We start from the raw sequence: 57,671 nt of genomic DNA on the forward strand, positions 1-57,671 counted from the left end.
AGATCACGCCCGACTTCCCCGACTTCAACGCCCTGGTCGAGCGGCGTGCCAAGGGCGACTTCGACCTGCTGATCAACAACGAGCGGCAGCTGTCGAACTCCCCGTACACCTACTACGAGTACATGTTCCAGCTGCCGATCCAGAAGCAGCAGAACACGGTCAACTTCGCCCGCTACGAGAACAAGAAGGCGTGGGACCTCGTCGAGCAGCTCGACCAGGTCAAGACCGACGACACCGCCGGCATGCAGAAGATCATCTCGGAACTGCAGCAGATCCACCTCGACGACATGCCGATCATCCCGCTCTGGTACAACGGCCTGTGGGCCCAGTCCAGCACCAGCGTGTGGAAGAACTGGCCGTCCGCCGAAGGCGGCGCGCCCAAGACCGGTGCCGTGATGTGGCGCAACTGGCTGGAACTGGGCGGATTCGAGACGCTCACCCAGCTGCAGCCCTCCGGCTCGTGACGACCTGACCGGACGAACCCTCCGGCCCTCCGCCCCTGGCCCGCCACTGGGACCCGCCGCTGGGACCCGCCACTGGGACCCGGGGCGGAGGGCCCCTCCCGGAGACAGAGACACGTGCGTCGTTATTTCGGTAGAAAACTCCTCATCTATGGGCTGACCTTCTTCGTCGCCGTCACGGTCAACTGGATGATCCCGCGCTTCATGCCGGGCGACCCGATCGCCAGCATGGTCGCGCGGGCCAACGTCACCAACGCGCAGGCCGTCGAGGCCATGCGGGCCTACTACAGCAACCTGTTCGGCCTGGACCAGCCGCTGTGGCAGCAGTACGTCAACTTCTGGGGCGCGCTCGCGCACGGGGACTTCGGGATCAGCATCTGGCTCTTCCCGACGCCGGTCACTGACGTGATCACTCAGGCGGTGCCGTACACGCTGGCGCTGATCATCCCCTCGGTGCTGCTGAGCTGGGTGGTGGGCAACCGGTTCGGCGCGTACGCCGCCCGCCGCAAGCTGCTCGACAACACCGTCCTGCCGGTGGGCTACGTGCTGACGGCGATGCCGTACATGTGGCTGGCCGTGCTGCTGGCCTGGGGGTTCGGTGTGCTCCTCGGCTGGTTCCCGGTGGCCGGCGGCTACAGCTTCTCGATGCGGCCCAACTGGTCGTGGACGTTCGTGCTGGACCTGCTGCACCACTGGGCGCTGCCGTTCCTGTCGCTGTTCCTGGTGGCGCTGGGCGGCTGGGCCATCGGCATGCGGAACATGATCATCTATGAGCTGGAGTCGGACTACTCCAGCTACCTGTCCGCGCTCGGCGCGCCGAGCCGGCTCATCCGCAGGTACGCCTTCCGCAACGCCGTCCTGCCCCAGATCACCGGCCTGGCCCTGCAACTGGGCGTGCTGGTCGCGGGGGCGCTGGTCACCGAGATCGTCTTCGCCTATCCGGGTCTCGGCAGCCTGATCCTCAAGGCCATCCAGAACAAGGACTTCTTCCTGTTGCAGGGCACGTTCCTGTTCATCGTGCTCGGCGTGCTGATCGCCAACTTCATCATCGACATCGTCTACGTCGTGGTCGATCCGCGGACCAGGGCGGGAATGGCGGGTGCGCAGGCATGACCACGATCCAGGAAGCCGCCCCGCGCGAGCCTGCGGGGGTGCGCCGCGAGGCGCTCTACTTCGCGGTGCGCAACGGCAAGCTGATGGCCGGGTTCGGGATCGTGCTCGTGCTGCTCCTGCTCGGCCTGTTCGGCCCGCTGCTGTTCGCGGGCGTGCCCAACGACTACGGCACCCGGCCGATGAGCCCGCCTTCGGGCGAGCACTGGTTCGGCACCACCACGTTCGGTCAGGACGTGTTCCTGCAGTTCGTGCACGGGCTGCGCAGCACGTTCGTGGTGGGCGTGATCGGCGGCGGCATCGCGGCGGTCATCGGCATGTTCGTCGGCTTCGTGGCCGGCTACCGCGGCGGGATCGTGGACGAGGTGCTCAACATGCTGACCAACGTCATCCTGGTCATCCCGACGCTGGCCGTGTTGCTGATCATCAACGCCTACCTGGGCATCCGCAGCGTGGCCGTGCAGGGCCTGTTCATCGGGCTGACGCAGTGGCCGTGGGCGGCGCGAGCGATCAGGGCGCAGACGTTCTCGCTGCGTACGCGCGAGTTCGTGGACCTGGCCAGGATGAGCGGCTCCGGCACCGGCAAGATCATTGCCAAGGAGATCGCGCCGAACATGAGCTCCTACCTGTTCATGACGTTCATCCTGCTGTTCGGCGGATCCGTGCTCATCGCCTCCTCGCTGGACTTCATCGGCCTCGGCCCCACCGAGGGGGTCTCGCTCGGCCTGATGTTGCAGAACGCCAACCAGTGGAGCGCGCTCCAGCTCGGCATGTGGTGGTGGTTCGTGCCGCCGGGAGCGGCGATCACCGCCATCGTGGGCGCCCTGTACGTGGCCAACGTCGGGCTCGACGAGGTCTTCAACCCGAAACTGAGGGAGACATGAGTCTGCAGGTCAGCGAGCTGAGGGTGTACTACAGGACGCTCAAGGGGGATGTGCGCGCCCTCGACGGCATGACCTTCGAGCTCCGCGACGGCGAGATACTCGGCCTGGTCGGCGAGTCCGGCTGCGGCAAGAGCACGCTGGGCAAGTCGCTCATCCGCATGGACGGCCGCATGCGCCGCGTGGGCGGCACGGTCACGCTCGACGGCCACGAGCTGCCGATCGACGACGACCGCCGGATGAACGACTACCGCTTCCGCGAGGTCTCCCTCATCCCGCAGTACGCCATGAGCGCGCTCAACCCCACCCGCAAGATCCGCAGGATGGTCACCGAGCTGCTCAGATCGCGGGGCACCGCGCTGGACACGGCCGAGCTGGAGCGCCGGATGGACCAGGTCGGCCTGCCCCGCGAGGTGCTCGACCGCTACCCGATCGAGCTGTCGGGCGGCATGAAGCAGCGCATGGTGATGGTCATCTCGACGCTGCTCGACCCGTCCCTGCTGATCGCCGACGAGGTCACCTCCGCGCTCGACGTCTCCACGCAGAAGGCGGTGGCCCGCGCCCTGCTCGGCTTCCGCGACAGCGGCTACGTCAAGAGCATGATCTTCGTCACCCACGACCTCGCCCTCACCCACCACATCGCCGACACGATCATGGTCATGTACGCGGGCAAGCTCGCCGAGAAGGCCCCGGCCGACGTGATCGTCAAGGCGCCGCGGCACCCGTACACGCGGCTGCTGCTCGAATCCCTGCCCGAGGTCGGCGTCCGCTACACCGAGCGCAGGCTGGAAGGCATCGCCGGCAGCCCGCCGTCGCTGCTCGACCCGCCCGCCGGCTGCCGGTTCCGCGACCGCTGCCCGATCGCGGGCGAGGAGTGCGCGCAGGAGCCGCCGGTGGCCGAGCTCGCCCCCGACCACCACGTAGCCTGCTGGAAGGCCTGATGCTGAGACTCGACGACGTCACCAAGGAATTCCGGATCGGCGCCTTCGGCGGCAAGAGCGTCGCGGCCGTGCGGGGGGTGAGCTTCGAGGTCGTCCCCGGCGAGGTCGTCTCCCTGATCGGCGAGAGCGGCAGCGGCAAGAGCACCATCGGCCGGATGATCCTCGGCCTGAACCCGGTCACCAGCGGCTCCATCACCTTCGACGGGCTGCCCGTGCGCGCGGGCAAGGAGTACTACCGGCGGGTCCAGGGCATCTTCCAGGACCCGTTCAGCTCCTTCAACCCCGTGTTCAAGGCCGACCGGGTGTTCACCATGATCAAGGAGGCGTACTACCCGTCCGTCCCCGGGCCGGAGTGGGCGGCCAAGGTCGAGGAGTCGCTGCGCGACGTGCGGCTCAACCCCGGGCAGGTGCTCGGCAAGTATCCGCACCAGCTCAGCGGCGGCCAGCTCCAGCGCCTGCTCATCGCCCGCGCGCTGCTGCTGGACATCAAGCTGCTGGTCGCCGACGAGATCACCAGCATGCTCGACGCCTCCACCCGCATCGACGTGCTCAACCTGCTGGCCGAGCTGAAGGTCAGGGGCCTGAGCGTGCTCTACATCACGCACGACCTGTCCCTCGGCACCTACCTGGCCGAGCGCACGGTGGTGCTGCGCCGGGGGAGCGTGGCGGAGATGGGGCCGACCGAGCGCGTCTTCGGCGACCCGCTGCACCCCTACACGCGCGAGCTGCTGTCGGCCGTGCCCCGCCTGCACGAGACCTGGGACGACGCCGTGCCCGTGGAGACCTGCCTCTACCACCTGAAGGGCGGCACGGGCGGCCTGGCCGAGGCCGATCCTGGCCACTTCGTCGCCTGCGCCCAGCTGGAGACCTGCTGAGGAGGGCCGGTCCTGGGACGCCCCCAGTGACCGGCCCGCCTCTCGCGCCCGCGCGTGCCCTCAGCGACCGGCGCGCAGCCGCCCGGTGGCCTCGGCGTCCACCTCGAACGTGACCGGGTCCACCGAGACGCCGTAGTCGCGGGCCGCCGCCGCCACGCTGACGAACCCGTTGCGCACGTCCGCGGCCACCCGGACCGGCTCGCGCTCGAACGGGTCGCCGTAGCCGCCCCCGCCGCCGGTGTTGTTGACCAGCACCTCGTCCGCGTCCAGCCGGTTGTAGCTGCCGCCCTGCACCACCTCGCGGCCGGTGCCGGGGTTGAGGATGACGTGGTTGCTCTCGCCGGGCATCCCGTCGCCGATGGCCCACGGCCGGGTCCTGGTCTTGTAGACCAGGCAGATGCCGGTCGAGGGGGCGGTGAAGCGGTACGTACGGCCGACGCCGACGCCGCCGCGATGCCGGCCGGGGCCGCCGCTGTCGGGGCGGTAGCCGTACGACTCGATGAACATCGGCGACTTGGTCTCCAGCACCTCCACCGGGTTGTTGCGGCAGCCGGGCTCCGACAGGTGCATGATGCCGTCCTCGCCGTCGCCGCCCGCGTGCCCGCCGAAGCCGACGGCCTCGTTGGTGGCCTCCAGCCACGCCTCGCCGGTGCGCGGGTTGACGCCGAGGCCCATCATCGAGCACACGTCGCCGCCCGAGCAGGCGGGCACGCGGTCGGGCATGCCCTGGGCCAGCGCCTTGAGCACGACCTCGCCGCCGAGCAGGCCGGTCCACAGCGTGAACGTCGGCATCGGCGGCACGGCGTGCATCACGGACCCCGGCTCGGTGACCACCCGCAGCGGGCGGAAGTTGCCCGCCACGACGGGGGTGTCCGGCGTGGTCAGCGCCTTGAAGACGAGGCTGCAGAACGCCTCCGTCTGGCCGACGGGCAGGTTGATCGGCCCTTTGACGTCGCGCTCGCTGCCGGTCCAGTCGATCACCATCTCGTCGTCGCCGATGGTCACCGTGACGTTCATCTTGATCAGGCGGTCGGCGTCCACGCCGTCGCTGTCCACGAAGTCGTGCGCCGACCAGGTGCCCTTCGGCAGCTTGGCCAGGGCCAGCCGGGCCAGCCGCTCGCCGTGGTCGTTGATGGCGTCCATCGCGGCGCCCAGCACGCCGGCGCCGTACTTGGCGGCGATCTGCTGAGTCCGCCGCACGCCGGTCACGCACGCGGAGACCTGCGCCTGGATGTCGCCGATCGTGCGCTCCGGCATCCGGCTGTTGAACCGGACGATGTTGAACACGTCGTCGTTCTGCACCCCGCGCCGGTAGAGCCGGGAGCAGGGGAAGAACAGGCCCTCCTGGTACATGTCGGTGGAGTCCAGGACGTATCCGGGGTCCTTCTGCTTCAGGTCCAGCACGTGGATCCGGCAGGAGGCGAACCCGATGAGCTCGTCCTCGTGGTGGATGGGCGCGAAGACCAGCGGATCCAGGGTGTGGGCCGAGGCCCAGTACGGATAGTTGAGGATGAAGACGTCGCCGGGCTCCAGCGCGTCGCGGCCGAGGAACTCGATCGCCCGCTTGATGCCGTGGTCGTTGCCGCGGGTGAACACCGCGATGCCCGGCGCGTCGGCCACCACGTCGCCCTGGGCGTCGTGGATGCCGATGCCGTAGTCGTGGATCTCGTACACCACCGTGTTGTAGGCGGTGCGGCACAGGTTGCGGGCCATCTCGTCGGCGGCGGCGAGCAGGCCGTGCCGGATGATCTCGGTCGTGATGGAGTCGGTGGTGATCGCGTCGGTGCTGGTGGAGTGCGTGGTGCCGCTCACTGCTGTCCCCCGGTCCTGTCGTTCACGGAAATGACCAGTTCGCCGTACCGGCCGACGCGCAGGCTGTCGCCGGCGTGGATGACGGACGTGGCCGTGTGCTCGGTGATCACCGCCGGTCCCGCGACGCGGTCGCCCGCCAGCAGTTCCTCGCGCGTGTAGACGCGGTACTCGACGGCCGGCTCGTCCGGTGACAGGTAGACCCGCCGGGTCCCGGCCGGCCGCGGCTCGCCGGACGATCGTTCCGCCACGGTCGGCAGCTCCGGTTTGTCGACCGTGCCGGTGGCGCGCAGCCGCAGGGTCGTGACCTCGACCGGGTCGTCCATCGTGTGGCCGTACTGCCGCTCGTGCAGCTCGGCGAAGGCGGAGGCCACGGCGGCGGCGAACGTGGCCGGGTCATCGGGGAAGGCGACCGTGACCGAGTGCTCCTGCCCCTGGTAGCGGACGTCGAGCGTGCGCGTCAGCGCGCGCCGGTCCGGCCCGAAGCCCTCCGACTCCAGCTGCTCGACCGCCGCCGCCTCCATCTCCCGGTAGACGGCGTCGGCGTCGGCCGCGTCGAGCGTGGCCAGCGGCGTGACGGCGGTGCGGGCGAAGTCGTGCTGCACGTCCGCCAGCAGCATGCCGAACGCGGAGAACGCGCCCTGCCCCGGCGGCACGATCACGGTCGAGATGCCCAGCTCCCTGGCCACCTCGACGGCCACCAGGCCGCCTCCGCCGCCGAAGGACAGCAGCGCGAAGTCCTTCGGGTCGCGCCCGAGCTCCACCGTGATCGCGCGGACGGCGCCCATGATCTTCATCGTGGAGATCTGCACGACGCCGCGGGCCAGCGCCTCGGTGGCCAGGCCGAGCCGGGTGGCGATGGGCTGCAGCGCCTTGTCGGCCAGCTCGCGGTCCAGGGCGAGCTTGCCGCCCAGCGGGCTGTCCGAGCCGAGATGACCCAGCACGAGGGCGGCGTCGGTGAACGTCGGCGCGGTGCCGCCCCTGCCGTACGAGGCCGGTCCCGGCGCCGCGCCCGCGCTCTGCGGGCCGACCTGCAGCGCGTCCGCCTCGTCCAGCCAGGCGATCGACCCGCCGCCGGCGCCGATGGTGTGGATGTAGAGCGACGGGGTGTTGATCGGCAGCCCCTCGAACTCCGCGCCCTGGTAGAGCACCGGCTCGTGGTCGAGGATCAGCGAGGCGTCGAGGCTGGTGCCGCCCATGTCGATGGTGATCAGGTTGGGCTCGTCCAGCAGTCTGGACAGCGCCGCCGCGCCGATCACGCCGCCCGCCGGGCCGGACAGGATGAGGCTCACCGGCTGCTCGCGGGCCGCCTGCGCGGTCATCGCGCCGCCGCCGGAGCGGGTCATCAGGAACCGCCCGCGAAAGCCGCCGGCGGCCAGCTCGCCCTCCAGTTCGCGCAGGTAGCGGTGCACGATCGGCTTGACGTACGCGTCCAGCACGGCGGTGCTGGTCCGCTCGTACTCGCGGTACTCCCTGGACAACTCGTGCGACAGCGTGACCGCCACCTCGGGCGCGACCTCGGCCAGCACCTCGCGCATGCGCAGCTCGTGCTCCGGATTGGCGTACGCGTGCAGGAACGCCACCGCGACCGAGCCGTACCCGCGTTCGGCGACGACGGCGGCCACCCGGCGGGCGTCCTCGGCGTCGAACGGCGTGTGCACGCTCCCGTCGAACCGGCACCGCTCGTTCACCTCGAAGGTGTCGTAGCGGTCCAGCAGCGCGGGCGGTTTCCTGTAGGTGATGTCGTAGTTCGTCCTGCGGTCGGTGCGCCCGAGCAGGTAGACGTCACGGAACCCCTTCGTCCCGATGACGGCGGTGCGCGCTCCCGTCCTGGTGAGCAGCGCGTTCAGCCCCAGCGTGGTGCCGTGCGTGAACATCGTGATGGCCGGCGTGCCGGACCCGGCCAGGCCGAAGGCGTCCATGACGCCGCGGGCCGGCGCGTCCGGCGTGGTCGGGACCTTGCCGAAGCTGAGCGCGCCCGTCCCGGGGTTCAGCTCCACCACGTCGGTGAACGTTCCGCCGACGTCGATCGCAAGCCTGCTCATCGTTCCGCCTTCCTGGATGCCCTTCTGGATGATTGGTGTGTGGCCGCGACGAGGTCCAGAGCTCCGGACGGCATCCCCCTCGCGTCGTCCGGTCGCGGCCAGTGCAGGGTGAGCTCGTGGAAGCCCGCGTCACGCAGCCGGCCGGCGAAGTCGGCGTAGCGGTCCGGGCTCTCGAACGGCCAGGTCATGTCCAGCGCCACCTGCGCGATCCGGCGCGGCGCCGCGCGCGGCCGGCCGGCGGCGTCGAGCGCCGCGTCCAGCCCGCGCCCCTGCTCCTCCAGCGCGGCGAACCAGCCCTCCGGCTCGTCCTGCCGGCGGTAGGCGCCGTAGGTCACCCAGGCCTGGCCGTGCCGGGCGGCCAGCGCCATCGCGCGGGGTCCTGTCGCGGCCACGGTCAGCGGCACGCGCGGGCGCTGGAGGCAGCCGGGCATCTGCCGGGCTTCGACGGCGCTGTAACGCGGGCCGCGTACGGTGCTGACGTCGTGGGTGAGCAGGTGGTCGAGCAGCCCCAGCCACTCCGCGAAGCGGCCGGCCCGCTCCGCCCGCGAGCGCGGCGGGTCGCCGAGCACGGCGGCGTCCGCGCCCTCCGCGCCGGCTCCGACGCCGATCTCCAGCCGGCCGCCGCTCAGGTGGTCGTAGGTCCACACGGTGCGCACGCCCAGCGCCTCCGCGGCCCGTACGTCGGCGACGAAGGCGGCGGGATCGCGGTCGGGCAGCACCAGGACCGACAGCTCGATCATCGGCGCTTGCTCGCCACGCTGAGGGCGACCGCGGCCAGGATGACCACGCCGGTCGTCAGATCCTTGAAGAACGGGTTCGCGTTGAGGATGTCGAACCCGTTGTCGATCAGCGCCAGCAGGTACACGCCGCAGACCGAGCGCCAGATCGCGCCGACGCCGCCGTAGATGCTCGTGCCGCCGAGGATGACCGCCGCGATGGCGAGCAGTTGCATGCCGTCGCCGGCCTGGGGCTGCCCGGTGCCGATCCGCGACACCCCGATGGCGGCCGCGATGCCGGCGGCCAGGCCGCTGTAGAGGAATGTGTAGAGCTTGATCCGGTTCACCCGGATGCCGGACAGCTCGGCGGCTTCGGCGTTGCCGCCGACGGACAGGACGTACCTGCCGAACGCCGTGCGGTTCAGCAGGAATCCGGACAGCAGGGCGAAGAGGGCCAGGATGACGATCGCGTAGTAGACCGGGCCGATCCCGCCGCGCCCGAGCGCGGTGAAGCCGGTGGCCTGGACGCTGATCAGGAACCCGCCGGTGATGAGTACCGCCAGCCCGGCGTACACGAGGCTGGAGGCGAGCGTCGCGAGGAACGAGTGGATCCGCAACCGGGTGATCGCCACCCCGTTCACCAGGCCCAGCGCGGCGCCGGCCAGCGGCGCGGCGATCAGGCCGAGCACGGGGCTGTTCAGGTGCAGCGCCACCCAGGCGGCCACCACGTTCGCCACGCTGAAGATCGCCCCGGTGGACAGGTCGAAGCCGCCGCAGATGACGACCAGCGTCCCGGCCACCGCGATGATCGCCAGCGGGGCGTTCTGGTTGAGGATGTTGAGCAGGTTCGTGAGAGTGAGGAACGACGACGTCGACACGCTCAGCACCACGAACAGCGCCACGAGCATGATCAGGACGGCGTAGTGGCGGACCAGGGCCGGCACGTTGACGCCGGATCCCGCTCGCGCCGATGCGGTGGCGGTCATGGCCTTCCTCCGGTTTCCGTTTCGTCGGCTGACGGTGACTGCTGGGGCTGCCCGACCTCGAAGAGGCGCTGCAGGACCTCGTCCACGGACGTCCCCGGTCCTGGCACCTCGCCGACGACCGCGCCGCCGCGGACGAGGTGCACCCGGTGGCTGAGGCCGATCACCTCCTCCAGTTCGGAGGAGATGAGCAGGATGCCGGTGCCGGCCGCGGCGACCTCCACGATGAGCTGGTAGATGCGGGACTTGGCGCCCACGTCCACGCCCCTGGTGGGCTCGTCGAGGATGAGGAACTCCGGCCGGCCCAGCAGCCATTTGGCGAAGAGCACCTTCTGCTGGTTGCCGCCGGAGTAGACCGACACGTCGCCGTCGAGCGCGGCCGGGCGGACGCCGAGGCGTTCGACCAGTTCGCGCACCGCGGCGCGCTCGCTCCCGCGCGACAGCACCCCGGAGCGGGAGAAGCGGCCCAGGTGCGGCAGGGTGACGTTCTCCAGGACCGGGCGCTGCAGCACCAGGCCCTGGGCGCGGCGGTCCTCGGGGATCATGGCCATGCCGCGGGCGATCGACGCCCGCGGCGAGGCGTCCGTGACCGGCTCGCCGCGGAACAGCACCTGCCCCGACTCGATCCGGTCGCAGCCGAACAGGGCTCTGGCGATCTCCGTGCGCCCGCTGCCGACCAGCCCGGCCAGCCCGACGATCTCTCCCGGGCGGACCCGCAGGGACACGCCCCTGACGGCGTCGCCGCGGACGTCGCGCATCTCGGCCACCGGCTCCGTGTCCGGGGGCGGCGCCGGGGGCAGGTCGGGCAGGAGCACGTCGACGGGCTCGCCGAGCATCGCCTCGACCAGGCCGGCCTTGGTCTCCGCGGCGGCCTCGGCGGTCCTGATCACCCGGCCGTCCCGCATGACCGTGACGCGGTCGCAGTTGGCGAGCACGTCGTCCAGGAAGTGGGTGACGTAGACGACGGTGGTGCCGCGCTCGCGCAGCCAGCGCATGATCTCGTGCAGGCGTTCGCTCTCGTCGGCGGTCAGCGACGACGTCGGCTCGTCCATCACGATGACGCGCGCCTCGCGGGCCAGAGCCCGCATGATCTCGACCTTCTGCTGATCGGCGATCGGCAGCGTCTCGACCGGCGCGTCGGGCGGGAGCCCGAAGCCGCAGATCTCCTCCAGCTTCCGGTAGCGGGCGCGCAGGTTCGCGTGCAGCACGCCGAACGTGCGGCTCTCCCGGCCGAGGAACACGTTCTCCGCCACGGTCAGGGCCGGGACCAGGCACAGTTCCTGGGCGATGATCACGACGCCGGCGTCCTGGGCCCGCCTGGTGTCCCAGCGGTGCACCGGCCGGCCGAACACCTCGAGCTCGCCGGAGTCCGGCTGGTAGAGCCCGCCGACGACCTTGCCGAGCGTGGACTTGCCGGCGCCGTTCTCGCCGACCAGGCCGTGCACCTCGCCCTCGGCGAGGGACACCGACACCGAGTCGAGCGCCTGGGTGGAGCCGAAGCGGACGGACAGGTCGCGGACGGTCACGGCCGCCGCCGGGGTCGCGCCCTCCATCAATCGGCCCACTCGCCCGTGAAGTCGGGGTGCTCGCCGAGGATCTCCTTGGTGACGATCACCGGTACGGGGCCCAGCGTGTTGGCGTCGATGACCGGCGTGACCGGCCGGCCGCGCACCGCGTTGACCACCTGCTCGAGCGCGGCCTTGCCCATGCTGTTGGGGAAGTCCACCTGGTCGGCCGCCCACTTGCCGGCGCGGACCTGCTTGATGGCCTCCTGGTTGCCGCCGCCGCCCGTCACGTACATCTTGGTCAGGTCGACGCCGGCGCTCTCCAGCGCCACCTGGGCGCCGATGGTCTGCTGGTCGGCGTTGGACAGCAGCACGTCGAGCTTCGGGTTGGCCTGGAGGATGTTCTGCATGGCCTTCAGCGAGGTGTCGCGGTCGTAGTTGCCCTGGCCCGTGGCCACCACCTTGATGTTGGGGTGCCCGTCCAGGACCGAGCGGTAGGCCTTGTTGCGCAGGTTGTCGAACGGGAACTGGAGCTGGCCGATGAGGATCGCGACCCGGCACGGGTCCTTGCCCTCGCAGTACTTCACCGCGCCTTCCGCGAGCTTCTTGGAGTTGGCCTCCGTGTCCGCAGCGACCGTGGACACGATGCCCTCGACCTGGGGCTTCAGCTCCGTCAGCTTGGGCCCGACGGGGAAGAGCGTGGTGGCGACCGGGATCTTGGCGCGGGCCGCGGCCGGGATCGCGGCCGCGATGCCGACGTTGTCGTTGGGCACCAGCACGATGCCGTCGTAGGTGCCCTGACTGGCGACGTTCTGGACCTGGTTGAACTGGGTCTGGCTGTCGAACTTGCCGTCGAAGATGGTCACCTCGACGTCGCCGTACTCCTTGGCCCTGGCCACGGCGCCGTCGTACACGGCCTTGTTGAAGCCGTTCTGGCTGGAGGAGGCCAGCAGGGCGATGCGCACCGGGCCCGTCTTGCCGCTGGGCGGGGCGCTGGAGGAGTAGACCTGGGAGACGTCGGAGTTGCAGCCCGCGAGCGTGAGACTCAGGAGCGCGGCGGCGGCGATCACCAGTCCGGCGGGGTGTGGACAGTGATTTCACAGGCACCTCTATCTCATGGTGCGTATGTTTCCGCAGGTGACGTGCTGTCTTGAAGCAGTACAATGTCACACTGCAACATCTGGGTCAACGGATGCGACCTTGACCGAACCGTGTCAACGCCGAAGAGGGGGCGCTCCTGTCGGGAGCGCCCCCTCTTCGGCGGTCACGCGGTCAGACCCTGAACTCCTCGGTACGGTGCGCGTAGGCGGGCAGCGCCGCCCGCATCTCGTCGGTGATCACCGGTGGGGGCAGCGGCACGACCTCGCGCTCGTGGAAGGCGTCCACCTCCTCGCCCTCGTCGAACAGCCCCCGCACCGCCCGCAGGCAGGGGCCGACGACCTCCGCGTCGGTGATCCGCCGGCCGCCGCTGCCTCCGCCGTGCCGGTCGTAGAGGACCTCGTACATGAGGGACGGAGAGAAGATCACCAGCTCGGGCAGGGGATCGAGGGCGGCGACCCGCTCGGCCGGCACCGTCCGGCAGGGGGAGCCCGCCCGCGCGCGCAGCGCCAGGATGTGCATCTCCCATTGCAGGTAGGCGGTGACGGGTAACTCCACCACGCGTACCCGTCTGACCGGCTGGCGGTGCCGGAAGTAGTCGGCCAGCGGCCCGGCCACCCGCTCGATCAGCGCCAGCGACCGCCCCCAGTCGCCGTCCATCATGGCCCGCCAGCTCGCCACGTCGGGCTCGTAGAAGACCTGCGCGCGCTCCAGCTTCCACATCGGCTCCGTGCAGGCCGCGTGGTCGCGTTCGAACCGGGCCTGGTACTCCGGCACGTCCAGGACGAGGCCGTCGGCGTCCGCGACGGCGGCGAACGGATTCGTCTGGCGGACCGGAGTGCCCTGCTCGGTCATGCGGATTTCCCCTTCGCGTCGAAGACCCGCCCAGATCATCAGGTGCGCCTTTGACCGGGTCAAGGCCCAAAACGATCGGGGGGAGGGCCGTCAGCCGCGATGGTGGAAACGACGGCGCACCAGGGAGAACAGCAGCGCCCCCAGCCACACCACCAGCAGTGCCTTGAACACCCCGAAGCCGCCGAAGATCAGCCCGAGCACCATGAGCACGAACAGCACGGGCACCAGCGGGTGGGGTCCGTGTCCTCTTCTCATGGGCCCCTGCGTCGGGCCGCGCATCGGGCCGCGCCAGCGCATCTCGCGCCGGGCCTGCCAGGCGGCACGGTGCATCTCGCGGTGCGTGTCGTGCATGGCCCGCATCTGCTGCCGGTGGGCGTGCATCGCCGCCCGCCAGTCGCCCGCCCCGTAGGGGGAGCCCGGCGTCTCGTACGGGGCCGCCTTCTCGCGGTAGGCGGGCTGATGGCCCGGCAGGTCGGCGGTCACCTGGGCCAGGTCGCCGGCCGTCTTGGCGGCCAGCGACCGGTCGAGGCGCTCGTCGAGTTCTTCGTGGGTCAGGCGGCCCTGCGCGAAGTGCTCACGCAGGGCGGCCATGGTCTGCTCGCGCTCGGCGTCGCCGATGCGGAGTTCGCTGCTGTCCATGCCTAGGCTCCTCGTCCTCCCGTGCGGTCGCTCACTCCTCGCCCGGGTCGCCGTCGGCCAGGATCTGGTAGAGCTTGCGCCGGGTCTCTACCAGAGTCTTACGCGCTTCGCGGATTTGTGCGTCGTTTCCGGTCTGAAGAACCTGCATCATGGCGAATGCCGACTGTCGAGCGATATGCCAGAGATCAGCAGTGTTGTCGTCGATGTCCGGACGCATCTCGTCCCAGGGGGCGCGGACCTCGTCGGCGTGCGCCTCGATGTAGTTGCGGCCCTCCTCGGTCAGGCGGAAGGTCTTGCGGCCCTCGTTCTCCTCCGAGATGACCAGGCCCTCGTCCGTGAGCTGCTGGAGCGCCGGGTAGACGGCGCCGGGGCTGGGCTTCCAGCCGCCCTCGCTGCGCTCGGCGATCTCCTGGATGATCTGGTAGCCGTTGCGCGGCTGCTCGGAGAGCAGGGCCAGGATCGCGGCGCGCACGTCGCCCCGCTTGGCCTTGCGGCCCCTGCCGCCCCAGCCTCGGTGGCCGCCGCCCCACGGGCCGCCGCCGGGACCGAACGGGCCTCCCGGCCCGAACGGACCGCCGCGCCCGAAGTCGAACGGGCCGGGCCCGCCTCTCCTGCCGCGCTGGCGGCGCTCGTGGGGCCCGCCGTGCGGACCGCCGTGGTGGTGGCCGCCGAACTGCTCGAAGGCGTCGGCCATGGCCTGAATCGCCTCGCGGGCCGCGCGCTTGTAGTCATGTGCGCCGGGCCAGGGTGACCCTGCTGCCATGTGATGAACCATTACTTCCTCCTATATCGCGATCTGTTCTCGATGCGTCAAAGATATATCGATAGTATGTCGTTGGCAAGCAAAGCGCGGACGTGAGCCAGATCACGAAAAAGTTGCGGAATCCGGGAACAGGATGGGGACGGCTCTCGTTGTTCAGAGCAGACGAGGTCGTTCCGCGTCGGCAGGGCTGGGGGGTGCTGTCGCCGCGGAGACGACCTCGTCTGCGTTTGCGGCACATTTCCCTGGCGGCCGTGGAGCGTTCCGGCCCGCCCGCGCCGCGTCAAAAGCTTCTTTGCCGTACAGTCCCGATCATGATGGGGCACTCTCACGCGATGACCGGGGCCATCGCCTGGCTGGGGCTGGCTCCGCCTCTCGCCGCGCTGCCACTGGTCAACGAGTCGTCACGATTCATCGAAACCGGGATCATGGCCACCGCGCTCACTCCTGCCGAGCTGATCGCCGGGGCGATCATCTGCGCGGGCGCCGCGATGCTGCCCGACCTCGACCATCCGAGCGCGACGATCGCGCAGACGTTCGGGCCCGTCACGTGGGCGCTCAGCAAGGCCGTGTCCTGGCTGGCCGGCGGCCATCGCGGGGCCACCCACTCATTGCTCTTCGCGGTGGCGCTCGGGTTCGGCGCGCACTGGCTGGCCGGCGCCTATCCCTTAGGGCGCGACATCATGGTGGTGCTGCTCATCGGCCTGGCCCTGCGGGCGGTCGGCGTGGGGATCCCGGGCAACAAGATGGGCTCGGCCATGATCAACATCGGCATGACCGCCGGGCTGTACGCCGTCTTCCGCTCCCTCGACGTGGGCTACGCCTGGCTGGGGCTGGCGGTGGGGGTCGGCTGCCTCATCCACGTGGTCGGCGACTGCATGACCGAGCGGGGCTGTCCGGTGCTCTGGCCGCTGGGGGCCAAGTTCGTGCTGCCGTGGAAGATCGGCATCAAGACGGGGCGGACGTTCGAGCAGAAGATCCTGGCCCCGATCCTGTCCGTGGCGATCATCGGACTGCTCTACTGGCGGCTGGCGCCGGTTTAACTTGATGTCGAGATACTCTAGAGATATCTTGACATCGAGAGATCCGCCGCCACCTGCGAGTTAGGTTTACCTAACGTACGTGTTGGTCAGGGAGTGCGGCAGGATTCTGTTTGAACACATGTCTGATGGAGGAGGCGAATCACCGTGTCCGCGAACAGCTTCGGCAGCCGTGACACGCTACGCGTCGGCGACGCGGCATACGAGATCTTCCGGCTGGATGCCGTAGAAGGCGCCGCACGCCTCCCGTACAGCCTGAAGATCCTGCTGGAAAACCTCCTCCGCACCGAGGACGGCGCCAACGTCACGGCCGACCACATCCGTGCGCTGGGCGGCTGGGACCCCAAGGCGGCGCCCAGCGTGGAGATCCAGTTCACGCCCGGCCGCGTCATCATGCAGGACTTCACCGGCGTGCCCTGCGTGGTCGACCTGGCCACCATGCGCGAGGCCGTGCGCGACCTCGGCGGCGACGCCGCCCGGATCAACCCGCTCGCGCCGGCCGAGATGGTCATCGACCACTCGGTCATCGTCGACTACTTCGGTCACCCCGACGCCTTCCAGCGCAACGTCGAGCGCGAATACGAGCGCAACCGCGAGCGCTACCAGTTCCTGCGCTGGGGCCAGACGGCCTTCGACGAATTCAAGGTCGTCCCGCCCGGCACCGGCATCGTGCACCAGGTCAACATCGAGCACCTGGCCCGCGTGGTCATGACCCGCGGCGCCGACGGCGTCACCAGGGCCTACCCCGACACCTGCGTCGGCACCGACTCCCACACCACGATGGAGAACGGCATCGGCGTCCTCGGCTGGGGCGTCGGCGGCATCGAGGCCGAGGCCGCGATGCTCGGCCAGCCGATCTCCATGCTCATCCCGCGCGTGGTCGGCTTCAAGCTCAGCGGCAAGCTGCCCGCCGGGGCCACCGCCACCGACCTGGTCCTGACGATCACCGAGATCCTGCGCAAGCACGGCGTGGTCGGCAAGTTCGTCGAGTTCTACGGCGAGGGCGTCTCCTCCGTGCCGCTGGCCGACCGGGCCACGATCGGCAACATGAGCCCCGAGTTCGGCTCCACCTGCGCGATCTTCCCGATCGACGGCCAGACCGTCGACTACCTGCGCCTGACCGGCCGCTCCGAGGAGCAGATCGCCCTCGTCGAGGCCTACGCCAAGGAGCAGGGCCTCTGGCTCGACCCGTCCTCGGCCGAGCCGGAGTTCTCCGAGTACATCGAGCTCGACCTGGCCACCGTCGTCCCGTCGATCGCCGGTCCCAAGCGCCCGCAGGACCGCATCGAGCTGTCCGACGCCAAGCGGGCCTGGCGCCACGACGTCGAGAACTACGTGAGCGACGGCGTCGACGTGGTCGGCGAGCAGAGCTTCCCGGCCTCCGACTCGCCCGCCTCCAACGCCACCGCCAACGGCGGCCGGCCGCACAAGCCGGTCCCCGTCACGCTGGCCGACGGCACCACGTTCGAGATCGACCACGGCATCGTCTCCATCGCCGCGATCACCTCCTGCACCAACACCTCCAACCCCTACGTCATGCTCGGCGCGGCCCTGCTCGCCCGCAACGCCGTCGACAAGGGGCTCACCCGCAAGCCGTGGGTCAAGACGTCGCTCGCCCCCGGCTCGCAGGTGGTCACCGGCTACTTCGAGCGCTCCGGCCTGCAGCCGTACCTCGACAAGATCGGCTTCAACCTCGTCGGCTACGGCTGCACCACTTGCATCGGCAACTCCGGCCCGCTGCTGCCGGAGATCTCCGACGCCATCCAGGCCAACGACCTCGCGGTCACCGCCGTGCTGTCCGGCAACCGCAACTTCGAGGGCCGGATCAACCCCGACGTCAAGATGAACTACCTGGCCTCGCCGCCGCTCGTCGTGGCCTACGCGCTGGCCGGCACCATGGACCTCGACCTCGACACCGAGCCGCTCGGCCTCGGCTCCGACGGCGAGCCCGTCTACCTGCGCGACATCTGGCCCTCGCCCGAGGAGATCGCGGCGGTGGTCAACTCCTCGATCGGCCGCGACATGTTCGAGCGCGACTACGCCGACGTGTTCAAGGGCGACGACCACTGGCGCTCGCTGCCGATCCCGACCGGCGACACCTTCGAGTGGGACCCCGACTCGACCTACGTGCGCAAGGCCCCCTACTTCGACGGCATGCCGGAGAAGCCGGAGCCGGTGACCGACATCTCGGGCGCCCGCGTCCTGGTCAAGGTCGGCGACTCGGTCACCACCGACCACATCTCCCCGGCGGGCTCCATCAAGCCCGGCACCCCCGCCGCCGAATACCTGCGCGGCAACGGCGTCGAGGTCAAGGACTTCAACTCCTACGGCTCGCGGCGCGGCAACCACGAGGTGATGATCAGGGGCACGTTCGCCAACATCCGGCTGCGCAACCAGATCGCGCCCGGCACCGAGGGCGGCTACACCCGCGACTTCACCCAGCCCGACGCGCCGGTGTCGTTCATCTACGACGCCTCCGTCAACTACGCCGCGGCCGGCACCCCGCTGGTGGTGCTGGCGGGCAAGGAATACGGCTCGGGCTCCTCGCGCGACTGGGCGGCCAAGGGCACGGCGCTGCTCGGCGTGCGCGCGGTCATCGCCGAGTCCTACGAGCGCATCCACCGCTCCAACCTGATCGGCATGGGCGTGCTGCCGCTGCAGTTCCCCGAGGGCGGCTCGGCCGAGTCGCTGGGGCTGACCGGGGAGGAGACGTTCGACATCACCGGCGTCGAGGAGCTCAACCAGGGCGGCATCCCGCGGACGGTGCACGTCAAGGCGGGCGACGTCGAGTTCGACGCGGTCGTCCGCATCGACACCCCCGGCGAGGCCGACTACTACCGGCACGGCGGCATCATGCAGTACGTGCTGCGCTCGCTGCTCGCCAAGTGAGCCGAGTCTTCCCGCCTTCCGCCCGGTCATGAGCCGGGCGGGGGCAGGGAGCCCTTGGCCTGCGCGCCGGGGGTTGGGCGTGATCCTCACGCGCCCGTATCGGGGGAACCACCCGACACCTGAGAGCCGCCCCGCGGGCAACCCCCGCGAGGCGGCTTTCTCCATCCCCGCCGTCGCACGTCGGCCGGCCCGTGGGGGCCGGCGGCGGTGAGTCGGCTCTCTGACCGCACTTGAGCCGGTACGGCGCGCCCCAGAGCCCCGGCGGCGCGTACGGCGTCGTACAGGCGTCTCTCGGCCGCGCACGGGGCACGGGGAGGCTTCCAGGGCCCGGCACGGCCGGAAGGCGCGGCCATGAGCGACCAGAACAGCCCGCCACCCTCCGAAGGACGCCCGCGATCGCACGGCGGGCACCCGGAACGCGGCGGAAGGTGCCGAGGGCCGGGATGGTTGACTCTGCCGCATGGGTGATACGGCGTTGGTCCTGGTGGTCGGGGGGCTGGCGGTCTTCGCGGGCGCGATCGTGCAGGGCGGGGTGGGGTTCGGGCTCGGGCTGGTCGCGGTCCCGGTGCTGACCATGCTGGTCCCCGACCTCATGCCCGGCGCCGCGCAGGTGGTCAACCTGGTCCTGCCGCTGTTCACCCTGGCCGTCGAATGGCGGAAGGTGGACTGGCGCGGCCTGGTGTTCGCGGTGCTCGGCAGGCTGCCCGGCAGCGTGATCGGGGGTGCCGTCGTCGTCTTCTTCACCGTGCAGGCCAGGAGCCTGTTCGTGGCGGTCATGGTGCTGCTCGCCGTGGCGCTGACCGCGCGGGCGCTGAGCGTGCCGCGCAACGGGCTCACGATCACCTCTGCCGGTTTCGTGTCCGGCGTGACCGGCACCGCCACGGGCATCGGCGGGCCGCCGATCGGGCTCGTCTATCAGAGCGCCAAGGGGCCGCAGATCCGGGCGACGCTGGCGATGTTCTTCTTCCTGAGCGCCGCCCAGTCGCTGCTCGTCCTCGCGTACGTGGACGAACTGCCCGCCCGCGCGCTGCTGACGGGGGCGGTGCTGATCGTGCCGATGGTGCTCGGCTTCCTGGTCTCGGGCCGCCTGCGCCGCTACCTCGACGGCGGCCGGGCGCGGACGGCGGTGCTGGTGGTGGCCGCGGCCTCCGCGCTGGCCCTCATCGTCCAGAACGCCCTCACCCAGGGCTGGCTCTTCTGACCCGTCCCACGGATCAGGCGGCGGCGCTCGGCCCTGGCGCCGCACGGGTTCCCATCCGGATGAGTCCATGGCCGGGGCGCCGGCTGCCCGGCGCTTACCCGGCGGCTGCGGACGAAGGCGGCTGCGGACGAAGGCGGCTGCGGACGAAGGCGGCAGCGGGAGTTCGAGTTCGAGCTCGTGCCGGATGGGGATGCCGCCATGGCCGATCGCGGGGATCGACGGCTTGAGCGCGCGAGAGCGGGGACGCCCGCCCGCTCGCCGTCGAGGAGGGTGACGACCGCGGGCGGCGCCGTCGTACCGTATCGCCGCCGCCAGGGCGGGTCGCCCCCGGAGGTTGCCGGGAAGCGTCGGCCGGATTGAGGTGACGTTTCTGGATTGTTACCGGAAACAACAAACTAGCCGCCTTGACCCCCTTCCCATGCGCTCGATCCCGGAATACGTTGCCGCAAACAACATTCATCCGGGCCCCTCCGGAAGAAAGGACCCTGCACCATGCGCAAGGGGATCCTCAGCATGACCGCCGCGGCAGCCGCGCTCGCACTAGGTCTCACCGCCTGCGGGGGCGACGGCGGACAGACCACTACGTCGACCTCGTCCGCCCCGGCCTCCTCGGCCGCCAAGGCGGGCAAGGTCGGTGTCATCCTGCCGGACAGCAAGTCCTCGGCCCGGTGGGAGACGGCTGACCGCAAGTACCTCGAAGAGGCGTTCAAGGCCGCGGGTGTCGAGTACGACATCCAGAACGCGCAGAACGACAAGACCGCGTTCCAGACCATCGCCGACCAGATGATCACCAACGGCGCCACCGTCCTGATGATCGTTAACCTGGACAGCGGCACCGGCAAGACGGTGATCGAGAAGGCCAAGTCGCAGGGCGTGCCCACCATCGACTACGACCGCCTGACGCTCGGTGGCGGCGCCGCCTACTACGTCAGCTTCGACAACACCAAGGTCGGCACGCTCCAGGGCGAAGGCCTGAGCAAGTGCCTGACCGACAAGAAGGCCGACAAGCCCATCGTCGCCTACCTGAACGGGTCGCCGACGGACAACAACGCCACCCTGTTCAAGGAGGGCTACGACGGCGTGCTGAAGCCGAAGTTCGACTCCGGCGACTACGTCAAGGGCCCCGAGCAGTCGGTGCCCGACTGGGACAACACCCAGGCCGGCACGCTCTTCGAGCAGATGCTGACCGAGCAGCCGAAGATCGCCGGTGTCCTGGCCGCCAACGACGGCCTCGGCAACGCCGCCATCACGGTGCTGAAGAAGAACAACCTCAACGGCAAGGTCCCGGTCACGGGGCAGGACGCCACCGTCCAGGGTCTGCAGAACATCCTGGCCGGCGACCAGTGCATGACCGTCTACAAGGCGGTCAAGAAGGAGGCCGACGCCGCCGCCAAGCTCGCGGTGGCACTGGCCAAGGGTGAGAAGCCCACGGCCAGCGGCAGCGTCAAGGACCCGGAGACGAACCAGGACGTGCCCGCCGAGCTGATGGAGCCGCAGGCCATCTACGCCGACAACGTCAAGGACGTGGTGGCCGACGGTTACGTCACCAAGGAGGAACTCTGCAAGGGTGACTTCGCCGAGAAGTGCACCGAGGCAGGCATTCAATAACACCCAGGGGTACGGCCCGCGCCACGAGCGCGGCGCCGTACCCCCGTTTAGGGAGCCACATGAACCCCCTCCTCGAAGTGCGCGGGCTCGACAAGAGCTTCGGTCCGGTGAAGGTCCTGCACGACGTCGCGTTCGCCGCCTACCCCGGCCAGGTCACCGCCCTCGTCGGTGACAACGGCGCGGGAAAGTCCACCCTGGTCAAGTGCATCGGCGGGATCTACCCGATCGACGGGGGCCAGGTCCTCTTCGACGGCGCCGAGGTCCACGTGCACAGCCCCCGCGACGCGGGCGAGCTGGGCATCGAGATCGTCTACCAGGACCTCGCCCTCTGCGACAACCTCGACATCGTCCAGAACATGTTCCTCGGCAGGGAGCGCAAGAACGGTCTCCTGCTGGACGAGGACAGCATGGAGGAACTGGCCGAGAAGACTTTGAGCGGCCTGTCCGTCCGGACGGTGAAGTCGATCAGGCAGCAGGTCTCCAGTCTGTCCGGAGGCCAGCGCCAGACCGTGGCCATCGCCAAGGCCGTGCTGTGGAACAGCAAGGTCGTCATCCTGGACGAGCCCACCGCGGCGCTGGGCGTGGCCCAGACCGCGCAGGTGCTGGAACTGGTGCGCAGGCTGGCCGACACCGGCCTGGCCGTCGTGCTCATCTCGCACAACATGAACGACGTGTTCGCCGTCTCCGACCGCATCGCGGCCCTCTACCTCGGCAGGATGGCCGCCCAGGTCAAGACCTCCGACGTGACGCACGCCCAGGTCGTCGAACTGATCACCTCAGGCCGCAGCGGCGAACTGGGCCTCAAGAACGGGGTCACCCCATGAACAAGGTCAAAGAACTGCCGGGGGAGGCCATCGTCACGGCGGCGGAGGCCCCCTCGATCAGGAACAGCTTCCTCGCCTACATCCAGCGGGTGCGCGGCGGCGACATGGGAGCGCTGCCGGCCGTGCTCGGCCTGGTCGTGCTCTGCGCGGTCTTCGCCGCCGCCCGTCCCTCCTTCGTCACGGCGATCAACTTCGCCAACCTGTTCACGCAGGGCGCCGCCGTCACGCTCATCGCCATGGGCCTGGTGTTCGTGCTGCTGCTCGGCGAGATCGACCTGTCCGCGGGCTTCGCCAGCGGCGTCTGCGCGGCGGTGCTCGCCGTCACCCTGGCGAGCGCGGGCCTGCCCTGGTACGTCTGCGTCGCGGCGGCCATCCTCACCGGCGTGCTCATCGGCACCGTGCTGGGCTCGCTGGTCGCCAAGGTCGGCATCCCGTCGTTCGTGGTCACCCTGGCCGCCTTCCTCGCCTTCCAGGGCCTGGTCCTGGTGCTGGTGGACGAGGGCACGAACATCTCCGTCCGCGACGAGGTGATCGTCGCCATCGCCAACAAGAACCTGCCGCCCTGGCTCGGCTGGGCCGTCTACGCGGCCTGCGTGGCGATCTTCGCCGGCGTACAGCTCAGGCGGGCCAGGAAGCGGGCCAGCCGCGGCCTGGTCGCCGACCCGCTGTCGCTGATCGCCTTCCGCGTCGGCATGCTGGCGCTCTTCGCCGGCCTCGCGGTGGCCGCGCTCAACCTCGAACGCAGCCGCAACGCGGCGATCGTCTCGCTCACCGGCGTGCCCATCGTGGTGCCGATCATCCTGGTGCTGCTGGTCGTGTGGACACTGGTGCTGCGCCGCACCGGGTTCGGCCGGCACCTGTACGCGGTCGGCGGCAACACCGAGGCGGCCAGGCGAGCCGGCATCCCGGTCGACCGGATCAAGATCAGCGCGTTCGTGATCTGCTCCTCGATGGCCGCGATCGGCGGCATCGTGGCCGCCTCCAGGGCCAGCTCCGTCGACCCGAACACGGGCGGCAGCTCCGTCCTGCTGTACGCGGTCGGCGCGGCGGTCATCGGCGGCACCAGCCTGTTCGGCGGTAAGGGCAGGGTGCTCGACGCCGTGCTCGGCGGCGCCGTGGTGGCGGTGATCGAGAACGGGATGGGCCTGATGGGCTACGGTGCCAGCGTGAAGTACCTGGTCACCGGGTCTGTACTGCTGCTCGCGGCGGGAGTCGACGCCCTCGCGCGCAAGCGGGCGGCTGCCGCTGGTCTAAGGTGATCAGCGACTCACAGCCCCTGAAGGAACCCCAGACCATGCGTGCCGGCCCCTCCCAAGAGGACATCAGACGCCACAACCTCGGCGCGCTGCTTCGCCACGTCCATCTGGGCGGGCCGATCTCGCGCGCCGAGCTGACCGCGAAGATGGGGCTCAACCGCAGCACGATCATGGCCCTGACCTCCGACCTCACCGCCGCGGGGCTGGTGCGGGAGGAGCTGCCGCGAGAGACGGGCCGGGCCGGCCGGCCCTCGCTCGTGGTACGCCCCGAGTCGGCCAAGGTGTACGTGTTCGCCTTCGACGTGGGCCCCGACCGGCTGGCCGTGGCCCGCGTGGGGCTGGGCGGGGTGATCCTCGACCGCAAGGAGTGCGTACGCGACCGCGACCGGTTCGAACTGGACGAGCTGACCGGCACACTGTCCGGGTTCGCCCGGCAGATGCGGCGCAAGACCAGAGAGGACACGGTCTGCGTCGGCGCGGCGGCGGCGGTCTCCGGCGGCGTGCGCAAGGGCGACGGCGTGATCAAGTTCGGGCCCAACCTGATGGCCGACGAGGTGCCGTTCGGTGACGAACTGGCCCGCAGGCTCGGCCTCGGCCTGCCCGTCAGCGTCGGCAACGACGCCAACCTGGCCGCGCTCGCCGAGCACAGCCGCGGCGTCGGGGCGGCCGTCAGAGACCTCATCTTCCTGCACGGCGACGTCGGCATCGGCGGCGGCATCATCGCGGGCGGCCACCTGCTCGGCGGCCACGACGGCTACGGCGGCGAGATCGGCCACATGGTCGTCAACCCCGGCGGGCGCGCCTGCGGCTGCGGCTCGCACGGATGCCTCGAAGCCGAGGTGGGGGAGCGGGCGCTGCTGGAGTCGGCCGGCCGGGTGGCGGCCGGGCAGCACGGCCGCGACGCGGTGCGCACCGTGGTGGCGGCGGCCGACCGGGGCGACATCGTGGCCCAGGAGGCGCTCAGCCGGGTCGGCGACTGGCTCGGGCTCGGCGTGGCTAACCTGGTGAACATCTTCAATCCGGAGATCGTGGTCTTCGGCGGCATTCTGCGTGACATCTATCTCGGGTCCGCCGCGCAGGTGCGTACCCAGCTCGCCCTGCACGCGATGGCGCCGCAGCGCGAGCGGCTGCGGCTGCGCACCTCGGCGCTGGGCGACGCGGCCACCCTGGTGGGGGCCGCCGAACTGGCCTTCGCCCACGTCCTGGCCGACCCCTTAGAGGTCCTGGCCCGCGTGACCGCCTGACCCGCGAGAACGCCCCTCGCCTGACTTGCGGTGAAATGCCCGGATCGGGCGGACGCCGGGCCGCGCGGGTTCAGGTGACCTTGTGCTTGCCGGCCGTCCAGGTGTTGCAGAACCCGGCGGTCCCGCCCCGATAACCCCGGTCCTGCCAGGACGCCAAATTGCGCGGTTTGCCGTGGACGTCGCTCTCGTCCGCCGAGCGCACCGCCGCCAGCCAGTCCTTCCAGCCGATGTCCGGCCCGATCGACTTGAGCGCGGCGCTGTAGAAGACCCCGGCGAAGCACTCGGCCTGCATCTCCAGCCGGTGGCTGAGCAGCCTGCGCGCGCTCTTCGAGGCGGGCGCGTACAGGGCGGCCTGCGCGTTCAGCACCCCGATGAGCTGCTGCACGTGATGTCCCCACTCGTGCGCGACGGAGTGCGCCAGGTTCATCCGGAACGGATCCCGCAGGTCGCCCTTCGTGATCCGGACCACGATCGTGCGCTGCTCGGGACAGTACTGCGCCCCGCTGCCGGCGATCGCCCCGCAGACCGAGTCGCCGCCCGTGGTGATCGTGACCTCGGGCGAGCTGTACGCCAGCCCGGCGGCGGCGAACCTGCCCGCCCAGAAGCGGTCGGCGCAGCGCGCCATCGCCCGGTGGAAGGCCCGGAGCGAGGCCGTGCTGCCCGGGCGGATCTCGGGGACCGCGCACTTCTGCGCCACCACCGCCCCGCCCGCCGAGCCCAGCAGCCCGCCCTGGCCGATCCTCGACGCGGCCTGCGCGGGCGCGGGCAGCAGCAGTCCCGCGACCACGCACGCGGCCGGCGCTACGAGGAAGACGCGCATGATCGCGGATCCCGGTGAAGGAGACTCAGGACACCTGGGACTTAGGCGCCTTGAAGGTGTTGCAGCCGCCGGCCGACTCGGTGTCGTATCCCCGCTTGAGCCAGGCGCCGATGTTCTTGGCGCTGCCGTGCGTCTGCTGGGCCTGGTCCTCGCCCTTGATGCCGAGCAGGGACAGGACGGATCCGCTGCCGCCGCTGCCGGTGATGTAGGTGAAGTCCGTCTCCTTGCGGCCGAGCGAGTGCCACACGCTGCCGATGAACGTGCCCGCCAGGCACTCCGCCTGCAGTTCGAGCCGGCGCGACTCGTCCAGCACCCGCGCGATGTTCTTCCTCTTGTACGGCGTCAGCGCCCCGAACATTCCGGTGAGCCGCTGGATGTGGTGACCGTACTCGTGGGCCAGCACGGCCATCAGCATGAGGTCGTTCGGCTCCTGCACCACGGCCGAGTTGACCAGGTAGGTGATCCGCTTGTTCTTCGAGCAGTAGACCGCCTGCGCGGCGGCGGGGAACTTGTCGCCGCATCCCGTCGGAGCGCCCGGCTTGGTGATCAGCCGCAGGGTCGGCTTGCTGAAGGTGAAGCCCGCGCGCTCGACCACGGGCTTCCAGGCGGCGTCGAGGCAGTCGAGCACGCCCTCCAGATAGACCCTGACCTCGTCCACGTCGGCGCTCTGGACGTCCTGCTCGTCGCACGTGTCGTAGCCGAGCTTGCCCGTCTTGTAGATCGGGTTCTTCGCCAGAGCCGCCTTGAAGGCGGGGGCCGAGGAGGAGGAGGTGGCGGCGTGGGCGGTGCCGGCGAGCAGCACGCTCGCCAGGGCACCCGCCAGCAGCGCCGTTAAGGGGATACGCATGAGACGGAACCCTAGTGAAAGAAGGAGTTCCAGGTAAAGACGATCAAAGGGCGCCGTCAGGTGACATTTCGGGGATTGGCCGCCCAGGTGTTGCACGAGCCGGGGGTGCCCCGGTTGAACCCGCGCGTCATCCACGCCGCCTGCGTCGGTCCTCTGCCGTGGTCGTTCTGCGGCCAGCCCTTGGCCCCGTTCTTCCTGAACCAGCCCACGGTGTAGGCCCAGTCGGCGTCGGTGACGAGCGGGGTGCCGCGCATCGTGCTCATGAAGACCGCGGAGAAGCACTCGGCCTGCAGTTCGGAGTTGCGCGAGAGCTGGAGGCGCTTGGCCTTGCCGGCGACCGACCGCGCGGACCAGTAGTAGGTCCAGATGCCGGAGACCTGTTGCACGTGGTGGCCGTACTCGTGCGCGATCAGGCGCGTGATGCCGAGCGGGAACGGGTTGCGCAGCTGGGACTTGCTGATCATCAGGTACATGGTGCGGTCGGTGGAGCAGTAGACGCCGTCGGCGCCGGTGTTCCACGCGCCGCAGGGCGTCTTGATCTTCCTGGTGATGATGCGCAGCCGCGGCTTGGCGAAGGGCATCTTCGCCTTGCGGAACTGCGCCGCCCACGCCTTGTTCAGGCAGGCGGTCACGCGGGTGAGGAAGCGCCGGTAGGCCACCATGCTCCCGGCGGGCAGCGCCCCGGGGGCGCAGTTCACGTCGGCGAGGCGTCCGGTCTTGTAGAGGGGATTGGCCGTCGCCCGGGACCGGCCGGCCGTTCCGGCCCCCTGTCTCCGGTCGGCGGCCGGCTTGGCGGGCGGTGAGGCGAGCTGCTGGCCCTCGTTGACGGGGTCCGCCGACGTCGTGGCCACGTCCGCCAGAACGAGCACCAGAGCCGCCGCTGCCAGGACGAGTGCCAGCATGGCGGCCACAAGTGTCGCGAGTCTGCTTTTGGGGACGGAGTTCATAGGTACCGAAAGACTAGGTCAAGATCGGACATATGTGGGTGGATTTGACTCGATGGAGTCAGTGAGGCATCCGCGAACTAGACTCTTGGGGATCGGCGCAAAAGAGCAGAGGGGGTCGGATCCGTGAGCGGGTTGCTGGGCTCGATCGAGGGACCGCAGGACGTCAGACGGCTCACTGTCGAGGAGCTACCGCGGCTCGCGGGGGAGATCCGTGATGTCCTCGTCGACGCCTGCGCCAGGTTCGGCGGTCACCTGGGCCCCAACCTCGGTGTGGTGGAGCTCACCATCGCCCTCCACCGCGTGTTCGACTCACCCCGCGACCCCATCATCTGGGACACCGGCCATCAGTCCTACGTGCATAAACTGCTGACCGGCAGGGCCGCCGGCTTCGAGGCGCTCAAGCAGGAGGGCGGCCTGTCCGGCTATCCCAGCCAGGCCGAGTCCGAGCACGACTTCGTGGAGAACTCCCACGCCTCGACCGCGCTGTCCTACGCCGACGGCCTGGCCAAGGCGTTCAAGCTGCACAGAGACCGTCAGGGCGACCGTCACGGCGACCCGGACACCTCCAGTGACCCCGGCCGCACGGCCGTCGCGGTGATCGGCGACGGCGCGCTGACCGGCGGCATGGCCTGGGAGGCGCTCAACAACATCGCCGCGATCAAGGACCTGCCGGTCGTGATCGTGGTCAACGACAACGGCCGCTCCTACTCGCCCACGATCGGCGGCCTGGCCTCCCACCTGTCCTCGCTGCGGGTCAACCGCCGCTACGAGGACGTCCTCGAATACGTCAAGGACAAGATCGGCAACGTTCCCGTCCTCTACGACGCCCTGCACGGCTTCAAGAAGGGCGTGAAGGACGTCCTGGCCCCGCAGGTGATGTTCGAGGACCTCGGCCTCAAATACGTCGGCCCCATCGACGGCCACGACGAGCAGGCCATGGAGGCGGCGCTGCGCCAGGCCCGCGACTTCCGCGGCCCCGTCATCGTGCACGCCCTCACCCAGAAGGGCCGCGGCTACACCCCGGCGGAGAACCACGACGAGGACCAGTTCCACTCGCCGGGCGCCTTCGACCGCGCCACCGGCGCGGAGAAGCCCAAGGGCCGCATCTGGACCAACGTCTTCAGCGAGGAGCTCGTCCGGCTCGGCAAGGAGCGCGACGACCTGGTCGCGATCACCGCCGCCATGCTGCACCCGACCGGGCTCAACGCCTTCGCCGAGGCCTACCCCGACCGCATCTACGACGTCGGCATCGCCGAGCAGCACGCGCTGACCAGCGCCGCCGGGCTCGCGCTCGGCGGGCTGCACCCGGTCGTCGCCGTCTACGCCACCTTCCTCAACCGCGCCTTCGACCAGCTCCTCATGGACGTCGCGCTGCACCGGCTGCCGGTCACGGTCGTGCTCGACCGGGCGGGCGTCACCGGCGACGACGGGGCCAGCCACAACGGCATGTGGGACCTGTCGATCCTCCAGGTCGTGCCCGGGCTGCGGGTCGCGGTGCCGCGCGACGGCGACCGCCTGACCGAGCTGCTGCGCGAGGCCGTCGAGGTCACCGACGGCCCCACCGTGCTGCGCTTCCCCAAGGGCCCGGTCGCCGAGCCGATCGAGGCGGTGGGCAAGCTGGGCGAGATGGACCTGCTCAGGGCCGCCGCGGCCGAGCCTGACGTGCTGCTGGTCGGCGTGGGCCCCATGGCGCAGGTCTGCATGGACGCCGCGGTCCTGCTCGACGCCCAGGGCATCTCGGCCACCGTGGTCGACCCGCGCTGGGTCAAGCCGCTCGACGAGGCGCTCGTCCTGGCCGCCGGCGCGCACAAGCTGGTCGCGGTCGCCGAGGACAACGGGCGCGTCGGCGGCGTGGGCGACGCCGTGGCCCGCCTGCTGCGCGACGCCGACGTCGACGTTCCCGTACGCACCTACGGCATTCCGCAGCAGTTCCTCGACCACGCCAAGCGGGCCGTGATCCTCGGCCGGGTCGGCCTGACCGGCCAGGACCTGGCCCGCCAGATCACCGAGGCGGTGGCCCGGCGCAGCTCCGCCGAGGAGCCCGTCCGCCGCTGACCACCGGCGCACCCCCACCACCCGAGGGTGATCCAAGTCCGTACCCGGTTACGGGCATGATCACCCTGGGTGTGGGAAATATCGCAGATCGTGGACATCTTTCGCACGAAGACTGTCGAGCAGTCGATCCGGGACACCGAAGCCCCCGAACACCAGCTGCGAAAGCGCCTGACCGCCACGGACCTCACGGTCTTCGGCATCGGCGTGATCGTCGGCACCGGGATCTTCGTGCTGACCGGACAGGTCGCCAAGGAGACGGCCGGGCCCGCCGTGGCCGTCTCGTTCGTCGTCGCCGGCATCGTGTGCGCACTCGCGGCCCTGTGCTACGCCGAGTTCGCCTCCACCATCCCGGTCGCCGGGTCCGCCTACACCTTCTCCTTCGCCACCCTGGGCGAGTTCCCCGCCTGGGTGATCGGCTGGGACCTGATCCTGGAGCTGGCGCTGGCCGCGGCCGTGGTGGCGGTCGGCTGGTCGGGTTACTTCGCCTCCCTGCTGTCGACGTTCGGGCTGAACCTGCCCCCCTCGATCGCCGGCGCGGATCCGGTCGTGAACGTCCCGGCGATCGCCATCGTGGCGCTCCTGACCGCGGTCCTGGTGGCCGGGATCAAGCTGTCCTCGCGGGTCAACCTGATCCTGGTGATCACCAAGGTCGCGGTGGTGCTGCTGGTCATCGTGGCCGGCCTGTTCTTCATCAAGAGCGCCAACTACACGCCGTTCATCCCCGAGGCGGTCCCCACCGCGCGGGTGGAGGGGCTGGAGGCGCCGCTCTTCCAGGTGCTGTTCGGCATCACGCCGGTGGCCTTCGGCGTGATCGGCATCTTCTCCGCCGCGGCGATCGTGTTCTTCGCCTTCATCGGCTTCGACATCGTGGCCACCGCCGCGGAGGAGACCGTCGATCCGCAGCGCGACGTGCCGCGCGGCATCATCGGCTCGCTGGTGATCTGCACGATCCTGTACGTCGCCGTCTCGCTCGTCGTCGTCGGCATGCAGCACTACACCCAGCTGAGCACCGACGCGCCCCTGTCGGGAGCCTTCACCGCGGTCGGGCAGCCCTGGCTGGCCTCGATCATCGGCGTGGGCGCCATCGCCGGCCTGACGACCGTGGTGCTGGTGCTGCTGATGGGCCAGACCCGGGTGCTGTTCGCGATGTGCCGCGACGGGCTGCTGCCGCGCCCCCTGGCCAAGGTGCACCCCCGGTTCGGCACCCCGGCCCGGCTCACGATGCTCATCGGGGTGGTGACGATGGCGCTGGCCGGCTTCGTGTCCTTTGGCGAGCTGGCCGAGCTGGTGAACATCGGCACGCTGTTCGCGTTCGTGGTGGTGTCGATCGGCGTGGTCGTCCTGCGCAGGACCAGGCCGGACCTGCCGCGGGCGTTCAAGACGCCGCTGGTGCCGGTGCTGCCGGCCCTGTCCGTGCTGGCCTGCCTCTACCTGATGCTCAACCTGCCGGTGCAGACCTGGCTGCGGTTCCTGATCTGGATGGTCATCGGCGTGGTGCTCTACTTCGGCTACGGCTACTGGCACAGCCGTACCGCGACGCCCTGGCAGCAGGCCCGCCACTGAGGTCCCTTCCAGCGGTCACAGGGGCGGGCCGTCAGCCGGTGCTCAGAGCGAGACGACCGCCCCGGTGGCCGCGCGGACCAGGCAGCCGTTGGCGAAGACCTTGGCCCACTGCACGCGCGAGCTGTACCAGCGGCCCACGACCACGACGGCGTGCGGTGCGAGCTCCTTGGTGCAGGCGGCGTTGGGGTGCACGTTGAGGTCGGCCGGCTTGCCGCCGACCCGCTCCAGCTGGCGGCAGGCCGCGCGGGCGTTGGGGTGGGTGCCGCCGGCGGGCGCGCAGTGGAGCCAGACGGTCTTCGTCACTCCGCTCTTGGCCGCGTCGACGATCTTGAGCTGCACCTTGGGGGGCGGGGCGACGGCCAGGGCGGGGGACGACGCGCCCGCCAGGAGGGTGCCGCAGAGCGCGAGGGTGCCTGCTGCTCTCATCATGGTTACTCTCCGTTCGTAGGACGGCACCATACGCTACGACGGAGTCGGGGCCGAGGTGAGGAGGCCCGCGTGCGAGCCTCCTCAAAGGCCCTTAAAATCAGGCCGGCAGCAAGGCCACGCCGGGCGCGAGGAAGCGCGGCTCGGCGACGCCGCTCCGGTCGAGGTACGGCGTGATCCCGCCCAGGTGGAACGGCCAGCCGGCGCCGAGGATCATGCACAGGTCGATGTCCTGGGCGGCGGCCACGACGCCCTCGTCCAGCATGACGCGGATCTCCCGGGCCAGCGCGGCGAGCACCCGCGCGCGCACCTCCTCGGCCGTGGACGGCGACGAGCCGCCCGCGAACAGCGCCACCGCCTCCGGGTCGAGGGTGAAGTCCGGCCGGTAGACGCCCGGCTTGCCCGAGGCGACCAGCTTGGCCATGTTCTCCGAGACGCCGAAGCGGTCGGGGAACGCCTCGTGCAGCGTCTCGGCCACGTGCAGGCCGACCGCGGGCCCGACGAGCTGCAGCAGCGCGAACGGCGTCATCGGCAGCCCGAGCCCGTCGAGCGCGTGCTCGGCCGTCTCCAGCGGGGTGCCCTCGTCCACGGCCGCGACGACCTCGCCCATGAAGCAGGTCAGCAGCCGGTTGACCACGAACGCCGGGGCGTCCTTGACCAGCACCGACGACTTCTTCAGCGCCTTGCCCACGGCGAACGCGGTGGCCAGCGTGGCGTCGTCCGTCGCCGCGCCCCTGATGATCTCCAGCAGCGGCATGACCGCGACCGGGTTGAAGAAGTGGAAGCCGACCAGCCGCTCCGGATGCTCCAGGCCCGCGCCCATCTCCGTCAGCGACAGCGAGGAGGTGTTGGTGGCCAGCACGCACTCCGCCGGCACGACGGCCTCGACCTCGGCGAACACCTGCTTCTTGACCGCCAGGTCCTCGAACACGGCCTCGATCACGAAGTCGGCGTCGGCGAAGGCGTCCTTGGTCAGCGAGCCGCTCACCAGCGACTTCAGCCGGTTGGCCTGGTCCTGCGAGACGCGCCCCTTGCCGAGCAGTTTGTCCACCTCGCCGTGCACGTAGCCGACGCCCTTGTCCAGCCTGGCCTGGTCGAGGTCGGTCAGAACGACCGGCACCTCCAGGCGGCGGGCGAACAGCAGCGCCATCTGCGAGGCCATGAGCCCCGCGCCGACCACGCCGACCTTGGTGACCTTGCGCGCCAGCGCGGCGTCCGGCGCCCCCGCGGGCCGCTTGGCCCGGCGCTGCACCAGGTCGAAGGAGTAGAGCCCGGCCCGCAGCTCGTCGCTCATGAGCAGGTCGGCCAGCGCCTCGTCCTCGGCGGCGAAGCCCTCGTCCCGGGTGGCGGTCTCGGCCAGGGCGATCAGGTCGAGCGCCCGGTACGGGGCGGGCGAGGCGCCGCGCAGCTTCATGTCCACCAGGAAGCGCGCGTCGCCGACGGCCTTGGCCCAGTCGTCGGCACGGGCCGGCCGCTCCACGGTGACCTCGCCCTTGACCACCCGGGCGGCCCAGCGCAGCGACTCCTCCAGGAAGTCGGCGGGCTCGAACATCGCGTCGGCGACGCCCAGCTTGTACGCGTCCGCGCCCTTGATCATGCGGTTCTGCGACAGCGGGTTCTCGATGATCAGCTTGATCGCGTTCGCCGGGCCGATCAGGCGGGGGAGCAGCTGCGTGCCGCCCCACCCCGGCACCAGGCCGAGGAAGCACTCCGGCAGCGCCACCGCGGGCACGCCCGCCGAGATCGTCCGGTATCTGCAGTGCAGCGCGATCTCCAGCCCGCCGCCCATGGCCGCGCCGTTGACGAACGCGAACGACGGGATCGCCAGCTCGCCCAGCCGCCGGAAGACGTGGTGGCCGAGCGCGCCGATGGCCAGCGCCTCCTCCCGCGTGGCCAGGCTCGCCGCGCCCTTGAGGTCGGCGCCCACGGCGAACACGAACGGCTTGCCGGTGACGCCCACCGCCGCGAGGTCGGTGCGCTGGGCGATCTCTGACAGCGCGCCGTTCAGCGCGAACAGCCCGTGCGGCCCGAACGTGCTCGGCTTGGTGTGGTCGAAGCCGTTGTCCAGCGTGATCAGCGCCATCGTGCCGGCCCCGTACGGCAGCCGTACGTCGCGCACGAGCGCCTTGGTGACGACCTCGTCGCTGTTGCGCTCGCTGAGCAGCGACCGCCAGGTGTCCATGTTGCCAGTGCTGCCGGTGCCGTTGCTCATGCCAGGTTCTCCCAGATCACGGTGCCGCCCATGCCCATGCCGACGCACATCGTGGTGATGCCGTAACGCACGTCGGGACGCTCGCCGAACTGCCGGGCGAGCTGCGTCATCAGCCGCACGCCCGAGGAGGCGAGCGGGTGGCCGTAGGCGATCGCGCCACCGTAGGCGTTCACGCGGGGATCGTCGTCGGCGATGCCGAAGTGCTCCAGGAACGCGAGCACCTGGACGGCGAACGCCTCGTTGATCTCGAACAGCCCGATGTCGGAGATGTCGAGATCGGCCAGCCGCAGCGCCCGCTCGGTGGACGGGATCGGGCCCACGCCCATCACCTCGGGGTCCACGCCGGCGAACGCGTACGACACCAGCCGCATCTTCGGCCCCAGCTCCAGTTCCTCCGCGACGTCCGCGGCGGCCACGACGCAGCCGGTGGCGCCGTCGTTGATGCCGGAGGAGTTGCCGGCCGTGACGTGGCCGTGTGGCCGGAACGGCGTCTTGAGCCCGCCCAGCGCCTCCATCGTGGTGCCCGGCCTCGGGGCCTCGTCCTCGACGGCCAGGCCCCAGCCGCGCTCCGCCGTCCTGATCGCGGTCGGCACCAGGTCGGGCTGGATCTTGTCGTCGGCGTACGCCTTGGCCGCCTTCTCCTGCGACAGCACCGCGTACGCGTCCGCGCGCTCCTTGGTGATGGTGGGGTAGCGGTCGTGCAGGTTCTCCGCCGTCATGCCCATGACCAGGGCGCTCGGGTCGACCAGCCGCTCCGACAGGAACCGCGGGTTGGGGTCGACGCCCTCGCCCATGGGATGGCGGCCCATGTGCTCGACGCCGCCGGCGACGGCGATGTCGTACGCGCCGAACGCGATGCCGCCCGCGACCGTGGTCACCGCGGTCATCGCGCCCGCGCACATGCGGTCGATCGCGTAGCCGGGCACCGTCTTGGGCAGCCCGGCCAGCACGGCCGCCGACCGCCCGATGGTCAGGCCCTGGTCGCCGATCTGGGTGGTCGCGGCGATGGCGACCTCGTCCACGCGCTCGGGGGGCAGGTTGGGGTTACGCCTGATGAGCTCGCGGATGACGCGGACGACCAGGTCGTCGGCGCGGGTCTCCGCGTACAGCCCCTTCGGCCCCGACCTGCCGAAAGGTGTGCGCACGCCGTCGACGAACACGACGTCACGAGAGGAAGGCACGGATTCGCTCCTCGTTGTTAGCAGGGGTTCCGTGCCTATGCTACTCGTCAGTAACTACTCCGCAGACGAGCGCGGCGGTGAGCAGCACGTAGACGACGCCGGTGGCCGGCTCCCAGAGATGGGCGCGGGCCCCGAGCAGGGCCACGACCGCCACGGCCGCGCCCGTCCAGAGCGCCGCGCCCTCCCGCGGGCGCGCGCCGCGACCGGGATCCCAGGGATCGCCAGGTGATCCACCCGAGCGCAGGGCGCGCGCCACGGTCCCCGCCACATCGCGTGCCCACCACAGCAGGAACAACACCCCCGCGGCCACGCTGACCACCGACAGGACCTCGACGGCCCAGGCCAGGGCGTCGGCGAAGGAATACCAGGCGGCCTCGCGGAAGAAGCGCGGGACGGTCCAGCCGAGCAGCAGCGTCACCGTCCAGCCGGCGGCCAGGGCCAGCCGGGTCAGCGGGCGGGCCGGGCCGGAGCGGGTGAGGGCGTACAGTTCCCGCTCGCGCCGCCGCACCATGCGGGCGCGCGCGCCCCAAACGTACTGGGTGATCGCCAGCGCGGGCACGGCGACGGCGAAGACGCCGAGGGACAGCACGGCCAGCGGCAGCGCCTGCTCCCTGGTCGTGGCCCTGTCGGCGAGCAACTGCGCGGTGGCCAGCAGCGAGATCGAGGCGATCAGCGCCACGAGCGCGCCGCGCCGGGCGGCTCTGGCGCCGTCGCGCAGCCCCGCCATCTCCTCGGCGCCGGGGGGAGAAGCCATCTCGGTCAACAGCATGAACGTCATGATGACGGCACCGTGCGTCATGACGCCCCGCATTCGCGTGGTTTGGATGGAGCCCTCGATGGAGGTGACGCATGAGTACCCAGGACGCCAGGTCTGCTTCATCATGGAGGGGCGAAGTAGGCGCGAGATGCAGGGACTTGTCCTCCTGAGGTCCTGTTTGTGACTATGCTTCGCGATCATGGTGCGAGGGGTGAACCGCATGAGGGAGCAGCAGGACGAGGCGGTTCTTGGCCGCAGGGTCGCTCCACCCCCACCTCCGCCGGACCAGAGAGGACGCCGTTCCGAGCCCCGGCGCAACCCGCTGACGCCGCTCGGCTGGGTGGCCGTGGGGCTGACCTTCGTGCTCGTGGCCTCGGTGCTCGGCGGTTACGGCTACTACCGCTACCTCGAAAGCATGATCCACCGCGACCGCATCGAGGTCGGCCCCAGCCGGCCGCCGGACACCGGCGCGCTCAACGTCCTGCTCGTGGGCTCCGACTCCCGCGACGGCAACAACCAGAAGTACGGCGCCACGACCGTGGGCGCGGGGGAGCGCACGGACACGATCATGCTCCTGCACATCGCCCCCAACCGCGACAGCGCCACGATGATCAGCTTCCCGCGCGACTCCATGGTGCTGATCCCCTCGTGCAAGGCCAGGAACGGCACCGCACTCGCCCCCGGCATCCGCCAGATCAACTCCGCCTTCAACGACGGCGGCATCAACTGCACGATCAGGACCCTCGAATCCCTCACCAACATCAAGATCAACCACTTCGTGAAGGTGGACTTCACCGGCTTCAAGGGCATCATCGACGCCATCGGCGGCATCGAGATCTGCCTGCCCAAGGCGGTCAACGACCCGAAGTCCAAGCTCGTGCTCAGCGCCGGCAAGCACCGGGTGAAGGGCGAGCAGGCGCTGGGCTACGTACGCACCCGGTACGCCCTGGGCGACGGCAGCGACCTGAGCCGGATCACCCGCCAGCAGATCTTCCTCACCCAGGTGCTGAAGGAGGTCACCAGCGGCGGCCTGCTCACCGACCCGGCCAAGCTGAACGACTTCCTCCAGGCCGGTATCAAGGCCGTCACCGTGGACGAGGGCCTGTCGCTCGACCGGATGCTGGAGATCGCCAACAGCGTCAAGGGCCTGACCGCCAAGGAGCTCAAGGGCATCACGGTGCCGATCGAGGAGTACCCGCAGAACAAGGCCCGGGTGCAGTTCTCCGAGCCGGCGGCGAGCAACTTCTTCGAGAGCGTGCGCAACGACGTCGAGGTCACCGCCGCCCCCACCCCGGGCAAGCCGTCCACGCCGAAGATCGAGAACAAGCAGGTGCGCCTCCAGGTGCTCAACGCCACCGGCGAGGAGGGCAAGGCGCTCCAGGTGGCCGACGAGCTGGCCGCCCAGGGGTTCGTGGTCACGCAGGTGGGCAACGCCGCCCTCACTCCCACCACCGCCGTCCGGTACGCCAAGAAGGACGCCGAACAGGGCCCCGCCTACGGTGACGCGGTGGCCGCGCGGCTGTCGAAGGACAAGCGCACGCCCGTCGCGGGCAAGGTCAGGCCGCTGACGGCGCAGCCGTACCAGGGGAAGGTGAAGGCCGCGGCGCCCGGCGGGCCGATCATCCAGCTCGTCATCGGCAAGGACTGGCCCGGTGTGCGGGTCGTCTCGGCGATCCCCGACTCGCTCAAGGACAAGGTCGTCGACAGCACCACAAACCCCTGCAAGTGACCCCGTACTGACGCGCCGGGTGAAGGGGCTACCTACCCGTACCGGCGTGACGGGAAACGTGACTGGGGCGAATGTTACGGAGAGTAATTTGAGCGAAACAAGTGAAATATCCCGACAAGTAGTGGTAGGAAGGGGCGCGGTCTGATTTCGAACTAGAGAGGTTCCACCGTGGCGCGCGACGAGAACGACAGGCCATACGAGGATGGGCAGGGTAGGCCGTTAAACCCGGAGTTGATGACGGGTGACGTGCTGTCCCCCCGGTGGAGCACCGAGGACACCGACGAGCAGCCCGCCATCCAGGTGGTCGGCAACGAGACCTACATCCTGCCTCTTGACAAGGGTCCGCAACGGATCGACGGGCCGCGTGACGTGCTCGACGACCCCCCGCCGCGGGGATTGCTCGCCCCTGACCCGCACGACGTGCTCGGCGGGCCGCATGACGTGCTGGACGGACCGGGTGGTTCCCGCGACGCGCTGGGAGGCGCGAGCGGTCCGCATGACGTGCTAGGTGCGTCCGGAGGCTACGACCTCGGCGGCCCGAGCGGCGCCCACGACTTCGGCGGGCCCAGCGGCGCGCACGACTTCGGCGGACCGAGTGGCGCGCACGACTTCGGCGGACCGAGTGGCGGGCACGACTTCGGCGGGCCCAGCGGGCCGCACGACCTGGACGACGAGCACAGCGGGCCGCACCGGGTGGACAGCGACAACCCGTACCTCCCGCTGGACCGCGGCTACGACGGCGACCGCGACGACGACGCCGACGACCGCCCCAAGCGCGGCTTCCTCGGCTCGGGCTGGACCGACGACGCCGACGGCAAGGACTCCTACGGCGGGCGCGCGAAGGGCGAAGGCGAGGTGCGCCGCCGCACACGGGTGCTGCTGGTGGCGGCCGTCGCGGTCGTCATCGTCGGCGTGGGCGCCGGCTGGATGCTCACCGGAACGTCCTCCGACGACCCGTGCGCGGGCGCCCAGTGCGCCAGCGCGGGCGAGGTGAACACCCCGTCCGAGTCGGCGCTCCCCGAGGAGGAGCCGATCGAGGACGAGACCGAGGAGCCCGTCGACGAAGAGCCCGTGGACACGGCCACCGACGAGCCGGACCAGCCCAGGGCCTCGGTGCCGGCGACGCCGCAGCAGCGGGTCCGTCAGCCCGCGACGCGGGAGCCCTCGGCGCGCCCGACGACCACCCGCGAGCCGAAGCCGACCACGAAGGCCACGAGCAAGCCCACCCGTGAGCCGCAGGGTCAGATGAACGAGACCGACGACCGGGGCAACGGCCGGGGCGACGGGACCGAGACCGAGACCTCGGACAAGCAGTCGGACAACGACAGCCAGACGCCGACCGAGACGGACTCCGGGACGACCCAGGCGCCCGTGCCGCAGCCGACGCAGGAGGAGCGCAAGGGGCTGCTCGACATCCTGTTCCCCTGGGCCTGACCTGATGACGTGAGGCCGGCCGCGTCCCGCACGGGCGCGGCCGGCCGCATTCTTTCCCGGGCCCCGTACGACAGGATGTCTCCTCGGGGTGCGGCATTCTGTCGTACGGGGGCCGGAGCGTGGCAGGATGCGGATCCAGGTGCCGGTCTGGCAGACTTGGAAACCGCTTTCCGGGAGGTCTCGTGGTCACGCTGGAAGACGTCGCCAAGCAGGCGGGCGTCTCGCTCGCGACCGCCTCGCGGGTGCTCAACGGCAGCACCCGCCAGGTGGGCGCGGCTCTGCGGGCGCGCGTCGAGCAGGCCGCGGACGAACTCGGCTACCGGGCCAACATCGCCGCCCAGACGCTGGCCCGCGGGGCGAGCAACGTCATCGGCATCGTCGTCCACGACCTGACCGACCCCTACTTCGCGGCCCTGGCCGACGGCGCCATGCGGGCGGCGGCCACCGAAGGGCTGCTGGTCATGGTGGGCACGACGCATCGAGACCCCGAGCAGGAGATCGCCTACGTGGCGACGCTGCACGCCCAGCGCGTGCGCGCGGTCCTGCTGGTCGGCTCGCGCGTCGCCGATCCCGCCGTCACCGGGCGGCTGCGCGACGAACTCGCCCGCTATCAGGCGGGCGGCGGCCGGGCGGCCTGCGTCGGCCAGGACCTGCTCGGCGTCGACACCGTCGCCCCCGCCAACCGGCAGGGCGCGGCCGAGCTGGCCAGGGCGCTGGCGGGGCTGGGCCACACGAAGTTCGCGGTGCTGGCCGGGCCGCCGCACCTGGTGACGGCGGCCGACCGGTGCGCCGGCTTCGCGGGCGCGCTCGGCGAGCTGGGGCTGCCCGCCCCGCAGGTGATCCACGGGCCCTTCGACCGCGACGGCGGATACGCGGCGGCGCAGCAGGTCGGGGACGCGACCTGCGTGTTCGCGGTCAACGACGTGATGGCCGTGGGGGCGCTGGCGGCCTGCCGCGAGCGCGGGATCAGGGTGCCGGAGGACGTCTCGGTGGCGGGGTTCGACGACATCGTCACTCTCCGTGATCATGTACCGGCGCTGACCACCGTACGGCTGCCGCTGAAGGACATGGGCGCGCGGGCACTGGTGCTGGCGCTGAACGAGGACGACCCGGTCGTGGTCGAGCAGGTCGCCGGCGAGGTCGTCCTGCGGGAGAGCGTCCGGAGGATGACCTGAGCCCGGCGATCATCGTGTGGTCGCCGGGTGGCGTGCTGGCGCGAGCCGGTATGAAGGCGCTGGGGTGATGGGGAGGATGTTGTGAGGCTGGCGGTCAGCACGCTGGGGATGCCCGGCGAAGGGCTGGACCGGGCGATCGAGATCGCGACCGGGCACGGCTGTCAGGGGCTGGAGCTGCGGCTGCATCCCGACACCGGCGTGCACGCGGGGCTCGGCCCAGGGGAGCGGGCCTCGGTACGGGAACGGGTCGAGGCGGCGGGGCTGGAGATCTCCGCACTGGCCGGATATGTCGGCATCTGTGAGCCGGGGCCGGACGAGCCGGTGATCGAGGCGCTCCTCGCCGACCTGCGGCTGGCCGCCGACCTCGGCGCGCCCGGTGTGCGGGTGTTCCCGCGCGGCGACGATCCGGCCGTCGGCGCCCGGCGGCTCAAGGCGGTCGCGGGACCCGCCGGCGACCTGGGCCGCCGTGTGCTCGTCGAGACGCACGACAGCATGGCGACCGGCGCCGCCGTGGCCGGGTTGCTCGCGGCGGCGGACTGTCCCGGGGCCACCGGCGCGCTCTGGGATCTGCTCCACCCGTGGCGGAACGGCGAGCCGCCGGCCCGGTCGCTGGCCGAGCTGGCGCCGTACCTGTCGTACGTGCAGATCAAGGACGCCGTCTCGGCGCGGGACACCACGCCGGTGCCCCTGTGGACCGGATCGGTGCCGCTGGACGAGGCGGGCGCCCTCCTGCGCGAGGCCGGCTTCGACGGCTGGGTGTCGCTGGAGTGGGAGCGGACGTGGTATCCGCAGGTCGCGCCGGTCGAGGAGATCCTGCCGGGCGCCGCGGAATGGGTACGTCGCTTCGCCTCCTGAAGGCCGAGGGGGTATGTCGCATCGCCCCTGACTTCCGCGCTTCTCCGCAGCGCACCGCTGTCGGAGGCCGCCGTTCGGTGCGGGGCGCATCCGTTTTGAGGGGGATGGGCGCTTAGATGGAGTTATGTCCCCATTCTCTGGCAAGGTGCTCGTCGTCGGCATGGACGGTCTCCGCTACGACCGGCTCATGGAGCTGCCCGCGCCCACTCTGAAGGCGCTCATGTCCACCGGTGCGTACGGCACCAGCCTCCTCCCCTACGGCGAGGCCGGCACACCGCGCACCGAATCACCCGGCGAGGTCGTGCCCAAGGCCCCCGAGCCGGGTGACGGCGGCCGGGTGATCCGGTCGCGTACCGACTCGGGCCCCGGCTGGTCGTCCATCGCCACCGGCGTCTGGCCCGACAAACACGGCGTCGTGGACAACGGCTTCGCAAGCCCCCAGTTCACGAAATATCCGGACTTCTTGACTCGGGGGAAGCTGGCCCGCCCCACCCTCGCCACCGCCGCCCTCTTCTCCTGGGCCGCCCTCGCCGAGCACGGCGCCTTCGGCCCGGCCATCGATCACCGCCTGGCCCTCGACGGGTACGCCATCGGCTGGGCCCTGGCCGACAAGCAGGTCACCGAGGCCGCCGAACGCCTGCTGAACACCGGTGACCCGGACGCCATGTTCGTCTACCTCGGCGACACCGACGAGGTGGCCCACGACCTCGGCCCCCACTGCCCCGAGTACGCCGCCGCGCTGGAGGCCCAGGACGCCTACCTGGCCCGCCTGCTCGCCGCGATCCGGGCGCGGCCGGCGTACCCGGACGAGCGCTGGACCGTGCTGGTCACCACCGACCACGGGCACGTGGACGCGGGCGGCCACGGCGGCACCTCCGACGAGGAGCGCACGGTCTTCGTGATCGCCAACCGGCTGGGCGAGGACCTGGGCGGAAGCCCGCTGCGGCAGCCGCGGCTGGTGGACGTGACCCCGACGGTCCTCGCGGCACTCGGCGTGGACCTCGACCCGGCATGGGATCTGGACGGCTCGCCCTTGGACGTGTGATTCATCAAGTGTTGAATTCTCTGCCGGGCTGGGCGACACTGGACACAACCGACGCAGAACCGGCAGGGAGCATTCGATGAAGACGGCTCTGGACTTCTCCGAGATCCACGCGGGCATGCTCGCCGAGGTGGGTGGCAAGGCGGCCAACCTCGGCGAGCTGACCAGGGCGGGGCTGCCCGTGCCGCCCGGCTGGGTGCTGACGACGGAGGCGTACCGCCAGGTCGCGCTGGACCTCGAGACCAGCGGCGAGGACCTGGCCGCGCGGGCCAGGCGGCACCTCCTCCAGGCGCCGGTCCCGGACGACGTGCGCGAGGAGATCCTCAAGGCCTACGCCGCGCTCGGCGACGACGTGCCCGTGGCGGTGCGCTCCTCCGCCACCGCCGAGGACCTGCCGTTCGCCAGCTTCGCCGGCCAGCAGGACACCTTCCTCAACGTGGTGGGAGGGGCGGCGGTGGTGGACGCCGTCCGCCGCTGCTGGGCCTCGCTGTGGACCGACCGCGCGGTGGCCTACCGCGAGTCCAACGGCATCGACCACGCCGCCGTCCGGCTCGCGGTGGTCGTCCAGGCGATGGTGGACGCGCGGGTGGCGGGCGTGATGTTCACCGCCAACCCGGTCACGGGCCGGAGGCACGAGGCCGTGATCGACGCCAGCCCTGGACTCGGCGAGGCCGTCGTCTCCGGCGCCGTCAACCCCGACCGCTTCCTCGTCTTCGACGGGCGGATCCTCGAACGCCACGCGGGGGACAAGCGGCTGGTCATCCGCTCCCTGCCGGGCGGCGGCACCGAGCGGGTCGAGACCGCGTACGACGGGCTCTGCCTCACCGACGACGAGGTGCTCCGGCTCGCCGAGCTGGGCAACCGCGTCGAGAAGCACTACGGCTCGCCGCAGGACACCGAGTGGGCCCTCGACGACGACGGACGGCTCTGGCTCACCCAGGCCAGGCCCATCACCACGCTCTACCCGCTGCCCGAGCGGCCCCGGCCGGGCCTGCGGGTCTACTTCTCCGTCAACGTCGCCCAGGGCGTCATGGGCCCGCTCACCCCGATGGGGCAGGCCGCGTTCCGGGTGATCAGCGCGGGTGGCGCGGGCCTGGCCGGGCACGCGCCCGCCGACCCCCTCGACGGCGCCGCCTTCATGACGAGCTCGGGGGAGCGCATGTGGATCGACCTCACCACCGCCGTACGCTCCCGCAACGGCCGCGCCATCCTGCCCCGCGCGCTGACGCTGGGGGAGGCCCGCGCGGTGCCCGTGATGGAGCGGCTGTTCGAGGACCCGCGCCTGTCCCTGGCGGACTCCTCCCGCCGTCCCTTCCTGCGCGGTCTGGCCCGTTTCATCAGGAACGTGCGCCTGCCGTCCCGCGTCCTGACCGCGCTCACCAGCCCCAGGCGGGCGCTGGCCCTGACGGTCCGGCTCGGTGAGGAGCTCGACCGGCGGCTGCGGGTGCCCGCCTCCGCCACCCCGGCACAGCGCCTCGACCACGCCGAACGCGTGCTCGTCCGCACGTTCCCGCTGATCATCTCGGTCATGCCGCTCGCGATCACCGGGTACGGCCTGTTCGCGCTGGCGTCCAAGCTGTCCGGCGTGCCGACCAACGAGATGGGCGACGTCCTGCGCAGCGTGCCGCACAACCCGACCACGGAGATGGACCTCGAACTGTGGCGACTGGCCACGCGGGTCGAGCCGGAGCCGTTCAAGGAGCTGACGGTGGCCGAGCTGGTCCGCCGCTACCAGGAGGAACGCCTGCCGCCGGTCGCCCAGCGCGAGATCACCGCCTTCCTCGCCACGTACGGCCACCGCGGCGTCGCCGAGATCGACCTGGGCGTGCCGCGATGGTCGGAGGAGCCCGCCCACATCCTCGGTGTGCTGGCCAACTACCTGCGCATGGACGGCGACCCCGACCTCGCGCCCGCCGCGCAGTTCGCCAGGGGCGAGCGGGAGGCGCGCGCGGCCATCGCCCACGTGGCGGCGCGGGCGCGGCTCAAGGGACGCTGGCGCGCCGCCGTCGTGCGCTTCGGGCTCGGACGCACCCGCAGGTACGCCGGGTTGCGCGAACTGCCCAAGTTCTACCTGGTCAAGACCCTGGCGGCGATCCGGCGCAGCCTGCTCGTGGTCGGGGAGCACCTGGTGGCGCGCGGGGTGCTGGACGCGGCCGGCGACGTGTTCTTCCTCGACCTGCGCGAGACGCGGGCCGCGCTGAGCTCGTCCGCCGACCTGCGGGAGCTGGTGGCGCGGCGGCGGGAGACGTACGAGCGGGAGCGGCGGCGCCGGCACGTGCCCCGGGTGCTGCTGTCCGACGGCACGGAACCCGAGAGCCTGGCCCAGCCGGCCGCGGACGGCGCGCTGACCGGCACGCCCGCCTCGGCGGGCACGGTCACCGGCGTGGCCAGGGTCGTGCTCGACCCGATCGGCGCGCACCTGGAGCCGGGCGAGATCCTGGTCTGCCCCTCGACGGACCCCGGCTGGACCCCGCTGTTCCTGACCGCGGGCGGCCTGGTGATGGAGATGGGCGGCGCGATGTCGCACGGGTCGGTGGTGGCCAGGGAGTACGGCATCCCGGCCGTCGTCGGCGTGGCCGACGCCACCCACCGCATCACCTCGGGCCAGGAGATCACCGTCGACGGCGCCGCCGGCACGGTCACACTCCCGTCCTAGCGACCGGCCTGGCGACCATCCCGGCGACGGCCTGACGACCGGCCTGACGACCGGCCTGGCGACCGGTCTGGGGCGCCCGCGACGGCGCCGCCCGTCGCCGGGACGGTCCCGCTCGCGTACCGCACCGGAGTGACGCGGGTCAAGGGAGCACGACGTCCGTGTAGCGGGTCTTCATCGTGGCCACGACCTCGTCGGGGTCGGCCGCCCAGACGTCGGCGTTGAAGATCTCCACCTCGACGTCGCCGGTGTATCCGGCGGCCAGCACCGCCTCCGTGATCGGCCGGAAGTCGATCACGCCGTCACCCATCATGCCCCGGCCGAGCAGCACGTCCTCGGGCAGCGGATGCAGGTAGTCGCACACCTGGAAACTGGCGATCCGGCGGCCGGCCCGGGCGATGTCCTCGAACAGCCTCGGGTCCCACCACACGTGGAAGGTGTCCACCACCACGCCGACCTGCTCCTCGGGGAAGGGCAGGCTCAGCTCCAGCGCCTGACCCAGCGTGGACAGCACGGCGCGGTCCGGGCAGTAGATCGGATGCAGCGGCTCCAGGGCCAGCCTGACCCCGCACTCACCCGCGTAGGGGGCCAGCTCCGCCAGCGCCTCGGCCACCCGCTCCCTGGCCCCGGCCAGATCGCGGGTGAACCCGGTCGCGGGCAGCGCCTCGCCGGGTCGCACTCCCGGCAGACCGCCCACCACCAGCACGAGACAGGACGCCCCGAGCTCCGCCGCCTCGTCGACGGCCCGCCGGTTGTCCTCCAGCGCCCGGGCGAAAGCCCTCTTTCCCTCCTCACCGGGCAGTCCGCCCCCGGTGAGAAAGCCGCCACGGCACAGCGACGAGACCCGCAGCCCGGCCGAGCGGAGCAGTTTGACGCTCTCCGAGAGGCCCTGCTCGGCGACCTTCTCCCGCCACAGCCCGATCGCGGGAAGGTCGTGCCGCACGCACCCGTCCACGGCCTCGGCCAAGGACCACCGCCTGGTCGTCCACTGGTTCAGCGACAGGCTCACAGGCCGTTCACCTCCAGCAGCGCCTTCATCCGGCGCACGGCGAGCTCCTGGTCGGTCAGCAACCCGGCCTGGTCGGCCAGGCGGAACACCTCCGACAGGTGCCGCAGCGAGCGGGCCGACTGGGCGCCGTTCACCATGGCGAACGCGTCCTGGTGGCCGTTCAGCCAGGCCAGGAAGACGATGCCGGTCTTGTAGTTGTACGTGGGAGCCTCGAAGATCTTGCGCGACAGCGGCACCGTCGGGGCGAGGATCTCCTCGTACGCGGCCAGCGCCCGTTCCCGCTCCGCCTCGTCACCGGCCTGCGCCGAGTCGAGCTCCCGCAGCGCCGCCGCCGCGGCCGGGGCGATGGCGTCGAAGATGCCGAGCAGCGCGTGCGAGCCCGACCTGATCAGTGACGGGTAGTTGAAGTCGTCGCCCGTGTACAGCTTGACGCCCTCGGGCAGCGCGGCGCGCAACCCGATCTCGTGCTCCTCGTCCAGCAGCGACACCTTCACGCCGTCCACCGTCGCGGCGTGGGCGTGGATCAGTTCGAGGAACGCGTCCGTGGCCGCCGCCACGTCGCGCGAGCCCCAGTAGCCGGCCAGGTTCGGATCGAACATCTCGCCCAGCCAGTGCAGGATCACCGGGCGGTCGGTCAGGCCGAACAGCTTGCCGTACACCTGGTGGTAGTCGGCCGGGCCCGAGGCCGCCCGCGCGAGCTGGCGGGAGGCCATGACGATCACGCCGGCGCCCGCCGACTGCACGGTCTCGATCTGCTCGGCGTACGCGGCGGTGATGGTGTTCAGGTCGGCCGCGCCGGGCGCGTGGTCGGTGCCCGCGCCGCAGGACACCAGCGCCGCCGGGTCGCCGTACGCGCGGGCCTCCTCGGCGCTGCGCCGGATGAGCTCCTTGGTGGCCGGCCAGTCCAGGCCCATGTTGCGCTGGGCGGTGTCCATGGCGTCGGCGACGCGCAGGCCGTGGGACCACAGGTGGCGGCGGAAGCGCAGCGTCGCCTCCCAGTCCACGGCCGCGGGGGAGCCGGGCGTGTTGTCGCCCAGCGGGTCGGCCACGACGTGGGCGGCGGCGTACACGATGCGGCTGGAGGCGGGCGTCGCGACGACCGGCCAGCTCACCGGCTCTCTCAGCGTGTACGCGCCGACGTCAGGCAGGTCGATCCTCACAGCTGCGGCACCTCGATCCTGCGGCCCTCGGCGTTCGAACGCAGGCCCAGCTCGGCGAGCTGCACCCCGCGGGCGCCCGAGGCGAAGTCGTTCGGGAAGGGCGCGTCCTCCAGCACGTGGCGGATGAACGCCTCCCACTGGATCTTGAAACCGTTGTCGAACTCGGCGTTGTCCGGCACCTCCTGCCAGCCGTCCCGGAAGCGGGCCGTGGCCGGCAGGTCGGGGTTCCAGACGGGCTTCGGGGTGGCCGAGCGGTGCTGGGCGCGGCAGTTGCGCAGGCCCGCCACCGCGCTGCCGTGCGTCCCGTCCACCTGGAACTCGACCAGCTCGTCGCGGTTGACGCGAACCGCCCAGGAGGAGTTGATCTGGGCGACGATGCCGCCTTCAAGGTCGAAGATCCCGTACGCGGCGTCGTCCGCGGTCGCCTGGTACGTGACGCCCTGCTCGTCCACCCGCTCCGGGATGTGCGTCACGGCCTGGGCGTAGACGGACCTGACCCGGCCGAACAGGTTCTCCAGCACGTAGTGCCAGTGCGGGAACATGTCGAGCACGATGCCGCCGCCGTCCTCGGCGCGGTAGTTCCAGGACGGGCGCTGGGCCTCCTGCCAGTCGCCCTCGAACACCCAGTAGCCGAACTCGCCGCGCACCGACAGGATCCGGCCGAAGAAGCCGCCGTCGATCAGCCGCTTCAGCTTGAGCAGGCCGGGGAGGAAGAGCTTGTCCTGCACCACGCCGTTCTTGACGCCCTTGGCCGCGGCGGCCTCGGCCAGCGCGAGCGCCTCCTGCGTCGACTCGGCCGTCGGCTTCTCGGCGTAGATGTGCTTGCCCGCCTCGATGGCCTTCAGCACGGCCTTCACCCGGGCGCTGGTGACCTGGGCGTCGAAGTAGATCAGGTTGTCGTCGGCGGCGAGGGCCGCGTCGAGGTCAGTGGTGAAATCCGGAATATCATGCTTTGTAGCGATATCAGAAAGCTTGTCGGCATTGCGGCCGACCAGTACGGGCCTGAGCTTGACCCTGGAACCGTCCGAGAGCGTGACGCCGCCCTGCTCGTTGATGGCCAGAACCGAACGGACCAGATGCTGGCGGTAGCCCATCCGCCCGGTGACGCCGTTCATCACGACCCCGATGGTGCGCACGCTCATGAGGTTCCCTTCACATGGAAAGCGCTTTCCCGAACGGTACGGCCGGGCCACCGAGGGCGTCAAGTGGCGCGAACCTCAGGTGGACCTCGACCGTGGGTGAGTGCACCCGATGCCGAGCTTAGGACCCGCCGCGTACCTCCAGCCTGGCCAGGGCCTTGGCGATGGGGTGGGCGGCGAGGGAGAGCTGCCACTCGCGGGCGCCGAGCTCGCGCAGCCGGGCGGTCACGCTCTCGTCGGTGATGTCGGCGGGCGGCTCCCAGGTGAGCCTGCGGACGGCGTCGGGCTGCAGCAGGTTCTCCGTGGGCATGTGGTGCTCGTCGGCCAGCGCCGAGACCACCGCGCGGGCCGCGGCCAGGCGCTTGGCGGCGGCCGGGTCGCGGTCGGCCCAGCGGTTGGGCGGGGGCGGGCCGTCGCCGGGCGTGCTGGGCTGGGGGAGCTGGTGGTCGGGCAGGTTTCTGGCCCTGGCCACGGCGGCCAGCCAGTCGTTCATGTGCCGGCGGGCACTTCGCCCGGTGAATGCTGAAATTTCGGTCAATGCCTTCTTCGTACGCGGCCCCTCCAGCGCGGCGGCGACGATCGCGGAGTCCGGCAGCACCCGGCCCGGCGCCAGGTCGGCCTCGCGGGCGATCTGGTCGCGCATGGTCCACAACTCCCGCACGATGGCCAGAGCCCGGACGTTGCGTACCTTGTGGATGCCCGACGTGCGCCGCCACGGGTCGGAGCGGGGCACCGGCGGCGGAGTGTCGAGCACGGCGGCGAACTCCTCGCGCGCCCACTCCAGCTTGCCCGACTCCGCCAGCTCACCGTGGAGCACGTCACGCAGCTCGACCAGCACTTCCACGTCGAGTGCCGCGTAGCGCAGCCAGTCTTCGGGCAGCGGCCTGGTGGACCAGTCGGCCGCCGAGTGGCCCTTCTCCAGCCGCAGCCCGAGCACGGTCTCGACCATCGTGCCGAGGCCGACCCGCTCATAGCCGAGCAGCCGGCCCGCGAGCTCGGTGTCGAACATCTCGCGCGGTTTGAACCCCACCTCCATCAGGCAGGGCAGGTCCTGTGACGCGGCGTGCAGCACGATCTCGGCCTCCGCCACCGCCTGATCGAGCGCCGACAGGTCGGGGCAGCCGATCGGGTCGATGAGCGCGGTGCCGGCGCCGGAACGGCGCAGCTGCACGAGGTAGGCGCGGTTGCCGTAGCGGTAGCCGGAGGCGCGCTCGGCGTCGACCGCGACCGGGCCGGTGCCCGCGGCGAAGCGCGCCACGACCTCGTCCAGCCCGGCGGCGTCGGCGACGACGGGGGGGATGCCCTCGCGCGGCTCCAGCAGTGGCTCTACTGTGCGTTCTTCTGTCATGAGTTCACCGACCTCATGACGCGGGTGCTGTCTTGACTGGTGCCCTCACTTCGTTCGGTCACTCTCCGGATCATCACGTCGGCGGGGCAGGGCGGCCACGTCGGGCGGGAGCGGCGGCATGCCCGCGGCCACGCACATGAGGTCGCACCAGGCGGCGACGTGGCCGGACAGATCCTCCTGCGCGGGTGACCACGACGCCCGCAGCTCAAGCTCGGTCGTGACCGGGTCCTCGGCCTTGTTGCCGAACCCCTCGGAAACGGCTCTTGTCACCGTACCGCCAGCGGCGGAGTAGTCGGCTTGATGCGCGTCGAGAGCTTCGGTCAGCCAGCTCCACGCGACCGGCCCGAGCAGCGGGTCGGAGGTGATCTCCGGCTCCATGTCGGCCCTGACGTAGGCCACCAGCCGGAACGGCCCCTCCCATCCGCGCTGGCCGTCGGGGTCGTAGAGCAGGATCAGCCGGCCGACCGCGAGCTCGTCGTCGTCACGGTAGACCGACGCGCCGATGGCCGCTGAGTAGGGGGCCAGCCGCTGCGGCGCGGGCAGGTCCTCCAGCTCGATCTCCGGCCGCACCTCGGTCTGCCGCAGGCTCGCCGCGGCGCGCGAGAACGCGGCGGGCGGCGGCGGCTGGTCACCGAGCGTCATAGCCGAAGCGTAGGTCGAAGACGGACGGAAGGGGACCACGGGGGTGCTCATCCTTCGTGATCAAGCCGCTGCCGTAACCAGCTGGCGTGCCGGGCGGGTGGACTCCACGGTGCCGAGCGTGATCGCGTGGCCGCAGTCGAGGCACGCCCACTCGGGGCACTCGCCGGGCTCGTGACCGTCGAGGCACGGCGGCTGCTCGAAAGGCCGCTCGTCGGCGCAGGCGGGGCAGCGTTCACTGCGGCGCTCTGGGGAACTCCACAACGCGGTCATCGCATGAGTCATCGAACCGGGGCCTTTCTTCGGGTCGTGGCTCCGACGTTGGCACGAGCCGCTGACAATTCCCCGCAACGCGCTCGGCGTGTCCCGAAAGTGGTCGCTGAATCGGTGCCGCGCGGTGGCTTGGGCAACATTTGGCCCAGTCGAGACCGGCTCTCTGGGCGGGCATGGGGTGTGTTCGACCCGTGTGCGCTGCCGATGCCGAGCAGACCGGTAAACCTTCATCTGACTATCTGATCATGATTTGGGGTGTCCAATGCATCTTTTTCCGACACCTCGCGCCGGTGTCGTGACCGGCCACCGCGCATGGCACCCTTGTCTGGTGAACCTCGCCGACTCCGCCTTCCTGCGTGCCTGCCACCGCCGGCCCGTCCCCCACACCCCTGTCTGGTACATGCGTCAGGCCGGGCGGTCGCTGCCGGAATACCACAAGGTCCGCGCGGGCGTCCCGATGCTCACCGCGTGCGCGACGCCCGACCTCATCGTCGAGATCACCATGCAGCCGGTCCGCCGCCTCGGCGTCGACGCGGCCGTCTTCTTCAGTGACATCGTGGTGCCGCTCAAGGCCATCGGCATCGACCTCGACATCAAGCCGGGCGTCGGCCCGGTCGTGGCCGACCCGATCCGCGACGCCAAGGGCATCGACGCGCTGCGCCCGCTGGAGCCCGGCGACGTCCCCTACGTCACCGAGGCCGTCCAGGCGCTGACCGGCGAGCTCGGCGCCACCCCGCTCATCGGCTTCGCCGGCGCGCCGTTCACGCTCGGCTCCTACCTGATCGAGGGCGGCCCCTCCAAGAACCACGACCGCACCAAGGCCATGATGTACGGCGCCCCCGAGCTGTGGCACGCGCTCATGGACCGGCTGACCGGCATCGTCCTCGAACACCTGCGCATCCAGGTCGCCGCCGGAGCCTCGGCCGTGCAGCTCTTCGACTCCTGGGTGGGGGCGGTCGCGCCCGACGACTACCGCGAGTTCATCCTGCCCTACACCCGGCGCATCTTCGAGGGCGTCACCGGCGTGCCGCGGATCCACTTCGGCGTGGGCACGGGCGAGCTGCTCGGCGTGCTCGGCGAGGCCGGGCCCGACGTCGTGGGCGTCGACTGGCGGGTGCCGCTCGACGAGGCCGCCCGCCGGGTGGGGCCGGGCAAGGCGCTGCAGGGCAACCTGGACCCGGCGATCCTGCTGGCGCCGTGGGAGGTGGTCGAGCGCAAGGCGCGCGAGGTGCTGCGGCGGGGTGAGGCGGCCGAGGGGCACGTGTTCAACCTGGGCCACGGCGTGCTGCCCTCGACCGATCCCGACCAGCTCAAGCGCCTCACCGACCTCGTCCACGAGCACACCCCCACCGGCTGAGCGTCCCTCAGGCCGGTCAGGCCTCGACGGCTTCCTTGCCCGATCCGGTTTCGCCAGGGCCCGGGTTCGCGGGAGCGGGCCCGGTGGGAGCGGACGCTGTGGGAGCGGACGCTGTGGGAGCGGACCCTCCTGGAGCGGACCCTGCCGGAGCGGGGCCTGTCGGGCGGCCCGCGGAGGAGGATGACGCCGGGCCGGCCGGGGGAGCGGGGCGCCGGGCGCGGTCACGCCGTATGCGCCAGACCAGCAGCGCGATCAGCGGCGACGAGAAGAGCAGCCACGGCAGCAGCGCCCCGATCACGGTCAGCGCGACCTTCGTGAACGACACCAGCGCGTCCCACCCGGACTTCAGCCCGCCGAGGAACCCGGCCGGCTCCTCCGCCGGATCCACCACCTCGGCCACCGGGCCCACCAGCTGCAGGCTGAGCGTGGCCATCGAGACCTGCGCGGCCAGCTCCTTCTGCTGCGCCTGCAACGACTCCAGGTCGGCCTCGCGCGTGGCGATCTCCCGCTCGACCTGCAGCACCTGGCCGATCGTGTCCGCCTTCTTCAGCAGCGTGCGCAGCGACTCCAGGGACTCGCTCGCCGACTTCAGCCGGCTCTCGACGTCGGCCACCTTCAGCGTGACGTCCTCGGTGCCCTGGTGCATCGACAGCTGCTTGCCCAGCTCCTTGCCGAACCGGCCCACGACCTCGGCGTACTTCGCCGGAGGGACCTTGAACTCCAGCGTGGCGGAGTCCTCGGTCTGGCTGGCCGAGCTCGTCTGCTCCTGCGACAGGTAGCCGCCGGCGGCGGTGACGATCTGCTTGGCCTGCTGGACGGCCGTGCTCACCTGCTTGGCCCGTACGGTCATGTTCCCCGTGTAGATGACCTGCCGGTCCTGCCGGGTCACCTTGACGTCGCCGGCCGCGCCGGCCTGCCCCTCCTGCCGCCGGCCCGCATCCTCCTGCACGCCGCCGTCCTGGGCGTCGGCGTCCTGGGGAGCGGCCTGGGGGGCGTCCTGGGACCGGACGAACTCCCTGGAAGGCGCGCCGGCCGAGCTGGATTCGCCGCCCGCGCCCCCGCACCCGCTCAAGGCCAGGGCCGCGCAGGCCGCCGATAACGCGATGCCGTACCGGATTCTCCTCATGCCCTAATGACGAGCCTTACGCGGACTCGGTTTGACCAACCCCATCACGTTCCGGTCACTGTGTTTGATGGCCTTCACTCCGCGAAGGCGGGCTCGGTCGCCAGATGCCGTCGCTTTCCCCCCGCTCCGGTCGCTGCGCTCCCTCCGCTCCTCCCAAGCGACGGCACTCCCTCGCGTTTGATTTGCCGCACTGCGTGCGGCGGGCTCGGTCGCCAGATGCCGTCGCTTTCCCCCCGCTCCGGTCGCTGCGCTCCCTCCGCTCCTCCCAAGCGACGGCACTCCCTCGCCACAGGCCCGAAGCGCTGAGCGTGGGGGTGAGGCGGTAGCGTCGGGAGGCGTGGATGGGAAACGGGCGCATGTGGTCGTCATCGGCGCGGGGATCTCCGGGCTGGCCGCCGCGTGGTATCTGCGCCAGGGTGCCGGCGACCGGATCCAGGTGACGGTCCTGGAGGGCTCCCCGCGCATCGGCGGCAAACTGTACGCCTCGGAGGTCGCCGGGGTGAGCGTCGACGCCGGCGCCGAAGCCATGCTGGCCCGGCGTCCCGAGGGGAAAGAGCTGGCCAGGGCGGTCGGGCTCGGTGACGACCTGGTGCTCCCTGGCACCACGCGCTCGGCCGTCTACACCAGGGGCACGCTCCGCTATCTGCCGAAGGGCCAGGTCATGGGCGTGCCGTCCGACCTGACCGAGCTGGCGAAGTCGGGCATCGTCTCGCCCGGCGGCCTGGTACGCGTGCCGCTCGACCAGATCCTGCCCGCGACCCTCGTCCGCACCGACGTGTCCGTGGCCGCCTACATCCGCGCCAGAATGGGCGCCGAGGTGGTCGACCGGCTGGTCGAGCCGCTGCTCGGCGGCGTCTACGCGGGCCGCGCCGACATGCTCTCGCTGGAGGCCACGATGCCGCGGGTGGCGGCGGTGGCCCGGTCCGAGCGCTCGCTGCTGACCGCGGCCAGGCAGCTCGTCGAGGAGGCGCCCAAGGACGCCGGTCCCGTCTTCACGTCGCTGAGGAACGGCGTCGGCACCCTGCCGGAGGCGGTCGCCAAGGCGTCGGAGGCCGAGGTCAGGACCGGGGTGACCGTACGCGAGCTGCACAGGACCGAGACCGGCTGGCGGCTGGTGACGGGTCCGGTGCCGCGACCGGAGATCATCGAGGCCGACGCGGTGATCGTGGCCACGCCGGGGCCCGCGGCGGCCAGGCTGCTCAAGGCCGAGGCGCCGAAGGCGTCGTCCGAGCTGGCCCGCATCCAGTACGCGAGCATGGCCGTGGTGACGCTGGCCTACCCCGTGGACGCCTTCCCCGAGCCGCCCGCGAGCAGCGGCTACCTGGTCCCGCCGGTGGAGCGGCGGCCGGTCAAGGCGGTCACGTTCAGCTCGGTGAAGTGGCCTCATCTGGCCAAGGACCTGGTGCTCCTGCGCTGCTCGATCGGCCGGGTCGGCGAGGAGCACCTGCTCCAGCGCGAGGACACGGAGCTGGTCTCCCTGGCCACGGCCGAGATGGCCGACGTGATGGGGGTGCGCGGCCTGCCCCTCGACAGCAGGGTGACGCGCTGGGGCGGCGGGCTGCCGCAGTACAACGTGGGCCACCTCGACCGGGTGGCCAGGGTGCGCGCCGCGGTGGCCGTGCAGCCGGGGCTGGCCGTGTGCGGCGCCGCCTACGACGGCATCGGCATCCCCGCGTGCATCGGCACCGCGCGTACGGCCGCCGCCCGGATTCTGGACCACCTGGCCGGCGGAGGAGAATAGGAGCCATGACAGAGGGCGCTCCGCGGCCGAAGGCCCGCGATCTCAACCAGGTGATCCGTTACACGATGTGGTCGGTCTTCCAGATGACCGAGCCGTGTCCAGGCAACCGCGACAACCTCGCGGCGGAGGTCCAGGAGCTGCTCGACCAGGCCGCCGGCAAGGACGTCGTGACCAGGGGGGTCTACGACGTGGCCGGCTTCAGGGCCGACGCCGACTTCATGTTCTGGTGGCACGCGCCCACGCCCGAGGACCTCCAGGACGTCTACTCCAGGTTCCGGCGCACGGAGCTGGGCCGGCGCACCAGGCCCGCCTGGTCGGCGATGGCGCTGCACCGGCCGGCCGAGTTCAACAAGTCGCACGTCCCGGCCTTCCTCGCCGAGGAGGAGCCGCGCGCCTACGTGAGCGTCTACCCGTTCGTCCGCTCCTACGAGTGGTATCTGCTGGAGGACTCCGAGCGCCGGGCGATGCTGGCCGAGCACGGCAGGATGGCGCGCGACTACCCCGACGTGCGGGCCAACACGGTGGCCTGCTTCTCGCTCAACGACTACGAGTGGATGCTCGCGTTCGAGGCCGACGAGCTGCACCGGATCGTCGACCTCATGCGTACGCTGCGGGCGGCCCAGGCGCGCCGGCACACCCGCGTGGAGATCCCGTTCTACACCGGCGCCCGCAAGCCGGTGCAGGAGCTCGTCGCCGCCCTGCCCTGACGAGCCGCCTCGGCGGGGTCTACCGGGTCAGCGCGGCGCGCAGCCGCCACGTGCCGAGCGCGAACAGGGCGGCCGCGTATCCGGCCAGCACGCCGAGCTGCGGCAGGATGGTGGCGATCGTGCCGTTCCGGCCCAGCAGCTCGGCGAAGCCGTCCATGGCCCAGGCGTGCGGGGTGAGGTGCGCGACCTGCCGCATCGTGGCGGGCAGCAGGTCGAGCGGCACCATGGCGCCGCCGATCGCGCCCAGCCCCAGGCCGAGCAGCAGGCCGAGGGAGAGCGCCTGCTGCTCGGTGCGCATCGCCGCCCCGAGCAGCATCCCGGCCCCGCCGCCGACCAGCGAGAACGCCAGCAGCAACGCCGCCGCGCCGAGCGGGTCGCCCCAGCGCACGCCGAAGATCAGCGCCGAGCCGAGCATGATGATCAGCCCTTGGGCCAGCGCCACGGCCACCCGCCCGGCGGCCTCGCCGAGCAGGATCCGGCCGCCGGGCATCGGTGTGGCGTACATCCGCCGCGAGACGCCGTACCTCCGCGTCTCGATCAGCGCCGTCGCGCCGGTCAGTGAGGTGAGGAACGTGAACAGCAGCAGTTGCGTGCTGGCGGCGGCGACGAATCCGTCATCGGTACGGGAGCCGCTCCCGGCGCGGGCGCCGATCGTGGCGTACGACACCGTGACGCCCGGCACCTGGACCGCCTGCGCCCTGGCCAGGCGCTGGTCGAAGGAGCCGTCGCCGGCGTACGCGGCGGCCCTGGCGGGCATCGCGACCTGCTGCACCACCGACCGTACGGCGGCGCCGAGCTGCAGCGAGGAGGGCTCGTTCCGGCTCAGGAGCGGCAGCGCGACCCGGCTCCGGCCCGACATGGCGCCCTCGTAGCCTTCCGGGACGATCAGCGCCGCGGCGAGCCGCCCGCGCTCCACCAGCTCGCGGGCCTCGGCGTCGTCGCCGACCCGGACGACCTCCATCCGCCCGGTTCGCTCCAGCGCGGCCACCAGCTCGCCGGCCCGCGCGCCCGCACCGCCCGCGACGCCCAGCTTGGGCACGAAGCCCGAGCCGAACGACAGGCCCAGCACCATGATCAGCACCATGGGGAAGACGATCACGAAGAAGATGTTGGCGCGGGCCCGGAACAGCCTGACCAGGTTCACCCAGGCGATGGCGATCATGCTCGCAACATCCTTCCCAGCCTGGTCAGCGCGATCGCCGTGGTCACCGCGGCGAATCCCAGCAGCGCCAGCGTCGGCACCGGCGCCAGCACGGGCGCGTGCTCGCCGTGCAGGTCGGCCAGCCCCTGGAGGAACCACCGGTGCGGGGTGAGCAGGCTCAGCGTCACGAACACCTCGCCCATCTGCTGGAACGGGATGAAGACGCCGCCCAGCACGCCCAGCAGCACCGCGACCACGGCCTGCCCGTTCTGCGCCTGATCGGTGCTCCTGGCCACGGTCGCGACCAGGGCCATCACGCCGGTCGCCGCCAGCACGCCCGCCACGACGAGCAGCCCCACCCCGAGCGGGTGGCCCCAGCGGGCGCCCAGCAGCAGCGACGAGGCGATGACCAGCACGGTCATGCTCATCACGCCGACGACGACGCCGCTCAGCAGCTTGCCGAAGGCGATCGTGGCGCGGGGGACGGGCGCGGCCAGCAGCCGGGCGAGGGTGCCGTCGCGGCGTTCGTCCAGGATCGAGCTGAACCCGAACTGCACGGTGAAGAACAGGAAGAACACCGCGATTCCGGCCGAGAAGCTCTCCGCCAGCGACAACTGGCGGCGCTCGGCCGTCAGGTCCTCCAGCGTGACGGGCGCGGGCACGGCGGCGGCCTCCTGCGGGGAGCCGCCGCCCCTGACCGCCAGCGCCACCTGCACGTACCGGACCTCGGCCGCGAACGCGTCCGCCACCGAGCGGGCCACGAACGAGCCGATCGGCGCGTTCGCGTCCCCGATCACCCGCAGCGTGGCCGGCCGCCCGCTGAGCACGGCCCGGCTGAACCCGGCCGGGATGACGTAGGCGGCGCGGGCCTGGCCGCGCGCGATCAGGTCGCGGGCCTCCTGTTCGGTCGCCGCCGTCCTGAGCCTGAGCACCCGCTGCCGCTCCAGCGGGGCCAGCACCTGTTCGGTGAACGTGCGCGCGATCTGCTCCCCGTCCTGGTCGGCCACCGCGAACGTGGCCGTCTCCTGCCGGTCGACGCCGCTGAAGACCACGCTGAAGATCGCCGCCAGCCCGAACGGCACCACGAGGGCCAGCAGGAACAGCGACCTGTCCCTGACCCGCTGGCGCAGGTCCTTGGCGGCGATGAGCAGCAGCGGCCCCATGTCAGTCCCGTAACGCCTTGCCGGTGAGGTGCAGGAAGACCGACTCCAGGTTCGGCTCGTGCACCTCCACCGCGCGGACGACCAGGCCGGCCTCGGTGGCCGCGGCCAGGACCCGGGGCAGCGCGCTGCGCGCGTCCGCCACCATCACGTCGAGCCGGCCCTCCTGGACGCCGACCTCGCGCACTTCGGGCAGGGCCTCCAGCTCCGGTACGGGTCGCGTCCCGTCGGCCGTCAGCGTGATCCGGTCCAGCTCGCCCACCAGGGCGACCAGCTCCCTCCGGGCGCCCTCGGCCCTGATCCGGCCCAGGTCGATGATGCCGATGCGGTCGCAGAGCCGCTCGGCCTCCTCCATGTAGTGCGTGGTGTACAGGACCGCGACGCCCTCGCCGGTCAGCGCGGCGACGCTCTCCAGGATCGCGTTGCGGCTCTGCG

The 57,671-nt window shown here is 71.1% G+C and carries 48 protein-coding genes (2 of these 48 cut by a window edge); 23 read left to right on the forward strand and 25 right to left on the reverse strand.

Going from position 1 to position 57,671, the window contains the following annotated elements; all coding sequences use genetic code 11:
• From B0I32_RS01025 to B0I32_RS01045, 5 genes are all read left to right on the forward strand, one after another.
• Positions 1-464, forward strand: the end of a protein-coding gene (locus B0I32_RS01025; protein WP_106234115.1) for an ABC transporter substrate-binding protein. It extends 1,291 nt beyond the left edge of the window; only the last 464 of its 1,755 coding nucleotides appear in the window; the start codon falls outside the window, past its left edge; it ends in the stop codon at positions 462-464.
• Positions 465-578: 114 nt separating this feature from the next.
• A complete protein-coding gene (locus B0I32_RS01030) occupies positions 579-1,574 on the forward strand; it encodes an ABC transporter permease (RefSeq protein WP_106234116.1) in 996 nt (331 codons plus the stop codon).
• Positions 1,571-2,455 (forward strand): ABC transporter permease, encoded by an 885-nt coding sequence (locus B0I32_RS01035; protein ID WP_106234118.1) that lies wholly within the window; start codon positions 1,571-1,573, stop codon positions 2,453-2,455. Before B0I32_RS01030 ends, B0I32_RS01035 begins: the two co-directional genes overlap by 4 nt.
• A complete protein-coding gene (locus B0I32_RS01040; protein WP_106234120.1) occupies positions 2,452-3,393 on the forward strand; it encodes an ABC transporter ATP-binding protein in 942 nt (313 codons plus the stop codon). The genes B0I32_RS01035 and B0I32_RS01040 overlap by 4 nt, the downstream gene beginning before the upstream one ends.
• Entirely contained in the window at positions 3,393-4,268 is an 876-nt protein-coding gene (locus B0I32_RS01045) for an ABC transporter ATP-binding protein (protein WP_106234121.1), read from the forward strand. The genes B0I32_RS01040 and B0I32_RS01045 overlap by 1 nt, the downstream gene beginning before the upstream one ends.
• A gap of 60 nt (positions 4,269-4,328) precedes the next feature.
• Here the strand turns inward: B0I32_RS01045 and B0I32_RS01050 are convergent, their stop codons facing one another.
• From B0I32_RS01050 to B0I32_RS01090, 9 genes are all read right to left on the reverse strand, one after another.
• On the reverse strand, positions 4,329-6,080 hold the full coding sequence (locus tag B0I32_RS01050; protein ID WP_219911582.1) for a hydantoinase B/oxoprolinase family protein: 1,752 nt from the start codon (positions 6,078-6,080) through the stop codon (positions 4,329-4,331).
• Entirely contained in the window at positions 6,077-8,122 is a 2,046-nt protein-coding gene (locus tag B0I32_RS01055; RefSeq protein ID WP_106234123.1) for a hydantoinase/oxoprolinase family protein, read from the reverse strand. The genes B0I32_RS01050 and B0I32_RS01055 overlap by 4 nt, the downstream gene beginning before the upstream one ends.
• A complete protein-coding gene (locus B0I32_RS01060; RefSeq protein WP_106234125.1) occupies positions 8,119-8,862 on the reverse strand; it encodes an LLM class flavin-dependent oxidoreductase in 744 nt (247 codons plus the stop codon). Before B0I32_RS01060 ends, B0I32_RS01055 begins: the two co-directional genes overlap by 4 nt.
• Entirely contained in the window at positions 8,859-9,824 is a 966-nt protein-coding gene (locus tag B0I32_RS01065) for an ABC transporter permease (RefSeq protein ID WP_106234126.1), read from the reverse strand. Before B0I32_RS01065 ends, B0I32_RS01060 begins: the two co-directional genes overlap by 4 nt.
• Positions 9,821-11,374, reverse strand: coding sequence for a sugar ABC transporter ATP-binding protein (locus B0I32_RS01070; protein WP_106234128.1), 1,554 nt, complete (start codon positions 11,372-11,374; stop codon positions 9,821-9,823). Before B0I32_RS01070 ends, B0I32_RS01065 begins: the two co-directional genes overlap by 4 nt.
• Complete coding sequence (locus tag B0I32_RS01075; protein ID WP_181306890.1) at positions 11,374-12,396, reverse strand: sugar ABC transporter substrate-binding protein; 1,023 nt, start codon at positions 12,394-12,396, stop codon at positions 11,374-11,376. Before B0I32_RS01075 ends, B0I32_RS01070 begins: the two co-directional genes overlap by 1 nt.
• Before the next feature lie 202 nt (positions 12,397-12,598).
• Positions 12,599-13,279 carry a DUF6879 family protein gene (locus B0I32_RS01080; RefSeq protein WP_106234131.1) on the reverse strand — a complete coding sequence of 227 codons (681 nt, stop codon included), beginning with the start codon at positions 13,277-13,279 and terminating at the stop codon, positions 12,599-12,601.
• 90 nt (positions 13,280-13,369) lie between these two features.
• Positions 13,370-13,918: a DUF1707 SHOCT-like domain-containing protein gene (locus tag B0I32_RS01085; protein ID WP_106234133.1), complete on the reverse strand. Its 549-nt coding sequence runs from the start codon at positions 13,916-13,918 to the stop codon at positions 13,370-13,372.
• A gap of 31 nt (positions 13,919-13,949) precedes the next feature.
• Positions 13,950-14,681: a PadR family transcriptional regulator gene (locus tag B0I32_RS01090; RefSeq protein ID WP_106234135.1), complete on the reverse strand. Its 732-nt coding sequence runs from the start codon at positions 14,679-14,681 to the stop codon at positions 13,950-13,952.
• Between the two features lie 311 nt (positions 14,682-14,992).
• Between B0I32_RS01090 and B0I32_RS01095 the strand changes: the two genes are divergently transcribed.
• The 7 genes from B0I32_RS01095 (at position 14,993) to B0I32_RS01125 (ending at position 24,740) form a co-directional block, all read left to right on the forward strand.
• Positions 14,993-15,721, forward strand: coding sequence for a metal-dependent hydrolase (locus tag B0I32_RS01095; RefSeq protein ID WP_106234137.1), 729 nt, complete (start codon positions 14,993-14,995; stop codon positions 15,719-15,721).
• A 144-nt stretch (positions 15,722-15,865) separates the two neighbouring features.
• Positions 15,866-18,607: an aconitate hydratase AcnA gene (gene acnA, locus B0I32_RS01100; protein WP_106234138.1), complete on the forward strand. Its 2,742-nt coding sequence runs from the start codon at positions 15,866-15,868 to the stop codon at positions 18,605-18,607.
• A gap of 460 nt (positions 18,608-19,067) precedes the next feature.
• Positions 19,068-19,808 carry a sulfite exporter TauE/SafE family protein gene (locus B0I32_RS01105; protein WP_245955449.1) on the forward strand — a complete coding sequence of 247 codons (741 nt, stop codon included), beginning with the start codon at positions 19,068-19,070 and terminating at the stop codon, positions 19,806-19,808.
• A gap of 492 nt (positions 19,809-20,300) precedes the next feature.
• Complete coding sequence (locus tag B0I32_RS01110; RefSeq protein ID WP_106234142.1) at positions 20,301-21,416, forward strand: sugar ABC transporter substrate-binding protein; 1,116 nt, start codon at positions 20,301-20,303, stop codon at positions 21,414-21,416.
• A gap of 59 nt (positions 21,417-21,475) precedes the next feature.
• Positions 21,476-22,240 carry an ATP-binding cassette domain-containing protein gene (locus tag B0I32_RS01115; protein WP_106234144.1) on the forward strand — a complete coding sequence of 255 codons (765 nt, stop codon included), beginning with the start codon at positions 21,476-21,478 and terminating at the stop codon, positions 22,238-22,240.
• Positions 22,237-23,499 (forward strand): sugar ABC transporter permease, encoded by a 1,263-nt coding sequence (locus B0I32_RS01120; protein WP_106234146.1) that lies wholly within the window; start codon positions 22,237-22,239, stop codon positions 23,497-23,499. Before B0I32_RS01115 ends, B0I32_RS01120 begins: the two co-directional genes overlap by 4 nt.
• 35 nt (positions 23,500-23,534) lie before the next feature.
• Complete coding sequence (locus B0I32_RS01125) at positions 23,535-24,740, forward strand: ROK family transcriptional regulator (RefSeq protein ID WP_106234147.1); 1,206 nt, start codon at positions 23,535-23,537, stop codon at positions 24,738-24,740.
• A gap of 70 nt (positions 24,741-24,810) precedes the next feature.
• Here B0I32_RS01125 and B0I32_RS01130 read toward each other — a convergent pair whose 3' ends face one another.
• Genes B0I32_RS01130 through B0I32_RS01140 form a run of 3 tightly spaced genes read right to left on the reverse strand, consistent with a single transcriptional unit; the run spans position 24,811 to position 27,309 of the window.
• Entirely contained in the window at positions 24,811-25,560 is a 750-nt protein-coding gene (locus B0I32_RS01130) for a neutral zinc metallopeptidase (protein ID WP_106234149.1), read from the reverse strand.
• Positions 25,561-25,585: 25 nt separating this feature from the next.
• A complete protein-coding gene (locus tag B0I32_RS01135; protein WP_106234151.1) occupies positions 25,586-26,407 on the reverse strand; it encodes a neutral zinc metallopeptidase in 822 nt (273 codons plus the stop codon).
• A 56-nt stretch (positions 26,408-26,463) separates the two neighbouring features.
• Positions 26,464-27,309, reverse strand: coding sequence for a neutral zinc metallopeptidase (locus B0I32_RS01140; protein WP_106234809.1), 846 nt, complete (start codon positions 27,307-27,309; stop codon positions 26,464-26,466).
• Between the two features lie 177 nt (positions 27,310-27,486).
• On the opposite strand from B0I32_RS01140, the gene dxs reads away from it, so the two are divergent.
• Both dxs and B0I32_RS01150 read left to right on the forward strand, forming a co-directional pair.
• Entirely contained in the window at positions 27,487-29,409 is a 1,923-nt protein-coding gene (gene dxs, locus B0I32_RS01145) for a 1-deoxy-D-xylulose-5-phosphate synthase (RefSeq protein WP_106234152.1), read from the forward strand.
• A 90-nt stretch (positions 29,410-29,499) separates the two neighbouring features.
• On the forward strand, positions 29,500-30,972 hold the full coding sequence (locus tag B0I32_RS01150) for an amino acid permease (RefSeq protein WP_106234154.1): 1,473 nt from the start codon (positions 29,500-29,502) through the stop codon (positions 30,970-30,972).
• 42 nt (positions 30,973-31,014) lie between these two features.
• Here B0I32_RS01150 and B0I32_RS01155 read toward each other — a convergent pair whose 3' ends face one another.
• The 4 genes from B0I32_RS01155 to B0I32_RS01170 form a co-directional block, all read right to left on the reverse strand.
• Positions 31,015-31,401 carry an SSI family serine proteinase inhibitor gene (locus tag B0I32_RS01155; RefSeq protein ID WP_181306892.1) on the reverse strand — a complete coding sequence of 129 codons (387 nt, stop codon included), beginning with the start codon at positions 31,399-31,401 and terminating at the stop codon, positions 31,015-31,017.
• A gap of 97 nt (positions 31,402-31,498) precedes the next feature.
• A complete protein-coding gene (locus B0I32_RS01160; protein ID WP_106234811.1) occupies positions 31,499-33,580 on the reverse strand; it encodes a 3-hydroxyacyl-CoA dehydrogenase NAD-binding domain-containing protein in 2,082 nt (693 codons plus the stop codon).
• A 26-nt stretch (positions 33,581-33,606) separates the two neighbouring features.
• A complete protein-coding gene (locus tag B0I32_RS01165; protein ID WP_219911632.1) occupies positions 33,607-34,770 on the reverse strand; it encodes a thiolase family protein in 1,164 nt (387 codons plus the stop codon).
• Between the two features lie 61 nt (positions 34,771-34,831).
• Positions 34,832-35,560 (reverse strand): hypothetical protein, encoded by a 729-nt coding sequence (locus tag B0I32_RS01170; protein WP_146177996.1) that lies wholly within the window; start codon positions 35,558-35,560, stop codon positions 34,832-34,834.
• A gap of 208 nt (positions 35,561-35,768) precedes the next feature.
• Here B0I32_RS01170 and B0I32_RS01175 point away from each other — a divergent pair, with 208 nt between their 5' ends.
• The 6 genes from B0I32_RS01175 (at position 35,769) to B0I32_RS01200 (ending at position 44,439) form a co-directional block, all read left to right on the forward strand.
• The gene (locus tag B0I32_RS01175; RefSeq protein WP_245955450.1) at positions 35,769-37,277 is read left to right on the forward strand and encodes an LCP family protein; all 1,509 of its coding nucleotides are present in this window, start codon (positions 35,769-35,771) and stop codon (positions 37,275-37,277) included.
• Positions 37,278-37,511: 234 nt separating this feature from the next.
• Positions 37,512-38,711, forward strand: a complete 1,200-nt coding sequence (locus B0I32_RS58680; protein WP_219911584.1) for a hypothetical protein — start codon at positions 37,512-37,514, stop codon at positions 38,709-38,711.
• Between the two features lie 182 nt (positions 38,712-38,893).
• Positions 38,894-39,886: a LacI family DNA-binding transcriptional regulator gene (locus tag B0I32_RS01185; RefSeq protein WP_106234163.1), complete on the forward strand. Its 993-nt coding sequence runs from the start codon at positions 38,894-38,896 to the stop codon at positions 39,884-39,886.
• Between the two features lie 81 nt (positions 39,887-39,967).
• Positions 39,968-40,741: a sugar phosphate isomerase/epimerase family protein gene (locus tag B0I32_RS01190; protein ID WP_106234165.1), complete on the forward strand. Its 774-nt coding sequence runs from the start codon at positions 39,968-39,970 to the stop codon at positions 40,739-40,741.
• A gap of 124 nt (positions 40,742-40,865) precedes the next feature.
• A complete protein-coding gene (locus B0I32_RS01195; protein WP_106234167.1) occupies positions 40,866-41,786 on the forward strand; it encodes an alkaline phosphatase family protein in 921 nt (306 codons plus the stop codon).
• Between the two features lie 76 nt (positions 41,787-41,862).
• Positions 41,863-44,439 carry a PEP/pyruvate-binding domain-containing protein gene (locus B0I32_RS01200; RefSeq protein WP_106234168.1) on the forward strand — a complete coding sequence of 859 codons (2,577 nt, stop codon included), beginning with the start codon at positions 41,863-41,865 and terminating at the stop codon, positions 44,437-44,439.
• A gap of 139 nt (positions 44,440-44,578) precedes the next feature.
• On the opposite strand, the gene B0I32_RS01205 is transcribed toward B0I32_RS01200, so the two are convergent.
• The 5 genes from B0I32_RS01205 to B0I32_RS01225 all read right to left on the reverse strand — a co-directional run bounded on the left by B0I32_RS01205 (position 44,579) and on the right by B0I32_RS01225 (position 49,734).
• Positions 44,579-45,445 carry a sugar phosphate isomerase/epimerase family protein gene (locus B0I32_RS01205; protein WP_106234170.1) on the reverse strand — a complete coding sequence of 289 codons (867 nt, stop codon included), beginning with the start codon at positions 45,443-45,445 and terminating at the stop codon, positions 44,579-44,581.
• A complete protein-coding gene (locus tag B0I32_RS01210) occupies positions 45,442-46,605 on the reverse strand; it encodes a dihydrodipicolinate synthase family protein (RefSeq protein ID WP_106234171.1) in 1,164 nt (387 codons plus the stop codon). The genes B0I32_RS01205 and B0I32_RS01210 overlap by 4 nt, the downstream gene beginning before the upstream one ends.
• Positions 46,602-47,747: a Gfo/Idh/MocA family protein gene (locus B0I32_RS01215; protein WP_106234173.1), complete on the reverse strand. Its 1,146-nt coding sequence runs from the start codon at positions 47,745-47,747 to the stop codon at positions 46,602-46,604. The genes B0I32_RS01210 and B0I32_RS01215 overlap by 4 nt, the downstream gene beginning before the upstream one ends.
• Before the next feature lie 118 nt (positions 47,748-47,865).
• Entirely contained in the window at positions 47,866-49,092 is a 1,227-nt protein-coding gene (locus B0I32_RS01220) for a ribonuclease D (protein ID WP_106234174.1), read from the reverse strand.
• A gap of 45 nt (positions 49,093-49,137) precedes the next feature.
• Positions 49,138-49,734: a DUF3000 domain-containing protein gene (locus B0I32_RS01225; protein ID WP_106234176.1), complete on the reverse strand. Its 597-nt coding sequence runs from the start codon at positions 49,732-49,734 to the stop codon at positions 49,138-49,140.
• Between the two features lie 598 nt (positions 49,735-50,332).
• Between B0I32_RS01225 and hemE the strand changes: the two genes are divergently transcribed.
• Positions 50,333-51,361: a uroporphyrinogen decarboxylase gene (hemE, locus tag B0I32_RS01235; RefSeq protein WP_106234180.1), complete on the forward strand. Its 1,029-nt coding sequence runs from the start codon at positions 50,333-50,335 to the stop codon at positions 51,359-51,361.
• A gap of 16 nt (positions 51,362-51,377) precedes the next feature.
• Here the strand turns inward: hemE and B0I32_RS01240 are convergent, their stop codons facing one another.
• On the reverse strand, positions 51,378-52,487 hold the full coding sequence (locus B0I32_RS01240; RefSeq protein ID WP_106234182.1) for a DUF4349 domain-containing protein: 1,110 nt from the start codon (positions 52,485-52,487) through the stop codon (positions 51,378-51,380).
• A gap of 337 nt (positions 52,488-52,824) precedes the next feature.
• Here B0I32_RS01240 and hemG point away from each other — a divergent pair, with 337 nt between their 5' ends.
• Positions 52,825-54,228 carry a protoporphyrinogen oxidase gene (gene hemG / locus B0I32_RS01245; protein WP_106234183.1) on the forward strand — a complete coding sequence of 468 codons (1,404 nt, stop codon included), beginning with the start codon at positions 52,825-52,827 and terminating at the stop codon, positions 54,226-54,228.
• Between the two features lie 5 nt (positions 54,229-54,233).
• Entirely contained in the window at positions 54,234-54,935 is a 702-nt protein-coding gene (gene hemQ / locus B0I32_RS01250) for a hydrogen peroxide-dependent heme synthase (protein ID WP_106234185.1), read from the forward strand.
• Positions 54,936-54,954: 19 nt separating this feature from the next.
• On the opposite strand, the gene B0I32_RS01255 is transcribed toward hemQ, so the two are convergent.
• The 3 genes in view from B0I32_RS01255 to B0I32_RS01265 are tightly spaced (at most 1 nt apart) and all read right to left on the reverse strand, a layout consistent with a single transcriptional unit that may run on beyond the window.
• Positions 54,955-56,097: an ABC transporter permease gene (locus B0I32_RS01255; protein ID WP_106234187.1), complete on the reverse strand. Its 1,143-nt coding sequence runs from the start codon at positions 56,095-56,097 to the stop codon at positions 54,955-54,957.
• Complete coding sequence (locus tag B0I32_RS01260) at positions 56,094-57,239, reverse strand: ABC transporter permease (RefSeq protein ID WP_106234188.1); 1,146 nt, start codon at positions 57,237-57,239, stop codon at positions 56,094-56,096. The genes B0I32_RS01255 and B0I32_RS01260 overlap by 4 nt, the downstream gene beginning before the upstream one ends.
• Before the next feature lies 1 nt (position 57,240).
• Positions 57,241-57,671, reverse strand: partial view of an ABC transporter ATP-binding protein gene (locus B0I32_RS01265; RefSeq protein ID WP_245955451.1) — the end only. Its footprint extends 508 nt past the window's final position; 431 of the gene's 939 nt are visible here — the last part of the coding sequence; the start codon falls outside the window, past its right edge — the gene reads right to left on this strand; its stop codon occupies positions 57,241-57,243.

The organism is Nonomuraea fuscirosea (assembly GCF_003001935.1).
Classification (GTDB): Bacteria; Actinomycetota; Actinomycetes; order Streptosporangiales; family Streptosporangiaceae; genus Nonomuraea; species Nonomuraea fuscirosea.

Excerpts from the sequence above, each read along its gene's own strand:
- B0I32_RS01055 (WP_106234123.1), bottom strand. The coding sequence starts at position 8,122 with ATGAGCAGGCTTGCGATCGACGTCGGCGGAACGTTCACCGACGTGGTG.
- B0I32_RS01175 (WP_245955450.1), top strand. The coding sequence starts at position 35,769 with ATGAGGGAGCAGCAGGACGAGGCGGTTCTTGGCCGCAGGGTCGCTCCA.
- B0I32_RS01125 (WP_106234147.1), top strand. The coding sequence starts at position 23,535 with ATGCGTGCCGGCCCCTCCCAAGAGGACATCAGACGCCACAACCTCGGC.
- B0I32_RS01215 (WP_106234173.1), bottom strand. The coding sequence starts at position 47,747 with ATGAGCGTGCGCACCATCGGGGTCGTGATGAACGGCGTCACCGGGCGG.
- B0I32_RS01140 (WP_106234809.1), bottom strand. The coding sequence starts at position 27,309 with ATGCTGGCACTCGTCCTGGCAGCGGCGGCTCTGGTGCTCGTTCTGGCG.
- B0I32_RS01040 (WP_106234120.1), top strand. The coding sequence starts at position 2,452 with ATGAGTCTGCAGGTCAGCGAGCTGAGGGTGTACTACAGGACGCTCAAG.
- B0I32_RS01200 (WP_106234168.1), top strand. The coding sequence starts at position 41,863 with ATGAAGACGGCTCTGGACTTCTCCGAGATCCACGCGGGCATGCTCGCC.
- B0I32_RS01255 (WP_106234187.1), bottom strand. The coding sequence starts at position 56,097 with ATGATCGCCATCGCCTGGGTGAACCTGGTCAGGCTGTTCCGGGCCCGC.
- B0I32_RS01130 (WP_106234149.1), bottom strand. The coding sequence starts at position 25,560 with ATGCGCGTCTTCCTCGTAGCGCCGGCCGCGTGCGTGGTCGCGGGACTG.
- hemQ (WP_106234185.1), top strand. The coding sequence starts at position 54,234 with ATGACAGAGGGCGCTCCGCGGCCGAAGGCCCGCGATCTCAACCAGGTG.
- B0I32_RS01035 (WP_106234118.1), top strand. The coding sequence starts at position 1,571 with ATGACCACGATCCAGGAAGCCGCCCCGCGCGAGCCTGCGGGGGTGCGC.
- B0I32_RS01045 (WP_106234121.1), top strand. The coding sequence starts at position 3,393 with ATGCTGAGACTCGACGACGTCACCAAGGAATTCCGGATCGGCGCCTTC.
- B0I32_RS01115 (WP_106234144.1), top strand. The coding sequence starts at position 21,476 with ATGAACCCCCTCCTCGAAGTGCGCGGGCTCGACAAGAGCTTCGGTCCG.
- B0I32_RS01095 (WP_106234137.1), top strand. The coding sequence starts at position 14,993 with ATGATGGGGCACTCTCACGCGATGACCGGGGCCATCGCCTGGCTGGGG.
- B0I32_RS01225 (WP_106234176.1), bottom strand. The coding sequence starts at position 49,734 with ATGACGCTCGGTGACCAGCCGCCGCCGCCCGCCGCGTTCTCGCGCGCC.
- B0I32_RS01060 (WP_106234125.1), bottom strand. The coding sequence starts at position 8,862 with ATGATCGAGCTGTCGGTCCTGGTGCTGCCCGACCGCGATCCCGCCGCC.
- B0I32_RS01120 (WP_106234146.1), top strand. The coding sequence starts at position 22,237 with ATGAACAAGGTCAAAGAACTGCCGGGGGAGGCCATCGTCACGGCGGCG.
- B0I32_RS01195 (WP_106234167.1), top strand. The coding sequence starts at position 40,866 with ATGTCCCCATTCTCTGGCAAGGTGCTCGTCGTCGGCATGGACGGTCTC.
- B0I32_RS01090 (WP_106234135.1), bottom strand. The coding sequence starts at position 14,681 with ATGGCAGCAGGGTCACCCTGGCCCGGCGCACATGACTACAAGCGCGCG.
- B0I32_RS01260 (WP_106234188.1), bottom strand. The coding sequence starts at position 57,239 with ATGGGGCCGCTGCTGCTCATCGCCGCCAAGGACCTGCGCCAGCGGGTC.
- B0I32_RS01160 (WP_106234811.1), bottom strand. The coding sequence starts at position 33,580 with ATGGACACCTGGCGGTCGCTGCTCAGCGAGCGCAACAGCGACGAGGTC.
- B0I32_RS01155 (WP_181306892.1), bottom strand. The coding sequence starts at position 31,401 with ATGATGAGAGCAGCAGGCACCCTCGCGCTCTGCGGCACCCTCCTGGCG.
- B0I32_RS01170 (WP_146177996.1), bottom strand. The coding sequence starts at position 35,560 with ATGCTGTTGACCGAGATGGCTTCTCCCCCCGGCGCCGAGGAGATGGCG.
- B0I32_RS01085 (WP_106234133.1), bottom strand. The coding sequence starts at position 13,918 with ATGGACAGCAGCGAACTCCGCATCGGCGACGCCGAGCGCGAGCAGACC.
- B0I32_RS01065 (WP_106234126.1), bottom strand. The coding sequence starts at position 9,824 with ATGACCGCCACCGCATCGGCGCGAGCGGGATCCGGCGTCAACGTGCCG.
- B0I32_RS01105 (WP_245955449.1), top strand. The coding sequence starts at position 19,068 with ATGGGTGATACGGCGTTGGTCCTGGTGGTCGGGGGGCTGGCGGTCTTC.
- B0I32_RS01110 (WP_106234142.1), top strand. The coding sequence starts at position 20,301 with ATGCGCAAGGGGATCCTCAGCATGACCGCCGCGGCAGCCGCGCTCGCA.
- B0I32_RS01220 (WP_106234174.1), bottom strand. The coding sequence starts at position 49,092 with ATGACAGAAGAACGCACAGTAGAGCCACTGCTGGAGCCGCGCGAGGGC.
- B0I32_RS58680 (WP_219911584.1), top strand. The coding sequence starts at position 37,512 with ATGACGGGTGACGTGCTGTCCCCCCGGTGGAGCACCGAGGACACCGAC.
- B0I32_RS01240 (WP_106234182.1), bottom strand. The coding sequence starts at position 52,487 with ATGAGGAGAATCCGGTACGGCATCGCGTTATCGGCGGCCTGCGCGGCC.
- B0I32_RS01070 (WP_106234128.1), bottom strand. The coding sequence starts at position 11,374 with ATGGAGGGCGCGACCCCGGCGGCGGCCGTGACCGTCCGCGACCTGTCC.
- B0I32_RS01135 (WP_106234151.1), bottom strand. The coding sequence starts at position 26,407 with ATGCGTATCCCCTTAACGGCGCTGCTGGCGGGTGCCCTGGCGAGCGTG.
- B0I32_RS01080 (WP_106234131.1), bottom strand. The coding sequence starts at position 13,279 with ATGACCGAGCAGGGCACTCCGGTCCGCCAGACGAATCCGTTCGCCGCC.